Source organism: Brevundimonas sp., from assembly GCF_013912065.1.
Classification (GTDB): domain Bacteria; phylum Pseudomonadota; class Alphaproteobacteria; order Caulobacterales; family Caulobacteraceae; genus Brevundimonas.
In genome coordinates, this window is record NZ_JACESA010000001.1 from 223790 (window position 1) to 280322 (window position 56533).

The following is a 56533-nucleotide window of genomic DNA, read 5'->3' on the forward strand; positions in this document are numbered from 1 at the left end:
GGCCCAAGGTAGTGGCGGGCGAGACCGTCAGCCTGTTCCGGTCGCACAATCCCAACTATGCCGACGGCGGCCAGTTACGTGACTTCGTCTATGTCGACGACGTGGTCGATATCGTCGAGTTCCTGCTCCAGTCGCCGGAGGTCTCGGGAATCTTCAACGCAGGCTCTGGTCAGGCGCGGTCGTTCGCCGATCTGGCCCGGGCCACATTCTCCGCCGCAGGCAAACCAGCCTCGATCGACTATATCGACATGCCCGAGGTCATCCGTGACCGGTATCAATATTTCACCCAAGCCCGGATGGACCGCATCCGAGCCGCCGGGTTCGAGGGTCAGTCCACACCGCTGGAGGAGGGCGTGCGCCGCTACGTCCAGGACTTTCTGTCCAAGCCCGATCCCTACCGATGAAATCCCTGTCGGCGCGTCAATGGGTCGGCGTCACCGGGTTCGTCCTGGTGTTTCTGCTGACGGCGGCTGTAGCCGTCTGGCGTGGCGACATTCTGCGCGCGGGTCTGGATCCGCAGGTGCCGTTCCAGACCTATAAGCCGCCACCCGCCCCCGACTATGCCGACCCGGCCGCCTGGGCCCTGCTGGACGCGCGTGTTCAGGGGGCGGGCGACGCTGACATATTCTTCGTCCACTCGACCACCTTCGATGGCGGGCGGGACTGGAACGGAGCCATCGGTGACATAAGGGCCGACGCCTATCTGACCCGGGTGGTTCTGCCCAACTACGCCGGGCCATTCGCACGGGCCGGGTCCGTCAGCGCGCCGCGCTATCGCCAGGCCAGCCTTTACACCCGCCTGACCCTGCGTGACGACGCGCGGGAGGCAAGGGCCTTCGCCTATGGCGATGTTCTGGCGGCCTTCAACGCTTGGCTGGCGCATCATCCTTCGGGACCGATCGTTCTGGCCGGGGTGGAGCAGGGCGCCGATCTGCTGGATCGGTTGATCCGCGAAAGGATCGCGCCGGACAGGACGGTGCGTGACCGTCTGGTCGCGGCCTATCTGATGGACGTCATCATTGCGGCCGACAGCCTGCCGGCCTCCATCCCGCCCTGCGCCGACCGGAGCCAGATCCATTGTGTGGTCGCCTGGTCTCAAGTCGGAGATCGCGACGACGCCGCCGCCCGTCGGCGACTGCGTCGAGCCACGGTCTGGGACGACCGCGGGAATCTGGTCGATCTCGCGGGAAGGCGGTCCGTTTGCGTGAACCCGGTGACCGGCGGTACCAACGAAACCCTTGCGCCCGCCCGGCTGCATCGCGGCGCAACCAATGCAACGGGGCTGGAGTGGGGCGCTCGGCCGGCGTTGCTGACCCGCGAGGTCGAGACACAGTGCCGCGACGGCCTGCTGCGACACTCCTGGCCGGACCTGGAATCCTTCAGAGAGACGGGTAATTGGGCGGACCGCAGAAAGGCGCGCCCGTACAATCTCTTTTACGGCGATCTGGAAGCGGATGTGGCGGAACGTCTTGCAACCTACGCCAGGTCGGCCAACTGAAAATCGGACGTGCGTTCTCCGGTTTCTATGGCGCCGCTCGCGTCAGGCGCGTAACCTCGTCGGATACGGAGGATACGAATGGACGTTCTCACCATCTTCGCCGGCGTACTGTTGCTGCTGGCCATTGCGCTCTTGTTCAGTGTCATCAAGATCGTGCCGCAAGGCCGTGAGTTCACGGTCGAACGCTTCGGAAAATACACCAAGACCCTGAGCCCAGGCATCGGTTTCTTGACTCCGTTTGTCGAAAGGATCGGCAAGCGGATGAACATGATGGAACAGGTTCTTGATGTTCCAACACAGGAGGTCATCACCAAGGACAACGCCATGGTCCGGGTGGACGGCATCGTCTTCATCCAGGTGATGGACGCCGCCCGCGCCGCCTATCGCGTCGATGATCTGCCCTACGCCATCTCGCAGCTCTGCATGACCAATCTGCGCACCGTGGTCGGCTCGATGGAGCTGGACGAGGTGCTGAGCCAGCGCGACAGCATCAACACCCGCCTGCTGCACGTCATCGACGCGGCGACCGAGCCCTGGGGCGTCAAGGTCAACCGGATCGAGATCAAAGACCTGACCCCGCCGACCGACGTGACCAACGCCATGGCCCGTCAGATGAAGGCCGAGCGCGAGCGTCGCGCGGTGGTCACAGAGGCCGACGGCGAGAAACAGGCCGCCATCACCCGCGCCGAGGGCGCCAAACAGGCCGCCATCCTGGAGTCCGAGGGCCGCAAGGAAGCCGCCTTCCGTGACGCCGAGGCGCGCGAACGGGAGGCCGAGGCCGAGGCCCGGGCGACCGCCATGGTGTCCGAAGCCATCGCCCGCGGCGACGTCAACGCCATCAACTATTTCGTGGCGCAGAAATACGTCGAGGCCTTCGCAGAACTGGCCCGCAGCCCGCAACAACGGACCGTCATCGTGCCCGCTGAAATGGGCGCCCTGGTCGGCACCATCGCCGGCATCGGCGAGATGGTCGGACTGGCCAAGAACCAGCAGCAGGAGACGGCGCCGAGCCGTCCGGTCGCGCCGCGTCGGCCGTCCGTTCCGCCCACCGCCTGACCGGGAGATCGCTTCATGAGCTTCGTCGCCGATCTCTACGCCGCGCAGCCGTTCTGGATCTGGCTGGCTGTCGGGGTTCTCCTGCTGGCGGTCGAGTCGATGTTCTCGACCGAGTGGCTGTTGTGGCCGGCTGTCTCGGCCGGGCTGGTGGCGGTCATGACCGCCGTCGGCGTCCGGCTGGGCCTGCCGGGCGAGGTCGCGGTCTTCGCCGTGCTGACGGTGATCGCCACCATCATGTCGCGGCGGCTGATCCAGAAGGCCAATTCAGGTGGTGTCGACATCAATGATCGCAACGGCCGACTGATCGACCAGCGCGCCCGCGTGGTGGAGGCTTTCATCGACGGTCGCGGCCGAGTGTTCGTCTCCGGCTCCGAATGGCCGGCGGTGATCGAAGGCGACGCCCCTCCGGTGGGGCAGGACGTGATCGTGTATGGGGTCGACGGTTCGCTGTTGACGGTGCGGGCGCCGGTCTGAAGGAGGTCGCCGCGCCTAGAGCGCCCTGAGATCCGCCACGCCCCGATTGGCCAGTTGGTCGGCGCGTTCGTTCAGTTCGTGTCCCGCATGCCCCTTCACCCAGCGCCATTTGACGTCATGGCGCTCGCGGGCGGCGTCCAGCCGGCGCCAAAGATCGGCGTTCTTGACCGGCTTCTTGTCGGCTGTCAGCCAGCCGCGCGCCTTCCAGCCGCGCATCCATTCGGTGATGCCCTGCATGACATATTTGCTGTCGGTGTGCAGCTCGACCTTGCAGGGTCGTTTCAGCGCCTCCAGGGCCATGATGGCGGCCATCAGCTCCATGCGGTTGTTGGTGGTGTTCGGCTCGCCGCCCCATAATTCCTTCTCGTGGCCGCCGCCGGCCTGGAGGACGGCGCCCCAGCCGCCGGGACCCGGATTGCCCTTGCAGGCGCCGTCGGTGTGAATGATGACGTGATCGGAGAGACTCATGGTCGCGCACACCTACAGCCTCCCTTGGCGCGGGGCCATGACTGCGCCTATATGCGGGTCGAAGATTAGTGAACGGGACCGGTCATCGGTCCTCGCGAGGAGATTACGCCATGGGCTCCATGAGCATCTGGCATTGGGCCATCGTCATCGTCGTCGTCGCCGTCCTGTTCGGCGGTCGCGGCAAGCTGTCGGGCATCATGGGCGACGCCGCCAAGGGCATCCGCGCCTTCAAGGACGGCCTGAAGGATGACGACAAGAAGGACGGCCCGCACGACGGCGTCAGCTCGCTGCCGCGCACCGAGGCGGAAAAGGAAGAGCTGAAGCGCTAGTCGTCGTCTGTAAGGGCTGACGCATGGGCGGGCTCGGCCCCGGTATCGGGGGTTTCGAATTAGTGGTGATCGGTCTGGTGGCCCTGCTTGTGGTGGGGCCCAAGGACCTGCCTATGCTCATGCGCCGCGTCGGCCAGATGGTCGCCAAGGCGCGCAGCATGGCCAACGAGTTTCGCTCCAGCTTCGACGAGATGGCGCGGCAGTCCGAGTTGGACGACCTGCGCAAGGAGGTCGAGGCGTTGCGGACGGGGCAGGGGCCCATGTATCCTCTGGGCGCCGAGGCCGATGCCGCCTTCAAAGACATCAACGCCGGCCTGAACGCGCCTGCGACGCAGGCGGCTCTGCCCGCGCCCGATGCGCCGGTCATGACGCCCGCCACGGACGAATGGCCGGATACGCCGGCCGCCCCATCCGCGCCGGCCGCCAAGCCTAAACCTCGCTCGCCCAAAACGGCCGCCAAGGCCGCCGCCCTGCCGTCCGCCAAGACCAAGACGACGGCCAAGGCTCCGGCCACCGCCTCGAAGACGCCGGCCAAGCCCCGGACCCCGCGCAAGAAGGCCGCCGAGCTTTGACTTTCTCCGATCGTGACGAGGCCGAGATCGAGGCGTCGCGCGCGCCGCTGATGGATCACCTGATCGAGTTGCGTGGGCGGCTGCTGATCTGCGTCATCGCCTTCGGTCTGGGCTTCATCCTGTGTTTCGCGTTCGCCAACCAGATCCAGATCGCCCTGATCAAACCCTATCAGGCGGCTGCGGCCATCCATGCGGCGGCCCTGGCCTCGGGCTCCCACGCCAATCCTCTGGATCTGATCGCGACCATGACGGGGCTGCGCCCCTATCCTCCGGGCAGCGCGGCCGTGGTGCAACTGATCGCCACCGCGCCGTTGGAACAGTTGTTCACCAAGATGAAGATCGCGGCCTTCGGCGCGGCGGTCCTGACCTTCCCGGTCATCGCCTGGCAGCTGTACCGGTTCGTCGCGCCGGGCCTGTATCGTAACGAGCGCGGCGCCTTCCTGCCCTTCCTGATCGCCGCGCCGGTGATGTTCTGCCTCGGCGGGGCTCTGGTCTATTACGTCATGCTGCCCTTCGTCATGCTGTTCTCGTTGGGACAGCAGGTGGTCAGCGATGGCATTTCGGTGGCCCAGACGACGAAGATTTCCGACTATCTCAACCTGGTGACCTCGCTGCTGCTGGCCTTCGGTCTGTGTTTCCAGTTGCCGGTCGTGACCACCCTGCTGGGCCTGGCCGGACTGATCAGTTCCACGGTCATGGCTGCGGGTCGTCGTTACGCCATAGTCGCCGTCGTCGTCGTCGCCGCCGTGGTCACGCCTCCGGATCCGATCAGCCAGCTGATGCTGGCCGTGCCACTGGTGATTCTCTACGAGATTTCGATCTGGTGCGTGCGGCTGATCGAACTGCGCCGCAAGAAGGCCGACGATGTCGATGGACCGACTTCAGCCTGAGCCCACCGGCTGGGCTTAACCGCGTTTGTCGCCATCGTCGTGCTTAACGGGACAGACCCGTCGTGAGCCGGTCTGCCGGAAGGGCGACAGCCTGAGCTTGGACTCGTGGTCGGCTGGGCCGGGATGTCCCTCGGGGTGCAGTCCCCGATAATAGAGCTTCTGCCATTGATCGGCCGGCGCCGTGGGCTTGGTCTTCTTGACCCAATCCTGGAAGGCCAGCCGTGCGGCTCGCCACGCGTCGAACGTCTTCAGCAGCTCCGGCTGATCCTCCATCGGCCGCAGTTCCGGCTTCAGCCGGTCGAGCACGCCGCGAGGGGTGGGGAAGAAAAAGCAGAACGGCTCGTTTTCCTCGAACCGGATCCATACGTCGGGTCGGGTGAAGCGCCAGTTCATGGTGAAGGTATAGGGCGACCAATCGGTCTCGATCACCCCGCCCATCGGAGCGATTCCGTCCTTCATCGCGTTGGGAGGGCCGCCGACCCACAGGTTCCAGCCCTCCGAGGTGCGCATGATGCCGTCGACATGGAAGGTCAGGGTTCCGCTGCCGAACAGGGAGACCGGCCCACGCTTGGGGTCGACGCCCGGATCGAGCACGATCTCGACGGAACTCGCATCGACGCCCCCGTGCCATCGCGCCTTGAAACCGCAGGGGCTCAGCATTTCCCAGCCATGACTGTTGGCGATGGCGAGCGGCAGGCAGCGATAGGCGAAGCTCTCGGGGGTGGCGGTCATCCAGTCGCGCTTGGGCGAGGCCGGCGCGACGCGCGGCGCCCAACCCTCGCGTACATAGCAGAGGAGCTCGGTTTCGGCCGCACGGACCGGGGCGCCCTTGGGTCGCGCTGGAACCGACCCCTTTAACCGCTTCACCATCTCAAGCCCCGTATGCCGCCGACGCGGCCTTATGGCATGGGCGGCGGCGGCTTGTAAAAAGGCGATCGTTCAGGTGCGGGCGGCTCGTCTCGGAAATCCCGGCGACAAAAAAAGCCCCGGATGGCGGACCATCCGGGGCTCTTCCGAGATCAGTCTGCCGGATCGATCAGCAGCTGTAATACATGTCGAACTCGACCGGGTGCGGGTGCAGTTGCAGACGCATCACTTCTTCCATCTTCAGATCGATATAGCTGTCGATGAAATCGTCATCCATTACGCCGCCCTTCTTGAGGAAGGCGCGGTCCTTGTCGAGGTTCTCGAGGGCTTCCTTCAGTGAGCCGCAGACCTCGGGGATCGAGCCGCGCTCTTCCGGCGGCAGATCGTAGAGGTTCTTGTCGGCGGGCGCGCCCGGATCGATACGATTCTCGATCCCGTCCAGGCCGGCCATCAGCAGGGCGACGAAGGTCAGATAGGGGTTGCCCATCGGGTCGGGGAAGCGGGCTTCCAGACGCTTGGCCTTCGGCGACGAGACGTGTGGGATGCGGATCGAGGCCGAGCGGTTGCGGGCCGAATAGGCCAGCTTAACCGGGGCTTCATAGCCGGGGACCAGACGCTTGTAGCTGTTGGTGGTCGAGTTGGCGAAGGCGTTGATCGCCTTGGCGTGCTTGATGATGCCGCCGATGTACCACAGGCATTCCTGCGACAGGCCGGCGTATTTGTCGCCGGCGAACAGGGGCTTGCCGTCCTTCCAGATCGACTGGTGTACGTGCATGCCCGAGCCGTTGTCGGCGAACATTGGCTTTGCCATGAAGGTCGCGGTCTTGCCATAGGCGGCCGCGACATTGTGGATCACGTACTTATAGAGTTGCAGCCGGTCGGCCATGGTCAGCAGGTCCGAGAATTTCAGACCCAGTTCGTGCTGGGCCGGCGCCACCTCGTGGTGGTGCTTCTCGGGCTGGAGGCCCAGGTCGCGCATCACGCCCAGCATTTCGCCGCGCAGATCCTGACCGGAATCGACCGGGTTGACCGGGAAATAGCCGCCCTTGGCGCCAGGGCGGTGGCCCATGTTGCCCTCGGTGTATTCGGCGCCGGTGTTGGCCGGCAGCTCGGTCGAGTCATACGAGTAGGAGGTGTTATGCGGCTGGGTCGACCAGCGCACGTCGTCGAAGATGAAGAACTCGGCTTCCGGGCCGAAATAGACCACGTCGCCCACGCCCGAGGACTGGACATAGGCCAGGGCCTTCTTGGCCATCGAGCGGCTGTCGCGGTTATAGGGTTCGCCGGTATCGGGGTTCAGCACGTCGCAGAACAGGAACATCGTCGTCTGCTGGTAGAACGGATCGATATAGGCCGTGGTCAGGTCCGGCTTCAGCAGCATGTCGGACTCGTTGATGGCCTTCCAGCCGGCGATCGACGAGCCGTCGAACATCGTGCCTTCGTTCAGGAAATCCTCATCGACCAGGTCGATGTCGAAGGTGACGTGCTGCAGCTTGCCACGGGTGTCGGTGAAGCGAACGTCGACGTATTTGACGTCCTTCTCCTTGATCTCCTTGAGGATCTTGCTGGCGCTCATTCTCGGAAGTCCTGTTTCTTGGTCGTTGGGGAGGAACCGATGGATCAACGCATGGACGCGCCGGCCGTCGGAGGAGGGGTACGCGAACTCAGACGGCCTGGGCCCCGGTCTCGCCGGTGCGGATACGGATCACTTCGGCGACATCGGACACGAATATCTTGCCGTCGCCGATCTTGCCGGTGCGGGCCGAGGTCTGAATGGCCTCGACGACCGCAGGGGCGAGGTCGTCGGCGACGACCACCTCGATCTTGATCTTGGGCAGGAAGTCGATGACGTATTCGGCGCCGCGATACAGTTCGGAATGGCCCTTCTGGCGACCATATCCCTTGGCCTCCAGCACGGTCATGCCTTGCACGCCGACATCCTGGAGCGCCTCTTTGACGTCATCCAGCTTGAAAGGCTTGATGATGGCTTCAATCTTCTTCATGGCGACCCCTGAGCGGCGCGCGGAATGCAGCGGCGCTCGGGCGGGAATGGGACACATCAAGGCCGCTCAAAGCAAGCGGTTTTCGCAGAAAAGTCACGTATATTCGGAGCCCGGATGATAGAAACCAATGACCCGGCGATCTGGCGCAATTTTCTTCCGTGGCCGGGCGCAGAAACGCACAAGCATGCGCGGGGGCGTCTTGGCGTCGTGTCCGGCCGGGCCCACCAAACCGGGGCCGCGCGGCTGGCGGCGCGCGCCGGGCTGAGACTGGGGGCAGGGGTGGTGCGTATTCTCTGCCCGCCCGACGCCGTCGCCGTCATCGCTCCGGCGATCGAAGCGATCATGCTGACGCCCTTCGCCTCGCCCGACGCCCTGGGCCGCGAGGTCGAGGAAATGGACGCCGTCGTGATCGGCCCCGCCGCAGGTGTGGACGAATCCACCGTCGCCAATATCCAAGCCCTAGCGCTGAGCGGCGCGGCCCTGGTGATCGACGCCGACGGCCTGTCGGTGTTCAAGGGGCGCAGCGGCGAACTGTTCGCCGCCCTGGACCGCGACGACGTCCTGACACCTCACGAAGGCGAGTTCGAACGGCTGTTTCCAGGATTGCTGAAGAGGGGCAGGCCCGCCGCAGCGCTGGAGGCCGCCCGCCGCGCCCAGGCCGTTGTGGTCCTGAAAGGCCCCGAGACCGTGATCGCCGCCCCGGACGGCCGCGGCCGGATCAATCCCAACGGCTCGCCCTGGCTGGCCACAGCCGGAACCGGCGATGTCCTGGCCGGCGTGATCGGCGGCCTGCTGGCTCAGCGGATGGACAGCTTCGACGCCGCCTGCGCCGCCGTCTGGATCCATGCCGACACGGCCGACCGCTTCGGCCCAGGCCTGATCGCGGAGGATCTGAGCGACAGGTTTCCGGAAACGCTCAGACTTCTTCGAGGAAGCTCAGACCAAGCGTGAGCCCCGCTCTGTCAGCGCCTGCCGCGCGACAGGCCATCGGCGAAAACGGCGATCATCTCTCTGCAGGCGGACTCCAGATCGTCCGAGCGGCACAACCCTTCGGAGAGCGCGTCGATGCGTCCAGTCCTGGCCCAGGTCAGGGTGATCGCGCCCGACAGCATATGGTAGAACCAGAAGATCTCGGCCTCGGTGCGATCCGGGGCGGCCCGGCCGATCATCGATAGGAACTCGCGGACCGCCGGATCGAAAGGCGACGTCTCGAACCCAGGGATGATCGCTGCGGGCGTGCTGTTCACGTGCGCGATGATCGAGAGATAGTCTTTGAAACTGTTCCCGCCCGCCATCACATAGGCGAATGTCGGTTCGAGATAGGCGCGAAGAACGCCCTCCACCGTGATCCTCTCGCCGGCGTCGTCGGAATACCGCTTCAACGATTCAAGCCGGATCCGATTGACGGATTCGGCGCGTCGTTCGATCACGGCGCGGAAAAGCCCTTCTTTATTCTCGAAATAATAGTGCATCAGGCTGGCGTCGAACTCGCCGGCCTGAGCGATCTGCTTTGTGCTGACCCCGTTGAACCCACCCTGGGCGAACAACCGCTCCGCCGCATCGAGGATCTTTTCACGGGATTCCTCGCGCCGTTTGATGTTGGTCCGCTTCGCGTTCGTCGCCATGCTTCCATCCTTTCAGTCGACCCGGTCCATACTCCCGCTCCGGAGCCCCTCCTAGCTTCCGCAATATAAATTTATTGATCAGTTAGTAAATTTCTTGACGGCGAGCGTGTCCGCTGACAGCTTGCCGGATCACGAGCGGACAACACGCTCGAGGAGGAAATCGCGATGTCAGGGGAGGGGACGACTATGTCGGCTTATCGATCAAATTTGGGTTTCTGGCTGGCCCTGGGAGCATCGGGCGTCGCGCTCGCCGCAGCCATGCCTGCCGCCGCGCAGGACACCGCCGGCGTCACGGGCGAAGCGACGCAGGTCGGGGAAATCGTGGTTACGGCCCGGCGGCGGGACGAGGCGCTGAAGGATGTGCCGATCGCAGTGACCGTGCAGACGGGCGAGCAACTGGAAGAACGCGGCGCTCCCGATATCACCGCCCTCCAGCGGGTCACGCCGAACCTCACGCTGCAGGTTTCGCGCGGCACCAATTCCACTTTGACGGCCTTCATCCGTGGCATCGGGCAACAGGACCCGTTGTGGGGATTTGAACCGGGCGTCGGGCTCTATATCGACGACGTCTATATCGCCCGTCCGCAGGGCGCGGTGCTCGACGTCTTCGATGTCGAACGCATCGAGGTCCTGCGCGGCCCTCAAGGTACGCTCTATGGGCGCAACACCATCGGTGGCGCTATCAAATATGTGACCCGTGGTCTCGATTTCGACGCGCCGCAGTTCAGGGTTCGCGCCGCTGTCGGTACGGACAATCAGCGCGACCTTATTCTCAGCGGGTCCGTTCCGCTTGCGGAGGGCCTGGCCATAGGCGGCGCGGTCGCGACCTACGACAGGGATGGTTTCGGCCGGAACCGTTTCACGGGCGCCTATACCTATAACAAGGACGTCGTTTCAGGCCGGCTCACCGTGGAAGCTCGTCCCTCTAGCCGTATTCTGTTCCGTCTGAGCGGCGACTACACGGAGGACAACTCCAACGCCAACCATGGCCATCGGCTTCGGCCCGTGCCGGCCCCGTTGCAGCCCCTGGTCACGCCGGCGGCCTGCAATCTGGTGCTGGACAGCGTCTACGACACCTGCGCCGGCCTGGGGGACGACAACAAGGTCACCACCAAAGGCGTGTCTCTGCTGGCCCAATGGGATCTGAGCGACACCATCACCCTGAAGTCCATCACCGCGTATCGTGATGGCGAGACTACCGGTCGAGGCATCGATTTCGACAATACGCCGGCGCCGATTCTCGACATCGCCAGCTCCGGCGCGGTCTACGCAGACGACCAGACCTCGCAAGAGTTCCAGCTACAGTATAACGGGCATCGCCTTCAGGGCGTGGCGGGCTTGTATTTCCTTGACGCCGTAGCCAGCGGCCAGTTCGACACCATCCTGCAGGCCGGGGGCATCACTCAGGGAACCTCGGGAAGCATGGACACCGAAAGTTTCGCCGCCTTCGGGGATTTTTCCTATGATCTTACCGAGCGACTGGCTGTCTCGGTCGGAGCGCGATGGACCCAGGATGAGCGCGACGCGGTCGTGTTCAAGGCGAACTACCTTGGTCTCGGAAGCCCGATCACCGGAAGAATGGTGGCGCCGTTCCAGACCCTGACCGATTATTCGGCCTCCGCCACCTTCGAGGAATTCACACCCCGCCTGAGCCTGACCTATTCTCTGAACGACGACCTGAACGTCTATGCGGCCTATGGGCGTGGGTTCAAATCCGGCGGGTTCGACATGCGGGGCGACGCGACGGCCACGCCCTCGACCCAGGACGGCTACGACCCCGAAATCGTCGATTCCTACGAGATCGGCCTCAAGGGTTCGCTTCTCGATCGGCGGCTCAGGCTGGCCACGGCCGTGTTCCACACCGACTATACCGGCCAGCAGATCACGACGCAGCAGGTCAATCCGGCCGGCACGGGCGTGGTCAGCTTCGTGGACAACGTCGGTTCCTCGACGATCCGGGGCTGGGAGTTCGAGGGCCAGGCCTTCCTGACCGACCGTCTGACGGCGAGCCTGTCGCTCGGCTACGTGGACGCCGAGTTCAACGAGTTCCTCGCCTATGTGCCCAATCCGGCCGCGCCGCCCGCCTTCGTCCTGGCGGACGTATCCGGTTCTCGTCAGTTCCAGAATACGCCTGAATGGACGGGCAATTTCAGCCTGACCTACGACCAGGCGCTGGGCGAGTACGGATCACTCAGGGCCATCGGCGGCGTCTCGTTCCGTTCCGAAGCCTCGATGTTCGAAACGCCGTTCCCGGAAGTCGATCAGCCGGCCTATGAACTGTACGACCTCAGCCTGATCTATACGCCGCCGGGCGATCGCTGGCGGGTGGGACTGCATGGTCGAAACCTGACGGACGAACGCTACCGGACCGGGGCCTATACATTCGCCTACACGCCTGCAGCGCCTTCCACCGTCGTCTTCGGCGACTCGGTCATAGGCTTCTACGGACCGCCCCGGACGATTTCGCTGTCGCTCGATGTCAGGTTCTGATCGATGAATGCCATTGTTTCCGGCCCGGCGGACCAGATCCGGGACATCACCTACCGGTCCGCCGACGGGCTGTTGCTGGCGGCGCGGGAGTTCGTCGGGCCACCGCACCCTGCCGGCGCCGTACTGTGTCTCCATGGGTTGACCCGAAACGGACGAGACTTCGACGAGACGGCGCGGCGCCTATCGGCCGAATGGCGGGTCATCGCACCTGATCAGCGCGGACGGGGCCGGTCCGAATACGATCCGACCCCGGCGAACTACAATCCGATGACCCAGACAGCCGACATGTGGACGCTGCTCGACACCCTGGGCGTGGACCGGGTGGTGATCATCGGAACATCCATGGGCGCGCTGATGGGCGTGCTGATGGCGAACCAGAATCCCGGGCGTATCGCCGGCCTGGTTCTGAACGACGCCGGACCCGAGGTGGATCCTAAGGGGTTGGCGCGGATCAAGGCCTATGTCGGAAACACGACCACATATCCTGACTGGGATACGGCCACGACCGCCTTGGCCGGCGTACACGGCCCGGCCTATCCCACCTACAGTCGGGAGGATTGGGAACGACTGGCGCGCGCGACCTTCGTGCCCGAGGGGGAGGGCCTGCGTCTCGACTATGATCCGGCGCTCAAGGCGGCCCTGGCCGCCGCATCGGCCCCGCCCGACATGTGGCCTCTCTTTGAACCCCTGAAGTCGATCCCCACTCTGGTGTTGCGCGGACAGCTATCCGACCTCCTGTCCGAGGCCACGGCGGATCAGATGGTGGCTCGACTGGGCGCGACGCTGATCACCGTTCCCGACAGGGGACATGCTCCCGACCTTTCCGAGCCCTCGGTGACCCCCGCGCTTGATGCCTTCCTGGCTCAGCCCCAGCTACGCCAGAGGCTGGGAGACACCGACAAGACCTAGGGCAGGGGCGACATGCGTCGGCCATCGTCGCGTGTCGTCATAGCCTTGGGTGTCGTCGATCCCCACGGTGACGACATTGAGCCAACGACTGGGACGCCACCCAATATCTCATCGCGCTCACTAATCGCCTCCACGCCACATTCTCGACTATGCATTTATTTCGCATAATATATCTTAGGCGATAAATATCAGTATCGACCAAAGTCGTCCTCACGCTTTCCGCACGGCGGCGCCACTCTGTCTCGATGAGCGCCCTTGTGGTGTGAAGAACGGTCGGAAAGACCAAGAGCTGGGAGGCTAACGTAATGACGGACAGCGCCATGGGTGCGTCGGGCGATGATGGGCGGGTCGTCGGCAAGGACGACAAGCTGGTGATCCTGGCCTCGTCGGTCGGGACCGTGATCGAATGGTACGACTTCTATCTGTACGGATCGCTCGCCGCGATCATCACCGTGCAGTTCTTCTCGGGCGTCAATGAGACGACCGGCTATATCTTCGCCCTGATGGCCTTCGCCGCCGGCTTCGCGGTGCGGCCCTTCGGCGCCATCGTGTTCGGCCGCTTGGGCGACCTTTGGGGTCGCAAGAACACCTTCCTGGTCACCATGCTGCTGATGGGGCTTTCGACCTTCGTCGTCGGCCTGTTGCCCTCCTATGCGACAATCGGCATCGCAGCGCCGATCATTCTGGTGCTGATGCGCCTGCTTCAGGGGCTGGCCCTGGGCGGCGAATATGGCGGCGCGGCGACCTATGTCGCCGAGCATGCGCCGCACGGCAAACGCGGCTTCTACACCTCCTTCATCCAGATCACCGCCACCGCCGGCCTGATGATCAGCCTGATCGTCATCCTGGGCGTGCGGACCCTGCTGGGCGAGGAAGCCTTCAACAGCTGGGGCTGGCGGATTCCCTTCCTGGTGTCGATCCTGATGCTGGGCGTCTCGCTGTGGATCCGTCTGAAACTGTCGGAAAGCCCTGCCTTCCAGCGGATGAAGGCCGAAGGCAAGGGATCCAAGACCCCGCTGAAGGACTCCTTCGGCAGGTGGCCGAACCTGAAGCTGGTGCTGCTGGCCCTGTTCGGCCTCGCCGCGGGTCAGGCCGTCGTCTGGTACACGGGTCAGTTCTACGCCATGTTCTTCCTCGAGCGAGTGCTGAAGGTCGAGCCGGCCCTGGCCCAGACCCTGACGGCCGTCGCCCTGCTGCTGGCCACGCCCTTCTTCGTCATCTGGGGGATCGTTTCGGACAAGATCGGGCGCAAGCCAGTGATCCTGGCTGGGTGCCTTATCGCCGCCCTGACCTATTTCCCGCTGTTCCATGCTCTGACGGGCGCGGCCAACCCGAGGCTGGCGGCGGCCGTGGCTTCTTCACCGGTGACGGTCTATGCCGACCCGGCCGACTGTTCGGTGCAGTTCGACCCGATCGGCAAGACCGTCTTCAACAAGAGCTGCGACCTGGCCAAATCCTACCTGGCCAAGGCCGGGGTCACCTATGACAATGTCGAGGCTCCGGCCGGAACAGTGGCCCAGGTGCGGATCGGCGACGAGACCGTGACCAGCTTCCGTGGCGATCAGATGCCCGCCGCCGACTTCGCCGCGGCCAAGAAGACCTGGGACGGCGCCCTGGGCGAGCGGCTGGTGGGGGCCGGCTATCCGGCCAAGGCCGACAGCGCCCTGGTCAACAAACCGCTCGTGGTCGGAATCCTGTTCCTGCTCGTCTTCTATGTGACCATGGTCTACGGCCCGATCGCCGCAGCCCTGGTCGAGATGTTCCCGACCAATATCCGCTACACCTCAATGTCGCTGCCCTATCATATCGGCAACGGCTGGTTCGGCGGCTTCCTGCCTACCACGGCCTTCGCCATGGTGGCGGCCAGCGGCAACATCTACCACGGCCTCTGGTACCCGATCGTCATCGCCCTCGCGACGGCTGTGATCGGCTTCCTGTTCGTCAAGGAAGGCAAGGACGTCGATATCCACGCCTGATCCTGCTTTCAGGCCGGATGAAGGGGGCGGGCCGTCTGCGGACGGTCCGCCCTTTCTCTTGTTAAACACCCCTGCCCGGCTCAGATAAGCCCATGTTCAGCCTGCTGATCCTCGGCCTAGTGGCCGGCTATATGGCGATCCTGTTCGCCGTCGCCTGGCAGCAGGAACGACCCGAGGCGCGCGCGAGGGGACGGGGGCTGGGGCCGTCGGTCTATGCCCTGTCGCTGGCCATCTACTGCACCTCCTGGACCTATTACGGCGCGGTCGGGACGGCTGCGCGGGACGGCTGGGAGTATCTGCCGATCTATATCGGGCCGATCATCGGCCTGACGGCGTTGTTTCCACTGTGGCGCCGGATCGCCGCCGCCGCCCGACGCGAAAACGTGGGGTCGATGGCGGACTTCGTCGCCTCGCGGTACGGCAAAAGCCAGACCCTGGGCGCAGCGGTGACGGTCGTCGCCATCATGGGCTCCCTGCCCTATATCGCGCTGCAGCTGAAGTCCCTGTCGATGGCCGGCGCTCTGCTGACGGCTGGAACGCCCGTCGCCGGGTCGGAGGGGCTGACGGTCCTGGCCCTGGCCGGGGTTCTGGCCGGATTCGCCATCCTTTTCGGCGCCCGTCGTCCGGATCTGACCGAGCATAATCGCGGCCTGATCCAGGCCATTGGGCTGGAGTCCCTGGTCAAGCTGGGCGCCCTGCTGCTGGTGGCTGTCTTCGCTCTGGTCATCCTGCTGCATGACGGGTCGCCGTCCCGGATCGTCGAAGGGATGGGCGCCCTCGCCTCGCCGCCCGAAATGACGCCCCGGTTCACCGCCATCACCCTGATTTCGACCCTGGCCATCTTCTGCCTGCCACGCCAATTTCACGTGGCCTTCGTCGAGGGCGCCGAACCAAACCATGTGAAGCGGGCGCGCTGGATTTTTCCGCTCTATCTGGTCCTGACCAGCCTGGCGGTCCTGCCGCTGGTGGCGGCGGGCGCCCTGTTCGCCCCGGCGGCGAACCCGGACCTGCTGGTATTGGCGCTGCCGTTCGGGCGCGGCGAATCCCTGCTGACCGCCATCGTCTTCGTCGGCGGCTTCTCCGCCGCGACCGCCATGGTCATCGTCGAGGCCGTGGCCCTGTCCGCCATGGTGTCCAACAGCCTGATCCTGCCCTTTCTGGCGCGCGACCGCTGGCGCACGCGCGGCGACGCCTCGGACATGGCCGGTATCATTCTTCAGGTGCGACGGGGCGCCATCGTCGCCGTCCTGTTGATGGCCTGGGTCTATTATCAGGCGACCGACCAGTCGCGGGGATTGGCGGCCATGGGACTGGTCTCCTTCGCCGCCATGGCCCAACTGGCGCCCGCCCTGTTCGGCGCCGTGCTCTGGCGCGGCGGCCACGCCCATGGCGCCCTGGCGGGAATGACGGTCGGGATCGGGGTCTGGATCATCATGCTGGCCCTGCCCCAGTTGGCGCCCGACGCGCCATGGCATCCGCATGCGATGTTGGGGGTGAAGGACCCGTTGCCCCTGGGTGTTTTCGTCAGTCTGGGGCTTAATCTCGCCGCCTATGTCGGCGTGTCGCGCTTCACCCAGCCGCGGCTGATCGACAGGGTCCAGGCCCGCGCCTTCGTCGATCGCCTGGGCCCCGACTGGCTGGACACCAAGCCGACGCCCTCCGGCGCTTCCGTCGGCGACCTGCGCGCCCTGGCGGCCCGGTTCATCGGCGACGAACGCGTCGAGCGGGCCTTCAACGCCTGGGCGAAAGAGACCGACACCCGGCTGAAAGACACCGATCCGGCCGACGCCGCCCTGGCGCGGGCGGCGGAACGCATGCTGGCCGGCGCCATCGGCGCTGCATCGGCTCGTCGGGTCATCGCGGCCGCCCTGGCCGGCGGCGGACGAGCGCCGGAGGATGTCGTGCGGATGCTCGACGAGGCGTCCCAGGTGGTGCAGTTCAATCGCGAGCTGCTGCAGACCACCCTCGACAATATCGATCAGGGTGTGATCGTGGTGGACGAAGATTTGCGCGTAACAGCCTGGAATCGCCGCTATGTATCGATGTTTGATCTGCCCGTCAGCTTCGTCCATGTCGGTCTGCCGATCGCCAACATCTATCGACTGAACGCCGAACGGGGCGAAAGCCCCGACGATATCGAGGCTTGGGTCGAGCGCCGTCTGGAGGCCCTCAGCCGTCGCATCCCCCACGATCACGAACGGCTCCAGCCGGACGGCCGGGTGCTGCGATCATCCGGCGCCCCCATCCCCGGCGGCGGCTATGCGACAAGCTACACCGACATCACCGCCCTGCGCCGGGCCGCGCGTCAGTTGGAAGAAGCGAACGAAAGACTGGAGGCGCGGGTCGCAGACCGCACGGCGCGTCTGGAAGAAGCCCGGCGGGTGGCGGAGGACGCCACGGCCTCCAAGACCCGCTTCCTCGCCGCCGCCAGCCACGACCTGTTGCAACCGTTGCACGCCGCCCGGCTGTTCATCGCCGCCCTGAAGGAAGAGCCGGCCGTTTCCGGTCCGGGTGCCGAGCCGACCAGCCGTATCCTGGCCGTCAACGCCGACCGCGCCATCGACAGCGCACACCGGCTGCTGACCGCCCTGCTGAATCTGTCCAAGCTGGAAGCCGGAGGGGTCAAGGCGGCCGTGACCCGCCTGTCGCTCGACGGATTGTTCGACGAACTGAGACGGGAATATGCGCCGGTCGCCAAGGCCAAGGGACTTGAGCTGACCCTTGTTCCAAGCGGGCTCTGGGTCTCGTCCGACCGAGATCTGCTGCGGTCCATGCTGCAGAACCTGATCGCCAACGCGATCCGGTACACGGATTCCGGTCGGGTGCTGGTCGGAGCGCGGCGGCAGGGGGATACGGCGCGGCTGCTGGTATGCGACACCGGACGTGGCATCCCCGACGCGGATCAGGACATGGTCTTCGGCGAATTCGTCCGCCTTCCCGGCGCTCCGGTCGACGAGCCCGGCGCCGGCCTGGGTCTGGCCATCGTGCGGCGCCTGTCCAGTTTGCTGGACCACCCGCTCGAGCTGAACTCTCGCGTCGGGCGCGGCACGATCTTTCGTATCACCGTGCCGCGCAGCCGGCCCGTCGAGGCGGTCGAGAGCGCGCCGATACACGACGTCCGCCTGCCTCTCGCCGGACTGCGTATCCTCTGCGTGGACAATGAGCCGGTCATTCTGGACGCGCTCGACGCCCTGCTGACCCGCTGGGGCGCGCGCCCGACGCTGGTGTCCGGCGTCGAGGCCGCCATGGCCGCGTCCGGACCGTTCGATGCGGCCGTGATCGACCTTCATCTCGGCGACGGGCCGGACGGGTTCGCCGTCATCGACTGGCTGCGACCCAGGGGCGTGCGCCGTATCGCCCTTGTCACCGCCGATACGCGGGACGGTCTCAACGACCAGGCGACTGCGGCTGGAGCGGTGCTGCTGCCCAAACCGATCAAGCCTGCGGCGTTGAAAGCCTTCCTGTCAGGTTAGCCATACAAACCGTCTCCTCCCCGCTTCGCGGGGAGGAGACGGGTCAGTTCACCGGATCCATCTGTTTCGCCAGGATCACCGCCTGGGTCCGGTTATGGACCCCGAGTTTGCGGAAGACGCTGGTCAGATGCGCCTTGATGGTGGCCTCGGACACGCCCAGGTCGAAGGCGATCTGCTTGTTCAGCCGACCAGCCTTGAGCCCTTCGAGGATGCGCAGTTGCGACGGCGTCAGACTGGCCACCCGAGCCGGCAGATCGTCGTCTTCGACGTCCGGGATCTCCGGCGCCCAGCCGTCGCCCGCCAGGATGGCGGTTATGGCCTCCACCATCTGCGGCAGGGCGGTCGACTTGGGAATGAATCCGGCAGCGCCCAGGCCCAGGGCGTGGCGCACGACCGACGGCTCCTCGCTTGCCGACACGACGGCGACGGGCACGGCCGGATGTTCGGCGCGAATGGCGGCGAGCCCCGCCATGCCCTCGCTGTCCGAGAGTTTGAGGTCCAACAGCAGCAGATCGACCGGCGCTCCCGCCTGAACAAGAGCGGCGCGCGCCTCGGCCAGGCTGGCGCATTCCTCGACCTCGGAGCCCGGCGCCGACCTGTCGACGGCGGACCTCAGCGCGGCGCGAAATAACGGGTGATCGTCAGCGAGGACGATACGATCCATGGGGCTTCCTTCCCTTGCGCGGCATGCTTTTCGGCCGCGTCTGCATCAGCATGGCGCGGTTCGACTTTGGTCGAAACTAGACCAATGGCTAATGGCCGCCTACCGGGCTAGAGGAAAAGGTTCAACAGGACGCCTGCACGAGACGGGCGCGGGAGGAACCATGATGATCAAATCCAGCCTGGTGGCAGGATGCGCGGCCGCGGCCATGCTTTTCGCCCCCGGCGCCGCCCTGGCCCAAGACGCCCAGGCCGCCCTCGAAGCCAGAATCGCCCAGCTTGAAGCCGAGCTGAACGCGCTCAAATCCGAAGTCGTCGCCGCCCGCACCCAGCAGGCGGCGCAGCAACAGGACATCATCAGACTGGAGACGCGCCCCGCCGCTCCCGTCCAGCAGGCCGCGGCGCCCGCCGCACCCAGCGACGGCTTCCGCATGGGCGACCTCACGGTGAAGTTCGGCGGCTTCGTCAAGGTCGACGCCTCCGCCTCGAACTACTCCGACGGCGATCCCGTCAACGGCGACGCCCTGCGCGAATTCCATATCCCCGGCTCCATCCCGATCGGCGGCGCCGACGAGGACACGGCGACCGACTTCAATGCCCGCCAGACCCGGTTCTGGCTGACGACGGACGGCCTGATCAGCGGCCACAAGGTCTCGTCGCGACTGGAAATGGACTTCCAGACCCTGCCCGGAACGGCGGACCAGCGCACCACCAGCCCGGCCAATCCGGCCTTGCGCCGCGCCTTCGTCACCATCGACAACTGGCTGATCGGCCAGGAGTGGACCAACTTCCAGAACACCGCAGTCCTGCCCGAATCCGCCGACTTCATCGGCGCGGCCGAGGGCACGGTCTTCGCTCGTCAGGTCCAGGTTCGTTATACGCGCGGCCCATTCTCGCTCTCGGTCGAAAACCCCGAAACCACGGTCACGCCCTTCAACGGCGGTGCGCGGATCATCGCCGATGACAGCAGCCTGCCCGACTTCACCGCCCGCTACGCCGTGACTAAGCCCTGGGGCGACGTGCAGTTCGCCGGCCTGCTGCGTCAGCTGAAGTATCAAAACCCGGCGACCGACATCGATTCCACCACCACCGGCTGGGGCCTGTCCGCATCGACCAAGATCAAGGTCGGGTCGAAGGACGATATCCGCCTGATGGTGACCGGGGGCGAAGGAATCGGCCGCTATGTCGGGCTGAACTTCTCCAACGACGCCGTGCTGGACGCCTCGGGTGAACTGGATGCGATCGGCGTAGTCGCCGGCTTCGCCGCCTACCGGCATGTCTGGTCGCCCGGCTGGCGGTCCAGCCTGATCTGGTCAGCCCAGAACGTCGACAACGACACATCCATCACGGGTCTGGCGGTCAACCGCTCGGCCCAGAGCATCCACGCCAACTTGATCTGGTCGCCCGTTAAGGCGTTTGATGTGGGCGCTGAGCTGATGTTTGCCGATCGCGAAATCGAGTCCGGCGCGAGCGGCGACATGACCCGACTGATCCTGTTCGCCAAATACGGATTCTGATGATGCTGGAGACGTCTCGCGTGCCCGATTCCGATATCTACCCCGTCCCTGCAGACTTCGCCGCCAAGGCCCATATGGACCGGCGAGCCTATGAGACGGCACGGATCGCGGCGCGCGAGACGCCCGACGCCTTCTGGTCCGAACAGGCCAAACGCCTCGACTGGATCAAGGCCCCGACCCGGATCAAGGACGTCTCCTTCAGGAAGGAAGATTTCCGCATCCGCTGGTTCGAGGACGGCGTCCTGAACGTCGCCGCCAACTGTATCGACCGCCACCTGCCGCATCGGAAGGACGAGACGGCGATCATCTGGGAAGGCGACGATCCGGCGGACAGTCAGCATATCACCTACGGCCGGCTGCATGATGAAGTCTGCCGCATGGCCAATGTGCTGAAAGCCCACGGCGCCAAAAAAGGTGATCGGATCACCATCTATATGCCGATGATCCCCGAGGCGGCCTACGCCATGCTGGCCTGCGCCCGCATCGGGGCGGTCCATTCGGTCGTCTTCGGCGGCTTCTCGCCCGACAGCCTGTGCGGCCGGATCGAGGACTGCGGCTCCACTCTGGTCATCACCGCCGACGAGGGCGTGCGCGGCGGCAAGGTCGTGCCGCTGAAGGCGAATGTCGATGCGGCCCTGGAGAAGGTGAAGGTCGACACCGTCCTGGTCATCCGCCGCACCGGCGCCGAGGTGCCGATGGTGGAGGGCCGCGACGTGGACTACGCCGCCGAGGCCGCCAAGGCCTCCACTGACTGTCCGCCCGAGCCGATGAATGCGGAAGATCCATTGTTTATCCTCTACACTTCAGGTTCCACAGGAAAACCGAAGGGCGTGCTGCACACCACGGGCGGCTATCTGTTCTGGGCCGCCTGGACGCACGAGCTGACGTTCGACTATCGCCCCGGCGAGGTCTTCTGGTGCACCGCCGACGTGGGCTGGGTCACGGGCCATTCCTATCTGGTCTATGGACCTCTGGCGAACGCCGCCACCACCCTGATGTTCGAGGGCGTGCCCAACTATCCCGACGCCAGCCGGTTCTGGCAGGTGGTGGACAAGCACAAGGTCGAGGTCTTCTACACCGCGCCCACGGCACTGCGCGCCCTGATGCGCGAAGGCGACGGCCCGGTGAAGGCCACGTCGCGGAAATCCCTTCGCCTGCTCGGCACGGTCGGTGAGCCGATCAATCCCGAGGCCTGGCGCTGGTATCACGAGGTGATCGGCGACGGCCGCTGCCCCATCGTCGACACCTGGTGGCAGACCGAGACGGGCGGCCATCTGATCACCCCCCTGCCCGGCGCCACTGACCTGAAGCCCGGTTCGGCCACCCTGCCCCTGCCCGGCGTGGAGCTTCAGATCGTCGATGCTGAAGGCAATGAACTGACCGGCGCCGTCTCCGGCAATCTGTGCATCACCGACAGCTGGCCGGGCCAGATGCGCACCGTCTATGGCGACGACCAACGTTTCTTCGAGACCTATTTCTCGACCTATCCCGGACGCTATTTCACCGGCGACGGCTGCCGTCGCGACGAGGACGGCTATTACTGGATCACCGGCCGGGTCGACGACGTCATCAATGTCTCAGGCCACCGGATGGGCACGGCCGAGATCGAGAGCGCCCTGGTGCTGCACGACGATGTCGCCGAGGCGGCCGTGGTCGGCTATCCCCACGACATCAAGGGCCAGGGCATCTACGCCTATGTCACCCTGAACAAGGGGGTCGAGGCGACCGAGGACCTGCGCAAGGCCTTGGGCGTCCATGTCCGGCGCGAGATCGGCCCCATCGCCGCCCCCGACGTGATCCAGTGGGCGCCGGGCCTGCCCAAGACCCGTTCGGGCAAGATCATGCGCCGCATCCTGCGCAAGATCGCCGAGAACGAGATCGGTTCGCTGGGCGACACCTCCACCCTGGCCGATCCGTCGGTCGTCGACGATCTGGTCAAGAACCGCGCAGGCTGAACGACCGGGCCTTCAGGCTTGTACGTCGATCAAAGCGAGGCCAAAACCCGTGCAAGACGCCGGCCGATGGTCGGGCGATAATTTCTTGGGCGGAGAAGACGAGATGACGATCAGGTTTGACGGCCAGGTGGCCATCGTGACTGGCGCGGGCGGCGGTCTGGGACGGGAACACGCCCTGGCCCTGGCGGCGCGCGGAGCCAAGGTGGTGGTCAACGACCTGGGCGGCGCGCGAGACGGTTCGGGCGGATCGGCCACCGCGGCCGAGGCCGTGGTCGCCGAGATCGAGGCCGCCGGGGGCGAGGCCATGGCCAACGCCGCCTCCGTCACCGACTTCGCCGCCGTCCAGGCCATGGTCGACGCCGCCATGGCCCGATGGGGCCGGGTCGACCTGCTGGTGAACAACGCCGGCGTCCTGCGCGACCGCACCTTCGCCAAGATGGAGCTGGAAGACTTCCGCTTCGTCCTCGACGTCCACCTGATGGGGGCGGTCCACTGCACCAAGGCGGTGTGGGAGATCATGCGGGCCCAGAACTACGGCCGGATCGTCATGACCACTTCTTCGTCCGGCCTGTACGGCAATTTTGGCCAATCGAACTATGGCGCCGCCAAGATGGCTCTGGTCGGCCTGATGCAGAGCCTGTCGATCGAGGGGGCCAAGAACGACATCCGCGTCAACTGCCTGGCGCCTACCGCCCACACCCGGATGACCGAGGACCTCGGCGCCGCCTTGCCGTTGGAGGCCCTGGGGCCGGAACTGGTGACGCCGGGCCTGCTGTACCTGCTGAGCCAGAACGCCCCCAGCCGCTGCATCCTCGCGGCCGGCGCCGGCGGGTTCGAGCGCGCCTATGTGACCTTGACCGAAGGCGTTCACATCACCGGCGCTGACGCCCCGGAACAGGTGGCCGCCCGGTTCGACGCCATCTCCGACCGCTCGAACGAGATCGTGCCGGAGATGGGCGCCGCACAGGGGATGATCGAATTGACCAAGGCCCAGAAAGCCCACGCCTCCTGAACGAAGTCGGCGCGATCAGCCGATCGCGCCGACGCAGCCTTCCGCTTCGCCCGGTGCCAATTCGGCCTCCGTCAGGGCGATGGTCCAGCCATGATGGGTGTTCAGGCCCCAGCGACGCGCCCCGCCGCCGTCGCCGGCGTCTCCGCCCGCGGTGACCACCACCCGGCGACCCTTCGGCAGGGCCGGCGGATCGATCTTGCCCACCGCCAGCGAGGTCGGCGTCTCACCGCCATAGCCGTCGAACACGCTCAGCATCGACCATTCGCGTCGCAGGCCCATCCACCAGGCGTCCTCGGTATTGATGGCCAGAACGGCGATCCCGTGGCCCTCCGCGGCGAAGGCCAGGGCCTTCTGAGGATCGCGGACCATCTTGATGTCGGCGGCCGCCCCGAAACGCAGGCGCGCGCCATCATAGGCGCGGGTGGGTTCGATCGGCGCCCAGACCTGGACCTGAAGCCGGCCCTGGCGCGCCAGGCCCCAGCCGACGATCTCGCGCCACAGATGCTCGACCGCTTCGGCGTTCTCGGGCTGGGCCTTCGACAGCATGCGCGACAGCACGGTCTGTTCGCGGTCCGGGCGCAACTTGGTGTGTGGACCGCTGGGCGCGTCCTTGGCGCGGCCGACGGTGGCGGCGACGGCCAGCCGTTGTTCGAACAGGGCCAGGATCTGGTCGTCGATGGAGTCGATCTCGGCGCGCAGGGCGGCCAGGGCCTGTTGTTCGGGGGTCAAGGCGGCCACGTCAGGCCACACTTGCTGGATGCTGGAATTGGTCATGGAGTTCGGCTTTCGGCATGGGGGGATTTCGATATGCAGGGGCGGACAGCCGCTCTGATCCAGAGCGGTCGCCGGCGAGACAGTCAGGGACGGAGTGCGCCCGACGCCTCAGCCGGCGTATCGAAAGCCGTAGAAGCCATAGCCGAAATAGAGGCCGGACACCGCGCGCGAACGGTCGAGAGAAACAGAAAGAACGCGCTGGCGGAACATGGGTCCGGGTCCGGTTATGCGGATCGTTTGCGATCCGTGCGGCCTTAAAGCACGCAAAGACCGTGCGCCGTCAACCCTCGGCGGCGGCCAAAAGGACAAAACGGGTCCGGTTGTCGCTGGAATCCTGCAAATCGTTGCGCAGGATCGACAGGCCATAGACCTCGGCCGCGCCAACCGGAGCGATGGCGGCTCGGCTGGGATCGCCCGCCTCCGCCACATCGCGCGCGGCGCCCGCCGTGTCGAAATGCTCGATGATCGTAAGATGCATGCTCTTCAGCGTGCCGGCGCACTGGGCCAGGGCGATCGGGTGGCTTTCGACCGTGCGGATATCCGCCATTCGGGCGCCCTCGATCCCCATCAGGGCGTGGCGGATGGGCCGCCAGACATCGGCAAGGACCTTCAGCCCCGAATCGCGCACCAGGGTCGCCGCGGGCTCCACCACGCCGATGCTGGAGTTTTCCACAGGGATCAGAGCCATGTCGCACGCCCCGCTCGTCAGCGCGCCCAAGGCCTCGGCGAAGGTTTCGTACGGCACGGCCTGGTCCCAGGGACGCAGCGCCATGCAGGCTTCATGGCTGAATGCGCCCAACGCACCCTGAAACGCCACGCGGGAGTTGGCGGGCGTATCGTTCGGGCGGAGCATGTCGGTCTCGGTCATCGTCGATCCTGCTGGGCGTAGCCGGGGACTTGAGCCGGACGCCGTGGCCCCTTCGCGGCCATAAGTCATTGCCTTTGCGGCGCCCGCGCCCTCGGGACAAGCTCGGACGATCACTCTATCAAGGCCATGAGGCGCAACCGAGCGGAAATCGACCATGACACACGCCATGCAGACCAGTCGCCGAACCATCCTGGCCGGCCTCGGAGGCCTCGGCGCCAGCAGTCTCGCCGGGTGCGTCACCGGCGCGGCCTCCCCAGTTCTTCCCGCGTCGCCGCGTTTCGTCGTTCCGCCCCTGGCGCCCCTCAGGATGCGAGCGGACCTGATCACCCGCATCACCGTCTGCCTGCGTCCCTTCCGTGCCGCTGGGCCGCGCATCGAGGTGGAGCGGATCGGCGACAAGCGGGTGGTTCACAACTATGGCCACGGCGGCAGCGGCTGGTCCTTGTCCTGGGGTTCTGCCGAGATCGTCCGGGAGATGGCGATGCAGGGCGGCACGGCCGAGGTCGCGGTGATCGGCTGCGGCGCCCTCGGCCTGACCTCCGCCACCCTGTTGCAGCGGGCCGGCGCCAAGGTGATCGTCTATGCCGCCGAACGCCTGCCCCAGACCCGCTCGGCCCGCGCCACCGGCCTGTGGACGCCGGATTCTCGCATCGCCGACGCCGACCGGATTGACGCCGCCTTTCCCGCCCTGTGGGAACGGATGGCCCGCGCGTCCTGGGCCATGCACCAGACCTATGTCGGACAGCCCGCTGAACCCGTGGCCTTCCTGGACCGATATATTATCAGCGACGGCGGACCGAGACCGGCCCCAGCCGCTGCCGCTGCCTCGGCGCCGGCCGCCATCCGCTTCGCTGAATATGGCGACCGCCTGCACGACATCGTCCCCCGCTCTCACGAACTCGCGCCGAGCCAACATCCCTTTGCGGGTCGCTTCGTGCGTCAGGGCGTGGCCATGCAGTTCAACATCGCCGAACTGGGCCACAGGCTGATGGCGGACTTCATCGCGGAGGGCGGCCGGATCGAGACCCGCACCTTCAACACCCCGGCGGACCTGACGACCCTGTCCGAACCGGTGATCGTCAACTGTACGGGATACGGCGCCCGCGCCCTGTTCGGCGACGAAACCATCGTTCCCGTGCGTGGCCAGATGACCTGGCTGCCGCCTCAGCCGGAGGTCCGCTACGGCCTCTATTACAAGGGCATGGGCGTGGTCTCCCGACCGGACGGTGTGGGCGTCCAGAACATCGGCGGCGACATGTTCGGATATGGCGAGACCGACGAGACGCCCGACCGCCTGGAAGCGGAAAAGGCCATCGCCCGCATCGCCGCGCTTTACGAACGGGCCGAAACAGCCGCCTGACGGAAGTCAGGCGGCTGTCGCTCGATTCAGGCGGCCGCGGCCTGGGCCACGCGACCGGCCTTCAGCCGCTCGGCGACCAGGAAGGCCAGTTCCAGCGCCTGGTCGGCGTTCAGGCGCGGATCGCAGTGGGTGTGATAGCGGTTGGACAGGTCGTCCTCGGTAACAGCCTGGGCGCCGCCGATGCATTCGGTGACGTTCTGGCCGGTCATCTCCAAGTGGACGCCGCCGGGGTGGACCCCCTCGGCCTCCGCAACATCAATAAATGTCCGTACCTCGCCGAGGATCCGGTCGAACGGCCGGGTCTTGTAGCCGTTGCCAGCCTTCAGCGTGTTGCCGTGCATCGGGTCGATCGACCAGATGACCTTGCGGCCCGAGGCCTTCACTTCACGCATGAGCTTGGGCAGGCGCTCGCCGACCTTGTCGTGGCCGAAGCGGCCGATCAGGGTCAGCCGGCCCGAGACATTATCCGGGTTCAGGGCGTCGATCAGCGGCAGAAGGTCGTCCGCCGTCATCGTCGGTCCGCATTTCACGCCGATAGGGTTCTTGATCCCCTTCATGAACTCGACGTGGGCGCCGTCCAGCTGACGGGTGCGCTCGCCGATCCACAGCATATGGGCCGAGGTGTCGAACCATTCGCCCGAACCGCCGTCCAGCCGCGTCAAGGCGCTCTCGACGTTCAACAGCAGGGCTTCGTGGCTGGTGAAGACCTCGACCCGGCTCAGGTCCGGATGGGTCTCGGGCGTGACGCCCACGGCCTCCATGAAGGCCAGGGCCTCGGTGATCTTGTCGGCCAGCTCGCGGTACTGGGCCCCGGCGGCGTTGTCGCCCGCGAAGCCCAGGGTCCAGCGGTGGATATTATAGAGGTCGGCATAGCCGCCGCCGGCGAAGGCGCGCAGCAGGTTCAGCGTCGAGGCCGACTGGTTATACGCCCGGATCAGCCGCTGCGGATCGGGCACGCGCTCTTCGGGTGTGAACCCCATCCCGTTGATGATGTCGCCGCGATAGCTGGGCAGTTCGACTCCGCCGATCTCTTCCAGCGGCGACGAGCGCGGCTTGGCGAACTGGCCTGCGATCCGTCCCACCTTCACGACCGGCTTGCGCCCGGCGAAGGTCAAGACGACCGCCATCTGAAGGATCAGGCGGAAGGTGTCGCGGATATTGTCGGTCGAGAACTCCTTAAAGCTCTCGGCGCAGTCGCCGCCCTGGAGCAGGAAGGCGTCGCCCCGCTCCACCATCGACAGGCGGTCGGTCAGGCGCCGGGCCTCGCCCGCGAAAACGAGCGGCGGCAGGGCGCGAAGTTCGTCCTCGACGAGGGCGAGGGCCTTGGGATCCGGATAGTCCGCCGGCATGTGCAGGGCGGTCTTGGTTCTCCAGCTTTCGGGGGTCCAGCGTGTCATGGCGCAAGAATAGGACTTTGCGGCCGCTCAAACAACGAAAACACGAACGGATATTGCCGCAGAGGCTCAGTCCTCGGCGGGCGGCGCCTTTTCGGTCGCGGTGTCGGCCTTGCGCTCCGCCTTGGCGGCCGCCTTTTCCGCCGCCTTGATGGCCGCCGCGCGCTCGCGTTCCTGACGTTCAAAACTGTAGTTGGGCTTGCGGGCCATGGGCGTCCTCGTCTGATAAGGGTTCGAGCCTGAAAGTGGCGATCCCTCGACGGCGACGCAATCGCCAAATCGTTCCGCGCGCGGAACGCTGGCGAAAAACCCCTGGGAGCACGGGTCGGCGTGAATTTTCGGCGACAGGGCTTTCGGGGCACTGGCGACGACTGTCCGCCTCCCCATCTCCTTGAGCGAGGGGGAGGACGCCACGAGCCGGAGGCACGACATGACGCCCTATGATCTGACCCTGGACGAGATGCTGGCCGATCCCATGGTCCGCCAGCTGATGGATCGCGACGGCGTGATGGAAGATCAGATCCGTCGCCTGTCCGACCATGTGCGGCGACGGCCTGGACCGGCGGCCGGCCCTCGCGGGTCCGACCTCATGGCCGCTCGCGAACCGCGATCCTTCGCGCCCTGAGGCTTCCGGCAGCCTGACCTGCCGACCGCACGGTTCATGCGCCATGAGCGGCGGCGGCGGCGGTCGCCCACATGTTTTTGGCGTGAGAAAGCCGGAAAGATACGATCTTTCTGTATCGCGGCGCTTCTATCGGTGGCATCGCTGGCGGCCCCTGTCAGCCTCACTGCCCCGCGAAGTTCGAGATGTCCGAAGAATTCTACCGCATGAAACGCCTGCCTCCGTATGTGATCGCGGAGACCAACGCCATGCGCGCCACCGCCCGCGCCGCCGGCGAGGACGTCATCGACCTGGGCATGGGCAATCCCGACCTTCCGCCGCCGCCGCACGTCATCGACAAGCTGTGCGAAGTGGCGCGCAAGCCCGACGCCCACGGCTATTCGGCGTCCAAGGGCATTCCCGGCCTGCGCCGCGCCCAGGCCAATTATTACGCTCGTCGTTTCGGCGTCGATCTGGACCCCGAGACCGAGGTGATCGTCACCATGGGCTCCAAGGAAGGCCTGGCCAGCCTGGCGACCGCCATCACCGAACCCGGCGACGTGGTCCTGGCGCCCAATCCCTCCTATCCGATCCATACCTTCGGCTTCATCATCGCCGGGGCCGCGATTCGCAGCGTGCCGACGACGCCGGACGAGCGCTATTTCGAGAGCCTCGACCGGGCCATGGCCTATACGGTGCCGCGCCCCAAGGTGCTGGTGATGAACTATCCGTCCAACCCGACGGCGGAAACGGTGGACCTGGCCTTCTATGAACGGGTCGTCGCCTTCGCCAAGGCCAACGACCTGTGGATCATCAGCGACCTCGCCTATTCGGAACTCTATTACGACGGTAAGCCGACGGTCTCGATCCTGCAGGTGCCGGGCGCCAAGGACGTGGCGGTCGAGTTCACCTCGCTGAGCAAGACCTACAGCATGGCCGGCTGGCGGATCGGCTTCGCCGTCGGCAATCCCAAGCTGATCGCGGCCATGGCGCGGGTGAAATCCTACCTCGACTACGGCGCCTATACGCCGATCCAGGCGGCGGCCGTCGCCGCCCTGAACGGACCGCAGGACATCGTCGACCAGAACCGGGCTCTGTATCACCGTCGGCGCGACGTCCTGGTCGACAGTTTCGGCCGCGCCGGCTGGGACATCCCCAAGCCCGCCGCCTCGATGTTCGCCTGGGCGCCCCTGCCCCCGGCCCTGGCCCATCTCGGCAGTCTGGAGTTCTCCAAGCAACTGTTGACCCATGCCAAGGTCGCTGTCGCGGCGGGCGTCGGCTACGGCGAGAACGGCGAAGGCTTCGTCCGCATCGCCCTGGTCGAGAACGAGCAGCGGATCCGTCAGGCGGCCCGCAACATCAAGACCTATCTGAAGTCCATGGGCGTCAATGTACCGCCCGGTCGCGACGTGCCCGACGTCTAAGGCTGCAGCTCAGGGCCGGCCTCGGACTTCCCAATCCAGGGTCCAGCGGTTCGGCCCGGCGCGCTTCAGCTCCGTCACCGAGGCCGGAACCTGGCGATCCAGCCCGTCCAGCAGGGCCACACCCTGGCTGACCGAGGCCACGGTGGCGTTGGTCTGCCAGAAGGGTCCGCCCAGACCTCTCAGCGAGAAGCGGATATGGACCGTGTCATTGACCTGGGGCATCGGCGTTTCCATCGGCGGCTGCGAGCGGCGACGCGGTCCCATGGGGACAGGAAGATGGTGGATGCGACAGGGATTGAACCTGTGACCCCCTCGGTGTGAACGAGGTGCTCTCCCGCTGAGCTACGCATCCTTGCCTTGCGGAGGCGGCGACATAGCCCGCCCGTCCGCGACGCGCAAGCGTCCGTTTCAGATTCCGGCGGCCTGCACGGCGTCCGGCGTCTCCGCCTCCGGATCGCCGGGCAGCCAGGCGACGTGGCCGTCGTAGATGCCCTGGTCGAGGATCCCCTCCTCCCTGGCCACCAGCACCGGGACCAGCATCTGGCCGGTCACGTTTGTCGCGGTCCGCATCATGTCTATGACCCGGTCGATGGCGACGATATAGCCGATGCCTTCCAGCGGCAGACCCGCGGTGGACAGGGTCAGGGTCAACATGACGATCGACGTGCCGGGCACGCCTGCCGTCCCCAGCGAGCCCAGCACCGCCGTCAGGCCGATCAGGATGTACTGGGTCAGGGTCAGGTCGATCTGGAAATACTGGGCGATGAAGATCGAGGCGATGGCCGGATAGATGGCGCCGCACCCGTCCATCTTCACATTGGCGCCCAGGGGCACGGCGAAGGCGGCGTAGGCCTGCGGCACGCCCAGCCGTTCAACCGTCTGGCGCAGGGTGATCGGCAGGGTGCCCAGCGAGGACGAGGTGGCGAAGGCCGTCTGCTGGGCCGCGAAGGCGCCGCGGAAGAAGCTGGTCACCTTGAGGCCGTGCACCTTCAGCAGGCCTGAATAGACGATCAGAATGTGGAACAGGCAGGCGGCGTAGATAGCGCCGATGAATTTCAGCAACGGCAACAGGGCTTCCCAGCCATAGCCGCCGACGACCGAGCCGATCAGGCCGAACACGCCGAACGGCGTCAGCTGGATCACCCAGCGGGTGATGCGGAAGATGACCGAGGCCCCTTCGTCCACCAGTCGCCGCACCCCTTGCGCCCGGTCGCCCAGCGCCACCAGAGCCATGCCGATCAGGGCCGAAAAGAAGATGATCTGCAGCACCTTGCCCTCGGCGAGCGCGGCGAACGGATTGGTCGGGACGACGCCGATCAGCACCTCCAGCGGGGTCGGAATGACCCGTTCCTTGACCTCGCCCAGCGGCAGGTTGGCCAGACCGACGCCCGGGTTGACGATGTGTCCGAAGGCGAAACCGACCAGCACGGCCAGCAGCGACGTGATCGCGAACCAGACGATGGTCCGCACGCCCAGCCGCACGGCCCCTGCCCCCTCGCCCAGCTTGGCGATGGAGCTGGCGATGGTGAACAGCACCAGGGGCGCCACCACCATGCGGATCAGGTTCAGATAGACGTCGCCGATCGGCTGCAGCCAGACCTCGGCCCGCTCGCGCAGGATCAGCCCCGCGATGACCCCCAGCGCCAGACCGGCGAAGGTGCGTTTCCACAGGGGAATCTTGAAAAATCGCGCGACCATTGAGGGACTTTCGACAGGGTGCGCCAATCTGTCCATCGCCGGCGCGATCCGCAACCGCGTCGGCGTTCGATCGCCGTCAGATCTCCTGTCAGCCGCTGTAAGCGCGACTGTTCAGACCTTCAGCGCCTTCATGACGTAGAAGTCGGACAGGATGCCGTCGATGGCTTCCTCGACGTCCTCGAAGGCGTCGATCAGCACGTCTCCACCCAGATCCTCGACCGGCACGGGCGTGTAGCCGAAGGTGGCCAGTATGCAGGGCATGCCCGCATCCCTCGCCGCCCCCGCGTCCGGCGCCGCGTCTCCGACCATGATGGCGCGTCCGGGATCGCCGCCGCCCTTGATCACCGCCTCCGTCAGGTGCGCGCCCGAGGGCTTGCGCGCGCTGACCCGATCCGGCCCGACGATGGCGGCGAAATGACGGGTCAGGTCCAGTTTTTCCAGCAGCAGTTCCGACAGGTCGGACCGCTTGTTGGTCGCCACCACCAGGATGGCCCCCCGCGCCGCCAGACGCTCCAGCGTCTCGACCACCCCGTCGAACGGCCGCGATCCGTCCGCGATATGGGCGGTGTAGTCCACGAGGAACCGCTCGAACAATTCCTCTGACTCGGCCCGTTCGACCGATGCCCCCGCCGCCTCGAACCCGTGCACCAGCAGGGCGCGCGCGCCCGACCCGATCAGGGTCTGGGCCGAACTCATCGGCACGGGCGGCAGGCCTTCCTCGACCAGCAGCCGGTTCAGCGTCCCCACCAGATCCGGTGCGGAATCGACCAGGGTGCCGTCCAGGTCGAAGGCGATGGTCCAGCCTTCCAGGTCGCGATCGGTCATCCATGTCTCCCGCTGGCCCGCATGATGGGCTAGATCGCAGGACGACTAGACCGCGAGACGATTCATGACCAGCCAGACGCGCGCCCGCGCCGCCATCATTCTCGCCGCCGGCCAGGGCACGCGGATGAAATCGCCCCTGCCCAAGGTGCTGCATCCGGTCGGCGGCCGCGCCATGCTGGATCACGCCATCGACGCCGCCGAGGCCCTGGGCTGCCAGCGGATCGTCGTCGTGGTCGGAACCCATTCGCCCGAGGTCCGCGCCCATGTGGTCAGACGCCTGGGCGAAGACGCCGTCGCCATCCAGGACCCGCCGCTGGGCACCGGCCACGCCGTCCGCGCCGCGGAACAGGTCCTGGCCGGCTTCGACGGCGAAGTGATCGTCACCTATGGCGACGTGCCGCTGCTGAAGGCCGCCGATATCGAGCCCGTCTTCAACACTGACGGCGTCACCGTCATCGGTTTCGAGGCCCGCGATCCCGGCGCCTATGGCCGGTTGATCCTCGAGGGCGAGACCCTGGTCGCCATAACCGAGGCCAAGGAGGCCTCTCCCGAGGTCCTGGCCGTCACGGCCTGCAACTCCGGCGTCATGGCCGCCCCGGCCGCCCTGCTCTTCTCCCTGCTGGCGGACGTGACGAACGACAACGCCAAGGGCGAATATTATCTGACCGACGTCGTCGAACTGGCGCGCAAGGCCGGCCATTCGACACGCGCCGTCTTCGCGGCCGAGGACTCGGTCATGGGCGTCAACGCCCAGGCCGAACTGGCCCAGGCCGAGGCCCTGTTCCAGAAGGTCCAGCGCGAGACCTTCATGGCCGCCGGCGTCACCATGGCCGCGCCCGACACCGTCCATTTCGCCTGGGACACCCAGGTCGGCGGCGGAACCGTCATCGAACCCTACGTCGTCTTCGGTCCCGGCGCGGTGATCGAGGGCGGCGCCCGGATCCGCAGTTTCAGCCATGTGGAGGGCGCCCATGTCGCCGGCGGCGCCGAGGTCGGTCCCTACGCCCGGCTTCGCCCCGGCGCGGACCTGGCCAAGGGGGTCAAGATCGGCAATTTCGTCGAGGTAAAGAATGTGAAGATGGCCGAGGGCGCCAAGGCCAATCACCTGGCCTATCTGGGCGACGGCTCGGTGGGCGCGGGCGCCAATCTCGGCGCCGGGACCATCTTCTGCAACTACGACGGCTTCAACAAGGCCCGGACCGAGGTTGGGGCCGGCGCCTTCGTCGGTTCGAACAGCAGTCTGGTGGCGCCGGTCATGATCGGCGAAGGCGCCATCGTCGCCTCGGGCTCGGTGATCACCGAAGACGTGCCGGCCGACGCCCTGGCCTTCGGCCGCGCCCGCCAGACCACCAAGCCGAACGCCGGCGCCGCCTTCCGCGAGAAGGCCAAAACCCAGAAGGAAGCGGCCAAGGCCGCCAAGCTGAAATGAGCGATCTGCAGAAAAAGAACGCCGGCGAAGCCGCCGCCGCCTATGTCGAAGCCGGCATGGTCGTAGGCCTGGGCACTGGTTCGACCGCCGCCTGGTTCGTCAAGGCGCTGGCGGCGCGCGACCTGGCCGGCCTGCGCTGCGTCCCGACCTCGGAAAAGACCGCCGACCTGGCGCGCGAACTGGGCCTGACCCTGTCGACGCTTGAGGATACGCCCCGCATCGACCTGACGGTCGACGGCGCCGACGAGATCGGTCCCGGCCTGGCCCTGATCAAGGGCGGCGGCGCGGCTCTGTTGCGCGAGAAACTGGTGTGGGAGGCGTCCAGCCGCTGCATCGTCATCGCCGACGCGGCCAAGGTGGTGCCTGTCCTAGGGACCTTCCCCCTGCCGATCGAGGTGGTCGCCTTCGGTCACAAGACCACGGCCAACCGCGTCGCCGACGTCTTGATCGACCACGACATCAACCAGCCGGCGCGCGTGCGCCAGGCGGATCGTGGCCTGGTCCGCACCGACGGCGGCAACCTGATCTACGACGCCGCCTGCAAGGCCATTCACGACCCCGTCCGGCTGGCCGACGATCTGAAACTGATCACCGGCGTGGTCGAACACGGCCTGTTCCTGGATCTGGCCGATCTGGCCATCATCGGTCAGGATTCCGGCGTTGAGACCCTGACGCCCTGATCGATCGCAGCGGCCCGCGTGGCCCAAGCGTGGCGGTCTCGCCTTGTACCGGTTGGACCCGGCGCCTAAGTCCCGGCCACGCCTCGGCCTGCCCGGGACGTATTCAGACGATTCAGACTATTCAGACCCTGTTTTTTTAGGTCTGACCGGAGCACCAGATGGCCGACTACGACTACGACCTCTTCGTCATCGGCGCCGGTTCCGGCGGGGTCCGCGCCGCCCGCCTGACGGCCCTGGGCGGCAAGAAGGTCGCTGTGGCCGAGGAATATCGCGTCGGCGGCACCTGCGTCATCCGGGGCTGCGTGCCCAAGAAGTTCATGGTCATGGCCTCCGAGGTCAGCCACGCTCTGGAGATCGCAGAGGGCTATGGCTGGTCCTTCGACAACGCCCGGTTTGACTGGCCGACATTCCTGGAAGCCAAGGACGTCGAGATCGCGCGCCTGTCCGGCATCTACGCCGCCAACCTGGGCAAGGCCGGGGTCGAACTGGTCCACGGTCGCGCCGTGCTGAAGGACGCCCATACGGTCGAGATCGTCGGCAAGAACCAGACCTTCACCGCCGAGAAGATACTGATCGCCACCGGCGGACGCCCGTGGAAGCCGGAAAGCCTGCCGGGCATCGAACACGCCATCACTTCGGAAGAAGCCTTCCACCTGCCCGAATTGCCCAAGCGTATCCTGATCGCGGGCGGCGGCTATATCGCGGTCGAGTTCGCCGGCATCTTCGCGGGGCTGGGCGTCGAGACCACCCTGATCTATCGCGGCCCCAACATCCTGCGCGGCTTCGACGACGACGTGCGCGCCCATTTGGCCGGCGAGATCGAAAAGCGGGGAATCAAGGTCGTTCTGGGCTGCCAGCACGAGAAGATCGAGAAGACCGCCAGCGGCCTGATCAACCACCTCGAGAACGGCATGAAGCTGGAGACCGACGTGGTGATGTTCGCGACCGGCCGCATCCCGCACGTCAAGGGGCTGGGGCTGGAGGCCGCCGGCGTCGAGCTGAACGACGAGGGCGCCATCAAGGTCGACCCGTATTCGAAGACCACGGCCGACAATATCTGGGCCATCGGCGATGTCACTGACCGGATGAATCTCACCCCGGTCGCCATCCGCGAGGCGGTCGCCTTCCACCAGACCGTCTATCGCGACAACCCCCAGCATTTCGACTACGAGGCCGTCGCCACCGCCGTCTTCAGCCAGCCGCCCGTCGGCGTGGTCGGTCTCACGGAATCCGAAGCGCGCCGCTCATGCTCGGCTGGAGTCGATGTCTATCTGACCCGTTTCCGGCCGATGAAATACGCCTTCACCGGGTCCGAGGAACGCGTCCTGATGAAACTGGTCGTCGACGCCGACAGCCAGCGCGTCGTCGGGGTTCACATCGTCGGCCCTGACAGTCCCGAGATGATCCAGCTCGCCGCCATCGCCGTGAAGGCCGGTCTGACCAAGGCCCAGTGGGACGCCACCTGCGCCGTTCACCCGACCATGGCCGAGGAACTGGTCACGCTGAAAGAGAAACAGTCGAGCGCCACCTTGGCCGGCTAGACCTGCGCTCAGTTCGACGTCCGAACGGCCTTGCTGACGATGTGAGGCCGCCCCCGGAACAGTTCGAGCAGGTCCAGCCGGGCCGACTCAGGCACGGGCGCGGCCTCCGGACCGTCGTTTCTGAACCACATCAGGCGCGTGTCCTCCCCCGAAATCCTGGGCCAGGCGGGCCGGCCCACGCCGTTCGGATCTCCCGACCGGGCGAAAGTGGTCCAGTAGCCCATCATCGCCGCCGAAGCCTCCCGGTCCGCGTCTCGCACCGGATAGGGCAGCAGCGGCAGGGTCCCGAACACATACGGACGCTCGATGGCATGGGTCGCTCCGCCGTGCGGCTCGGGATTGTCGGGCGAGGAAATGTCGAACCGGTAGAGATAGGCGTCATGCCCCGCAGCGGCATGGAGCCGCGCCAGCCGCCGCGCCGGTTCCGAGAAGACCGCATCGGTCATGAAGGCCCGATCAAAGTTCGCTTCCCCGCCATAGGCCGCCGTGATCATGGCCCGTTCCAGCCAGGTCATGTCGTCGTCGATCATGCCATAGCCGTTGCGGTCCGTCGGCTTCATCCACCAGAACTCGGCGCTGTTGGTGCCGATGATCAGCGGCGCGGGCGACTGTCGACCGGCGCGGAAGGCGGCTTCGATCGTGGTCGGCACGATCCGGCCGTCGATCAGGGTCAGGTCGCCGTTGGCGAAGACAGGCGCGGGGGTCAGCAACTGTTCGACAGGCGCGGCGCGCAGGTCCGCCGCCGTAACCAGATTATGGCCATGGGCCCAGACCTCGCCCCTCTCGCGCGCCGATGGCAGGTCATAGGCGCCGCGACGGTCCAGCGGGGTCTGAAGCTCCCGCCCCAGCCCCGACTGAACGATCGCCCGTTCGAACAGGCCGCGCGCTGGCGGCGAGATCATCAGCCGGGTCACGATGGCCCCGCCCGCCGATTCGCCGAAGACGGTGACATTGGTCGGGTCGCCGCCGAAGGCCGATATGTTCGTCTTGACCCAGTTCAGCGCGGCGATGACGTCCATCAGCCCATAGTTGCCTGCCGGCTCATCCGCGGGTCGCTCGGCCGCCAGGGCCGGGTGGTCGAAGAAGCCGAGCCGCCCCAGTCGATAGTTCAGCGTCACCACCACCATGCCCTGACGGGCCAGAGGCGCGCCGTCATAGAGGGCGGCCGTACCCGATCCGTTGACCAGTCCGCCGCCGTGGATCCAGACCATGACCGGGGCGGGCGCGCTGACGTCGGTCGGCCGCCAGACATTGAGGTTCAGGCAGTCCTCGCTCATCGGCAGGGGGCCGACGCCGGGATCCCCCTGCGGCGTCGCCTGGATACACAGCGGCCCATAGGTGGAGGCGTCCCTCTGTCCTTCCCAATGCGGGGCCGCGCCCGGCGGCCGCCAGCGCCGTTCCGCCACCGGGGGCGCCGCATAGGGGATGTTCTTGAACGAGGCCACGGCCTCGTCGGCCTGCCCCGCCAGGACGCCCTGTTCGATCTGAAGAACGGGCTGTTCAGCCGGCGGCTGATCTGTCGGTTGAGCCATCATGAGCGAGAGGGTGGCCAAGGCGCCGGCAAAAGTCATGCGCCGTGCTTAGCAAATTCTTCCGACACGCCAATGACGATGCTTTGAACATCGAATTTTGTGTACGGCGCCGAACCCTTTGGCCCGTGCTGCGTTTGGAACCGGGCGGGCTGGGGCGTAGATTGACTGTACTGACTAAAATGGGCGTTTCGGCCGCCGACCTGGCGATCGCTTTCGAGGCTTCGCCGAACCCCTATTTGCTGCTGACCCCCGACCTGCGTATCGCTGACGTGAACCAGGCCTATGTCGATGCGCTCGGCGCACGACGGGCAGACATCCTTGGTCAGCCGCTGTTCACGACCTTTGATTCCGGGCCCGGCGAGAATGCGCCCGAAAATGTACGTCAGGTCCGGGCTTCTCTTGAAAAGGCGCGTGATACGCGCCAGCGCGATCACTTGGCCGTCGTTCGATATGCGGTCCCCCGCCCGCGCGCCGACGGCGGCGAGGAGTTCGAAGAACGGATCTGGAGCGCCACCCATACGCCGCTGCTGAACGCCGAGGGCGAAGTGGTGCTGCTGCTTCAGCACACGACCGACATCACCGACCTGTCACCCGCCGTCCGCGCCGACGAACCTATTTCGGCGTTGGACGCCATCATAGGTGGTTCCGTTCTGCGGCGCGCGCAGTCGGTTCAGGAAGACAATCGGCGTCTCGAAACCGAACGCAATCGCCTGGTCGAGATGTTCATGCAGGCGCCCGGCTTCGTGGCCATATTGACCGGGCGCGACCACTGCTTCCAGATGCACAACCACGCCTATGCCCAGTTGATCGGCCATCGCGACATCGCCGGCAAACCTCTGCGAGAAGCCCTGCCGGAACTCGCGGGCCAAGGTTTTCACGAGTTCCTCGATACGGTCTTCGAGACGGGCGAACCTTATGAGGGGCGAGAGAGCCGGGCGCTGCTCCAGCGCACCCAGGGCGGGCCGTTGGAGACACTCTACCTCAATTTCATCTACCAGCCGATCCGCGACGGAGACGGGACTGTCGTCGGCATCTTCGTCCAGGGCCACGACGTGACCGAGAACGTCCGGGCCACGCAGCGCCAGAAGCTGATGATCGACGAGTTGAACCATCGGGTGAAGAACACCCTGGCCACGGTCCAATCGATCGCCATCCAGACCGCGCGGTCCCACCGCGACCCCGCCACCTTCGCCGAGACCTTTCAGTCTCGGATCCTCGCCCTGTCCCATACTCACGATCTGCTGACGCGAACCCACTGGGAAGGCGCCGACCTCAGGGCCATGCTGGAACACGAGACGGAGGCTTTTGGGCCGTCCCGCATCAGCCTGAACGGACCGGCTATTCCCCTGTCGCCGGCTACGGCCCTCTCGCTGGGCATGATCATCCATGAGTTCGCCACCAACGCCGCCAAGTTCGGCGCCCTGTCGATCCCGGACGGTCGTGTATTGGTAGACTGGGGCCTGGCGGATCAGCGCGATCGCAAGCTCAAGCTGAGCTGGCGTGAAATGGACGGGCCAGAAGTTACGCTACCGGACAGAAGAGGCTTCGGTAGCCGATTGATTGAACGAAACATTCGCCATGATCTGGCGGGAGAGATCGATCTAGTCTACGCCAACGATGGATTGATTGCGGAACTGACGGTTCCACTCGACAGGACACCCGCCCAATGACCCAGCCTCTGAACGGCCGCCGTGTGCTTGTTGTGGAAGACGAGTCGCTCGTCGCCATGCTGCTCGAGACCATCCTCGAGGACATGGAGTGTATTCCCGTCGGTCCCGTCTCCAATATCGACGACGGCGAGGCGATGGCCCGCGACACGGTGGATCTGGACGCCGCCCTGCTGGACGTGAACGTCGCCGGCAGGCAGGTTTTCCCGGTCGCCGAGGCGCTGAGGGCGCGGGGCGTGCCTTTCGTCTTCTCGACCGGCTATGGCGAAGGCGGCCTGCCGGAAGAATGGCGCGGCGCGGCGACCATCCAGAAACCCTTCACCGAGGCCGCTGTCCGCGACGCCCTGATGAAGGCCATGGGCGTCGCCCAGGTCTAGGATTTCAGGTCCCGCAGGACCGTTCTCGCCGCATTGTGACCCGGCGCCCCCGTGACCCCTCCGCCGGGGTGGGCGCCGGACCCGCAGAGGTACAGACCTGATACGGGCATCCGGTAGTCCGCATGGCCCAACACCGGCCGGGCGCTGAACAACTGGTCGAGGCTGAGCCGGCCGTGGAAGATGTCGCCTCCCACCAGGCCGAAACGCCGCTCCAGATCGCGCGGACCCAGCGCCAGCCGCCCCAGTACCGAAGCCTTGAAGCCCGGCGCATGGGCGTCGATCGTCTCGATCATCAGGTCGGCGACCGTGTCGCGATGCTCGTCCGCGAGATCGGGCGATACATGCTGGCAGAACAGGCTGGCGACATGGGCGCCGTCGGGCGCGAGACTATCGTCCAGGGTCGAGGGGATAAGCATCTCGACAATCGGCTTCGACGACCAGCCGCTCAGGCGCGCCTCTGCATGGGCTCGATCCATGTAGGCCAGACTGGGCGCGATGATGATGCCCGCCGTCAGATGATCCCCGGCTTCGGGCAGGGCGGTAAAGCGCGGCAGTTCCGACAGGGCGACATTCATTCGGAATGTGCCCGAACCGGACGCGTATCGTCCCATCCGCTCGGCGAAGTCCGGGGGCACGACAGCCGGATCGACGAGGGTCTCGAACAGTAACCGGGGATGCAGGTTGGACACCACGGCCCGAGCCCGCACGACCTCGCCCGATGCGGTCACGGCCCCGACCGCCCGTCCCTTCTCGGTCAGGATTTCGGCGACCGGCGAATCCAGCCGCATATCGACCTGGTGTTCCGCGCACGCCTTGGCCATGGCCTGGGTGATCGCGCCCATCCCGCCCAGGGCGTGCCCCCAGGCTCCCTTCTTGCCGTTCACTTCGCCGAAGACGTGGTGGAGCAGCACATAGGCCGATCCGGGCGTATAGGGGCTGGCGTAGTTGCCGACGATGCTGTCGAACCCGAACAGGGCCTTGATCGGATCGCTCTCGAACCAGCCGTCCAGCCAGTCGCCCGCCGACTTGGCGAACAGGTCCAGCAGGTCGCGCCGCCCGGTCTGATCCAGCCCCGCCAGACGCCGTCCGACCATGCCGGCTTTCCACATCTGGGGCAGGGCTGTCGCCCAGCCGCCTTCAACCATGTTCGGCGGCGACTGCAGGGTCAGGTCCCGCAACATGGCCGCCACGGTTTCCAGTCGGGCCTCATAGGCGTCCAGCCTGTCGGCGTCGCGTTGCGAGAACTTCGCCACCTCGGCGCGGGTTCGCCCCTCCCCCGCCGCCAGGTATCGGCCGTCTTCGAGCGGCAGGAAGTTCGACATTCTCCGCTCGACCAGCCGCAGGCCGTGCCGAGCCAGATCCATCTCGGCGATGATCCGGGGATTGAGCAGACTGACGGTGTAGCTGGCGGTCGAGTTTCGGAAGCCCGGGTGGAATTCCTCGGTCACGGCCGCCCCGCCGATCACTGAACGCCGCTCCAGCAGCGTCACCTTCAGCCCGGCCCGAGCCAGATAGAAGGCGCACACCAGCCCGTTGTGGCCGCCGCCCACGATGACGACATCAGTCTCGGTTTTCGCCATAGAGCCCTCCAGCTTCAAGGCTTAGCACCGTTCGCGGGATCAGCGAGCGCCCGCACGTCTCGGCGCGAACCAGCCGCCTTCGGACCGCTGTACGGCGCCCGAAACGGCCAGAACCGCCAGCGTATGCTCGATCGTCCGTGTCTTGCGCAGGCCGCCGCCGTCGAAGAACGCCGCCAGAGCGTCCGGCCGCATCGGTACGCCCGAACGACGCAGGCTAGACAGCAGGGCCGAGGCCAGAGGACCGGGCTCAACCGGCAGACGAGGCCTGGTCGTCGGCGCGACCAGAACGGCTTCGGTCTGCACCGGCCCCCGCTCGACCTGCACCCGACCGGCTTGGAAATCGGGCCTGACGAACCGTACGACGCCCTGGGCCTCCTCCCCGACCCTGTCCCGGTTCAGCCGCGCCAGCCGCGCCGCCATCTCCGCGTCCGTCAGGTCCCCGGACCAGCCATAGGCCTGGGCCGTCACGCCATCGATGCGTCTATGCAGATGATCGAGAATGCCGATGCGGCCGATGTCGTGCAGGTGTCTTTCGGCTTCGGAAAGCGGCGTAGGCTCGCCCAGACGCGCCCGCGCATTATAGAGGCCCGTCATCGTCAGGGCCGGATGGTCCGTCATCACCCGCGCCCGGGTGGCGTCCAGTTCCTCTCCCAGCGCCGCCAGCTCCGCCGCCTGATCCGACGTCAGGTCGGGGAAGGGAAACCGGTCGAAACAGACCCCCTTCACATAGACCGCCTCGCGTTGATATTCGCCGATCCGCCCGGCGTTTGCGGCGAACCAGGCCCGGTGCGGCCGCGACGACAGCACGGCCAGAACTGTCGGATCGTCGCTGGCGATCACCACCAGCTTGTTATCGGGCAGAACCGACGCGTCCAGAAAGCGGAACCAGCGGTGCTTGGCCGTCTCGACCGTGACGATATAGCGACCCAGCCCTTCCAGCGCCGTCCTCAACTCGCGCCGAGGCTCGCCGAATATCCACCAGTTGTCGCGATAGGCGGCGCGGTTATTGCGATCCCGCTCCGGCTTCACCGTCTCCAACAGGTGTTGGTAGATCAGCGGGTGCCGGCGACGCACCTCCGCCTCGTCCCAGCCGAACAGGTCGATCGCCTCCACGCCTCGCGCCCGGTCCGCCAGATCACGTCCGTTCCGATAGGGTTTGAGCGGCGACGGCGCCCCCAGGTCGGACCCGCTCAACAAGCTCTGACTCCGTCCCGGCGAGACCATGAAACCCGCGCCCATCAACTGGACGCCGCGATAGGCCAGCCCCGCATTGGCCTTCAGGTCGGCCGCCCGCGTCAGGCCGTTGTCGATCATCAGGTCCGCGCCGATGACGCCCTGTCGCTCGACGAAGCTCAACCGGGGCAGATCCGTGTCCAGGTCCGCCTCCTCCACCACGCCCAACCAGCGCCCCTGTCCGTCGGGCTCCCCGCGTTCGGCCACCGACATGGCGATGCGCACATCGGCCCGGCCGGCGCCCGTGATCCACGGATGATCCGGTATAGCGAACACAAGCCGTATCGGCGGTCGCGCGGCCAGATGATGTTCGATGACGCGGCGTGAAAAGGTCTGGGTCACGGAATTGGTGGTGATAAAACCGAACCGACGCAGGATCGAACCCTCGCGAGTCAGGATCTCGGCCGCCCGATCCCACCAGGCCGTCACCAGATCGGCGGATCGGAAACGTCCGCCGCGCACGACGTCCAGCGCCTCGACATAGCCGTCGCCCAGTTCCGCCCTCAGATCCTTGCCGGCGATGAAGGGCGGATTCCCGACGATGAAATGGACCTCCGGCCAGGGCGTCGGCCGTGGATCGACATAGTGTTCGATCTCGCGGTCGACCGGTTCGTCGAACAACCGGCCGGCGGGCCGCGTCATCACCCGCCCGGCCGCGTCGCGCGCCAGTTCCACCCGCGAACAGCTGACCAGGGCGTCGGTGCGGATGACCCTGCGGAAATCCTTCAGGATCGGCTCGGACGGCTGGGCGTCGCCGAACAGGCGGAAATGCCATTGCAGATAGCCGATCCACATCACCATCTCGGCGATCCAGGCGGCGTAGGCGTTCTTCTCCAGCCCATGGAACTGTTCGGGGCTGACCACATGGCCCTCCAGTCCCAACAGCCCCTGCGCCTCGCCCATTTCGGCGAGGGCGCCCAGCACCTCCCCTTCCAGCTCCTTCATCATCCGCATGGCGACATAGAGGAAATTGCCGGTCCCGCAGGCGGGGTCGAGCACGCGGATGCGGCAGAGCTGGTCGTGGAAATCGCGGACCATGCGTCTCGCGTCGCGGACCTCGCCCTTGACATAGAGGCCGATGGCCTGGGCCTCGACCGCTTCCCATTCGGCGCGCAACGGCTCCATGATCGTCGGTTCGATCAACCGTTCGACATAGGCCCGCGGCGTATAGTGGGCGCCCAGTTCGGCGCGTTCCGCCGGATCGAGCGCCTGTTCCAGCAGGGCGCCGAATATGGCCGGCTCGACCATGGCCCAGTCGCAATTGGCGGCCGCGATCAGGGCTTCCAGCTCCTGTTCGGTCACGGGCATGGGATCGACGGTGCTGAACAGGCCGCCATTGAACTGGCGAATACGCTGCTGGGTCGCCAGGCAATGACCGCCGCGATCCATGGTCCCGAAGAAGACCCGCGCCGCCTCGTGGAATCGGTCGGCCTTGCCGCGATAGCGCTCAAGGAAGCCCAGAAAGCCGCGATTTTCGATCAGGCCGACGCTGTCCGCGAACATGGCGAAGATGCACTGCATGACGAACAGGGCTGTGCGGCTGGCCAGCGCGGCGCGCACGACGCGATCATCCGTCGGCTGCGATTGCCGCTGGCGCATGGATCGTACCAGCCAGGCCAGACGCGCGGCTATATCGGTCGTGACCTCGGCGACCTGGGCGGCGGGGTCCAGGGACATGGGGTCGGTCCAGACCCGTCTCAGCCGCTCGCGCACCTCCGGCGCCCGCAGTTGATCAAGACCGATCCGGTAGTTGGCCCGATCCGGGAAGGGCGCATAGGCCTTGCCCTGCCGCGCGAAATCCGACCACAGCTCGATCGACCGCCCGACATCGACGATGACCAGGAAGGGCGGCCATTCGTCCAGCGCCTTGGCGTAGTTCTCGGCCTGGCGCTTCGCGATCCGCATCAGCCGGTCCACCGCATCGGGCGACGGCGTCCGCCCTTGTCGCGTCGGCTGGGCGAAAAGCGCCAGTTGCACGGCGGGGTCCAACGGGCCGCCGTTGCGTCGTTTCAACGACTGTTTGGCCTCCAGCACGAAACAGCCGCGCTTGGCGCAGTCGATACATCCGGGGTGGCCGGCGCCGTCCTCATGCTGGAACCGGACGGGCCGTTCGAAACAATAGTCGAGGTCGCCCATTCGTTCGTCGTCCGGCGCCGGGGCGTCGATGAGCCGGCACAGCTGGATGATGAAGGTCTGGTACTGCGCCCGTTCGCTGATCGGCACGTCGGCCCAGTGGGCGATAAAGCCATCAACATCCTTTGGTTGCTTCCAGATCATGAAAGCAACCTAAAGTTAGTTCATATCGAAATGCAATCTAAGATCGTCGTCCGTCGATCCAGCGCGCGTGCAGCAGCGGCTTGCCCAGCCAGTAGGCCAGTTCGGCGGGCCGCGCGATGTCCCAGGCGGCAAGATCCGCCGCCTTGCCGACTTCCAGCGTCCCGCATCGATCCTGCAGACCCAGGGCCCGCGCCGCTTCGCGCGTCGCCCCGGCCAGCGCCTCCTCCGGGGTCAGGCGGAACTGGACGCAGGCCAGGTTCAGGGCGGCCGTCATGGAGGCGAGCGGCGAGGTGCCGGGATTGCAATCCGTCGCCACCGCCATCCGCACCCCGTGGGCGCGCAGTCGATCCACCGGCGGCGCCTGGGTTTCGCGCAGCATCAGAAAGGCGCCGGGCAGCAGGACCGCCACCACTCCGGCCTGCCCCATGGCCGCGACGCCGTCGTCGTCGGCATGTTCGATATGGTCGGCCGACAGGGCTCGATAACGCGCCGCCAGGGCCGCCCCGCCGCCGTTCGACAACTGGTCGGCGTGCAGCTTGACCGGCAGACCCAGCGACCGGGCCTTTTCGAACAGGCGCGACACCTCCGCCGTCGAGAAGGCGATGGGTTCGCAATAGGCGTCCACCGCATCGACCAGTCCCTCGGCATGGGCGGCCGGCAGGATTTCATCCACAGCCTTGTCCACATAGGTCTCGCGATCGGCGCGGTGCTCGGGCGGCACGGCGTGGAGGCCCAGATAGGAGGTGCGGACATGGACCCCGCCCTCGCGACCGATGCGGCGGGCGACACGCAACATCTTCAGTTCGCTGTCCAGGTCCAGTCCATAGCCGGACTTGATCTCGACGGTCGTGACCCCGGTCGCTTTCAGCCCCTCCAGTCGCGTCTTGGCCGAGGCGAACAGCGCCTCTTCCGACGCCGCCCGCGTCGCCTGGACCGACGAGACGATGCCGCCGCCGGCGCGGGCGATCTCTTCGTAGGTCGCACCCCCCAGCCGCTGATCGAACTCGCCCGATCGGTCGCCGCCGAAGACCAGATGGGTATGGCAGTCGATCAGGCCGGGCGTCAGCCAGCGGCCGTTCAGATATTCGGTCTCGACCGCTTCCACCTGCGGCAGTTCGGCGCGCGGTCCTATCCAGGCGATCCGCCCGTCGGCGATGACGACGGCGGCATCCTCGATCGCGCCATAGGCGGTCCCGCCCTCGACCATGGTGGCGGCGTGACAGTCGATCAGCAGTCGGTCGGCCTTCATCGCGGCTGGTCCTTCGTATGGGCGGACGAGAACAGGGCCACCAAATCATAACGGTCGCCGGGAAACACCTGGCGAACCCGCGTCACCCCCTGGCCGTCGCGCCAGGTTCTGCGTTCGACGCAAAGACAGGCGGCGCCCGGCTTCATCTTCAGCAACCTCGCGGAGCGAACATCAGCCTCGACGGCTCCGATCCTGTTTTCCGCCTGGGTCCAGGGTTCGTAGTCGAGAAGCCAGCTTCCAGGCGGAACGGACTGAAAATCCACAGTCTTGGCCTGAGGCGTCGCCGCCAGAGCGATCAATCTGTGTTCGAGCGCCAAAGGAATCGTGTCCGCGCTGTGCAGGCAAGTAAGCTCCAGCAACCGACCGCCACAGGCCAGTTCAGCCTCGGTGCCATCGGTTGGATCTCGTTCGACCCGTTCCAGCAGAACATAATCATAGACTTGTCCACGCTCCTGCACCTCGGCCCTCAGGTCAGGAATGGCCAGAAAGGCGGCGTGGGCCTTGGGCTGGGCGACGAAACTGCCCGCTCGCCGCCGACGCGTCACCAAGCCCCGACCCGCCAGTTCGGACAGGGCCTTGGACACCGTCATCCGCGAACAGCCGTAGCGGGCGGTCAGCTCGTGTTCGAACGGAATACGCTCGCCGGGCGCCAGCTCGCCCGACAGAATACGCCCCTCCAGTTCGGCGTAGATCCGGCGATGCAGCGGGTCGGCCCTCATCCCAGCACCGTCGCAAGGGCCTTGCGATAGCGAGCCTCGATGGCGTCCCGCGCCACATGCCGGCCGTCGCGCACCACCTCTTTTCCCGCGCGCCAGACCGAACCTATCGATCCCGTAGACGCGCCGAAGATCCAGCTGTCCAGGATCGCATCCCCCGACCGACCCGCGAAGGCGATCCGGCGCGTATCCAGCGACACGATATCGGCCGGCCCGCCGACGAATAGGCCGCTTAGCGCGCCGCTCGCCTGCTCCCCGCCGGACAAGGCGCGCACGAACAAGGCGCGGCCTGTGGAACGTCCCGGATCGGCCATCACCGCCCGCCCGCGCAAGGCCAGCCTCTGGCTGTACTCCAGCATCCGCAGTTCTTCGGCCACGCCGATCTGAACGTTGGAGTCCGTGCCCACGCCGAACCGCCCGCCCGCCCGCGCGAACGCCGCCGCCGGAAAGACGCCGTCGCCCAGGTTGGCCTCGGTGATCGGACACAGGCCGACGACCGCACCGCGCGCGACCACGCCCCGCCATTCGGTCTCGGTCACATGGGTCGCGTGGATCAGGCACCAGCGCGGATCGACCGGGGCGTTGGCCAGCAGCCATTCGATCGGACGTGCGCCGGACCAGGCCAGGCAGTCGTCGACCTCCTTGGTCTGTTCGGCGACATGGATGTGGATCGGCCCGCCACCGGCCATGTCGGGCAGGCGCGCCAGCTCGTCCGCGCTGACGGCCCGCAGACTGTGCGGCGCGACGCCAACGACCGCGTCAGGCATGTCCGCGCTCAGGCTTCGGCACCGCCCGACCAGGTCGGCGAAACCGTCCAGATCATTGATGAACCGCCTCTGGCCATGGGCCGGCGGCTGACCGCCAAACCCGGCATGGGCGTAAAAGACCGGCAGCAGGGTCAGGGCGACGCCCGTGGCCTGTGCCGCAGTCACGATCCGCGCGGCGATCTCGCCCCTGTCCGCATAGGCGGCGCCAGTCGGGTCGTTGTGCAGATAGTGGAACTCGGTGACGCGGGTGAAACCGCCCTCCAGCATTTCGGCGAAGGCCAGGGCGGTGATGGCCTCGATCTCTTCCGGTCCGCCCCGGTCCAGGAAGCGATACATCAGTTCGCGCCAGGTCCAGAAGTCGTCGTCAGAAGGCCCCCGAGCCTCGGTCAGACCGGCCATCGCGCGTTGGAAGGCATGGCTGTGGACATTGGCCACGCCTGGCAGGGCCACGCCGCCACCCTCGTCCGTGGGGCCGCGGGCGACCCCCGTTTCGACGTTCACGATCCTGCCGCCCATTACGCCGATGCGGACATCCCGCGCCCAGCCCTCCGGCAGCAAGGCCGCCTCGAACCAGAGGGTGCGATCCACAGGCTGCGGCTCAAGGCTCACTGGACAGGTCCGTCTCGTTGCGATCAATATGTCTAGACATACCACGACAGATCCATTTGGCGAGGGAGGTTGAGATGTCGCGCGACTGGCTGACCATCCACGAAGGTTCGGCGCCGCTGGTGATCGGCCTGCCGCATACCGGGACCGATATCCCCGACGCCGTCGAGGCGCGGATGACCTCGCCCTGGCTGGCGCGCAAGGACGCCGACTGGTGGGTGGACCGGCTATATGATTTCGCCGTCGAGATGGGCGCCACGACCGTGCGCACCGCCATGTCGCGCAGCCTGATCGACGTGAACCGCGATCCGTCCGGCGCCTCCCTCTATCCCGGCATGACGACCACGGGCCTGTGTCCGACCGAGACCTTCGACGGCGAGCCCCTGTATCGTCCGGGACAGGAACCCGACGAAGCCGAGATCGCCGAACGGCGCGCGACCTGGTTCGATCCCTATCACGCAGCCCTTCAGGCCCAGATCGAACGGTTGCGGATCGACGGCCCGGTCGTCCTCTATGACGCCCATTCGATCCGGTCGGTCGTGCCGCGCCTGTTCGACGGCGAACTGCCCCAGTTCAATATCGGCGACAACGACGGCGCGACCTGCGCGCCCGAACTGACCCAGGCCGTCGAGGCCGCCTGCGCCGTCAGCGGCTCCAGCCTGGTCGTCAACGGCCGGTTCAAGGGCGGCTGGACCACCCGCCGCTATGGCCGGCCCGAGAACGGGGTCCACGCCATCCAGATGGAGTTGGCGGACCGGGGCTATATCCTCGATCCCGCCGGACCCGTGTCGCCCGACAACTGGCCCAGCCCCTACGAACCGGCCCGGGCCGAAGAGATGCGCCAGCATCTGCGCCGCGTCCTGACCGCCTGCATCGCCTTCGCCGAGACAGCCCGATGAACACCCCGAACACCCGTATCGTCCGCAGCCCGCGCGGGCCGGACAAGACCGCCAAGACCTGGGTCGCCGAGGCGGCCATGCGGATGCTGATGAACAACCTCGATCCCGAGGTGGCCGAACGCCCGCAGGATCTCGTGGTCTATGGCGGCATCGGCAAGGCGGCGCGCGACTGGGCCGCCTTCGACAAGATCGTCGAGACCCTGCAGGCCCTCGAGGCGGACGAGACCCTGCTTGTCCAGTCCGGCAAGCCGGTCGGCGTCTTCCGCACCCATGCGGACGCGCCCCGCGTCCTGATCGCCAATTCCAATCTGGTGCCCAAATGGGCGACCTGGGACCATTTCTCAGAACTCGACCGCAAGGGATTGATGATGTATGGACAAATGACCGCAGGGTCATGGATCTACATCGGCACCCAGGGCATCGTCCAAGGCACCTACGAGACCTTCATGGAGGCGGGGCGCCAGCACCACGGCGGCGACTGGTCGGGCAAATGGATACTGACCGCGGGCCTGGGCGGCATGGGCGGGGCCCAGACCCTGGCCGCGACCATGGCGGGGGCCTCCTGTCTGGCGATCGAATGCCAGCGCAGCCGGATCGAGATGCGGCTCAAGACTCGCTATCTCGACGTCATGGCCGAAACCCTGGACGAGGCCCTGGCCTTGATCGAGGAAGCCGGACGGACAGAAAGGCCTATTTCAATCGGCCTGTTAGGCAATGCGGCGGACGTCCTGCCTGAAATGATCCGGCGCGGCGTGCGGCCCGATCTGGTCACTGACCAGACCAGCGCCCACGACCTGGTCAACGGCTATCTGCCCTCGGGCTGGACCGTCGCGGAGTGGGAGAACAAGCGGGTCAGCGACCCCGGCGCGGTCGCCGTCGCCGCGCGGACCTCGATCGTCGCCCATGTGAAGGCCATGCTCGACTTCCAGTCGGCGGGGATTCCCGTCGTCGACTATGGCAACAACATCCGTCAGGTCGCCTTCGACGAGGGGGTGACGAACGCCTTCGACTTCCCCGGTTTCGTGCCTGCCTATATCCGTCCGCTGTTCTGCCGGGGCATCGGGCCGTTCCGCTGGGCCGCCCTGACCGGCGATCCCGAGGACATCCGCAAGACCGACGCGGCGATGAAGCGGCTGTTTCCCGACAATCCCGGCTTGCACCGCTGGCTCGACATGGCGGGCGAACGTATTGCATTCCAGGGGCTTCCAGCCCGTATCTGCTGGATCGGTTTGGGCGACCGCCACCGTGCGGGCCTTATGTTCAACGACATGGTGGCGTCGGGCGAACTGTCCGGTCCCATCGTCATCGGCCGCGACCACCTCGACTCCGGCTCGGTCGCCAGCCCCAACCGCGAGACCGAGGCCATGATGGACGGATCGGACGCCGTGTCCGACTGGCCCCTGTTGAACGCCCTTCTGAACACAGCCTCTGGCGCCAGTTGGGTGTCGCTGCACCACGGCGGCGGCGTCGGCATGGGCTATTCCCAGCATTCGGGCGTGGTCATCGTCGCCGACGGCACGGCCGAGGCCGCGACGCGTCTGGAGCGGGTGCTGTGGAACGACCCCGCGACCGGCGTCATGCGCCACGCCGACGCTGGCTACGAGATCGCCCGCGCCGCCGCGCGCGAGCACGGTCTGAACCTTCCCAGCCTCAAGGCCTGATTGATGACCACCCTGACCATCGGCGAACAGCCTCTGACCCTGGCCCAACTTCGCGCCGTACTGGACGGCCCGACGACTGTCTCGATCACGCCCGCCGCCTGGGCCGATGTCGACAGGGGCGCGGCTGTGATCGCCGCCATCGTGGCCGAGGGCCGCACCGTTTACGGGGTCAACACCGGTTTCGGCCTCCTGGCCAACACCTCCATCGCGCCCGGCGATCTGGAGACCCTGCAGCGCAATCTGGTGCTCAGCCACGCCTGTGGCGTCGGCCCCCTGCTGCCGGACGCCGTGACCCGCCTGATGATGGTGCTGAAGATCGCCTCCCTGTCGCGCGGCGCCTCGGGCGTCCGGCGCGAGACGCTGGAGGCCCTGATCGCCCTGGTCAACGCCGATGTCCTGCCTTGTATCCCGTCCAAGGGGTCGGTCGGCGCCTCGGGCGACCTGGCGCCCCTCGCCCATATGAGTTGCGTCCTGATCGGCGTCGGCGAAGCGCGTCTGGACGGTCGGACCTTGGAGGCCGAGGCGGCGCTGGCCCAGGTCGGCCTGACGCCCCTGACCCTGGGTCCCAAGGAAGGTCTGGCCCTGCTGAACGGCACCCAGTGCTCGACCGCCCTGGCCCTCGCCGGCCTTTTCGCGGCGGAGGCCGTCTTCGCCGCCGGGATCGCGGCCGGCGCCCTTTCGGTCGACGCCCTGAAGGGATCGGACGCGCCGTTCGACCCGCGCATCCACGCCCTGCGCGGCCAGCCCGGTCAGATCGCCGTGGCGGCGCGGCTGCGTGAACTGATGGCGGGGTCCGCCATCCGCGACAGCCACCGTGACGACTGCGCCAAGGTGCAGGACCCCTATTCCCTGCGCTGCCAGCCTCAGGTCATGGGCGCCGTGCTGGATGTTCTGAACACCGCCGCCGCCACGCTGGAGCGCGAGGCCAACGCCGTGACGGACAATCCGCTGGTCTTCATCGAGGACGGCGACGTCGTCTCGGGCGGCAACTTCCATGCGGAACCCGTTGCTTTCGCAGCCGATCAGATCGCCATGGCTCTGTGCGAAATCGGCAATATCTCCGAGCGTCGCACCTCGATTCTGGTCGATCCCAAGATGAGCGAACTGCCCGCCTTCCTGGTCAAGGAAAGCGGTCTCAACTCCGGCTTCATGATCGCCCAGGTCACGGCGGCGGCCCTGGTCGCCGAAAACCGGATGGTGGCCCATCCGTGCAGCGTCGACACCGTACCGACCAGCGCCAATCAGGAAGACCACGTCTCCATGGCCACCCATGGCGCGCGCCGCCTGCTCGACATGGCCGAGAACACGGCCGCCGTGGTCGGGATAGAACTTCTGGCGGCGGCCCAGGGACTGGAATTCCACCGCCCGCTGACCAGCTCCCCGGCGCTGGAACAGGTCTTCACCCTCGTTCGCGAAGCTGCGGCGCCCTATGCCAGCGACCACTATTTCGCGCCCGACATCGCCCGGGCGACGGACGGCGTCCGGGCTGGACGCTATCGGGTCTTCGCGGACGGTCTGCTGCCGTCCGCCTGATCTGCTCAGCCGGAGGCCCTCAGTCGAACGGTTGAAGCGGCGCGCGACGAAGCGCCGCCAGGTTTCCGGAATTCGTACAGAAGCAGGTCGTTCTCAGTTGCCGGATAAGGCCCTGGAAATGGGCCACAACCGCCTCCGTGGACAGGGTCGCCGCCTGAAGGGCCCCGGCAGCCTGGCCGACGATATCGGCCCCCAGGCGAATGGCGCGGGCGACGTCCAGCCCGTCACGGATCCCGCCTGACCCGATCACCACGGCATCCGGGCAGGCGCGCCGGACATCGACGATGGCGCGCGGGGTCGGTATCCCCCAGTCCGCGAAGGCCAGGGCGTGCGCCTTGTCGGCCGGATCGGCGGCGCGTTCGCCTTCGATCAAGGCCCAGTTGGAGCCGCCGGCGCCCGCGACGTCCACGGCCGCCGCCCCCATGTCGATCAGACGTCGCGCCGTCCGGCCCGACAGACCGGCGCCGGTCTCCTTGACCACCACGGGAACCTCGATCTTGCGGATCAGCGCCTCCAGCGCCGCCCCGACGCCCCACCAGTCGCGGTCGCCCTCGGGCTGGCAGGCTTCCTGAAGCGGGTTCAGATGGACGATCAGGGCGTCCGCCCCGATCATCTCGATCACCCGGCGCGCCTCGTCCAGACCAAAGCCGCGCGTCAGCTGGGCCGCGCCGATGTTCGACAGGATGGGCGTGTCCGGCGCCCGGCGACGCAAACTCAGATCAAGCCCGGCTGCGGCGGAGTCCTGAAGGGCTGTGCGTTGCGATCCCACGGCCAGGGCGATGCCCAGATGCTGGGCGGCCTCCGCCAGACGCGCATTGACCGCCTCGGCGCGCGCCGGTCCGCCCGTCATCGAACTGATCAGCAGGGGCGCTTTCAGCCGTCGTCCCAGGAAGTCGGCGCCCAGGTCGATCTTGTCATGATCGAGGTCCGGCAGGGCCTCATGCACGAAGCGGATCGAGTCGAAACCGGCGTCACGCGCGTGACGCCCGCGCCCGGACAGCACCACGTCCAGGTGCTGGTCCTTGCGGTCGGTCGGAGGGGCGTCGCTCATCCGGCCCGCCTAAGGCCGGATCGTGGCTCCGGTGGGGCGATCAGGGCTGGCGTTCGACGGTCAGGGCGTAGGCGCCTGTCTCGTTGGGACCATAGGCGCGGGCGCGCACCACGTACCAGCCGTCGTCCGGCGCGGTCCAGTCCAGCTTGGCGTGGGTGTCCGACAGGCTGTCGTCGTCGCTGGCGAGACTGTCGAAGTCCTCGCCGTCCTCGCCCAGGTCGATGAAGGCGTCGAAGGCGTTGGACACCAGGGTGATCCGCAGCTTCTCGTCCTTCTTGGCCTGGAACCTATAGGCGTCGAAATAGGCCCCCTCGTCGGTCATGGCGTCGGTCACGCCCAACGTCCCGCGCGCTGTGGCGCCGACCAGGATACTGCCCGGCTTGGGCTCCGGGCCGCGTTCGATCAGTTCCAGCGCGTAAAGCCCCTTCTCCTCCGCCGACAGCGGCGAGGCGCGCAGGATGTAGTCGCCCGAGGCCGGCAGGGTGAAGTTCAGGCGCGAGTCCGTGCCTTCCGCCAGGCCGTCGTCATCGCTGGCCAAGGCTTCGTATTCGCCGTCGGCGGATCCGACCTCCAGATAGGCGTCGAAATCGCCCGAGCGAAGAATGGCCTGGATGCGCTGACCCTCCACGCCGGTGAAGACATAGGCGTCATAATATTTGCCGTCGTCGGCCTGGGGATCCTCGGTCGTGATCTCGCCCTCGACCGTCTGGCCAAAGGTCGCGACGATCGGCGGCGGCGGCGGAGCGACTTCGGTCAGTTTCAGAACGAACCGCCCCTCGCCGTCGCCGCTAAGGGCGCGGGCTTCGATGACATAGTCGCCGGCTGCTTCGAGCGTCTGGGCGATCCGCGAGTCGGTGCCCGAGCCGGCGCCGTCGTCGTCCTGGGCCAAGACGCTGTTGTCCGACGCCCTGCGCAGGGTCAGATAGGTGTCGAAGTCCTTCGACGACAGTTCCACCGCCACACGCTGTCCGGCCTCGGCGGTGAACCGATAGAATTCAGCACGCTGGCCGTCGTCATTGATCCCGGTGTCGTCGCCCAATGCGCCGGTAAGGCTGTCGCCGATGACGATGGGCTTGGCCGGCGGCGCGGGCGGAGCCTCGGCGAGACCGAGGGTATAGCGCCCTTCCCCGTCCTCCAGCGCCGTGGCCCGGATCACATACTCTCCAGCCTCAGGGACCGTGAACACAAGACGGGAGTTCAAGCCATCATCGGGACCGTCGTCATTCTGGGCCAGTTCGACGAAGTCGGGGCCGTTCATCCGGCCTATCCGCACCAAGGGGTCGAAGGCCTCGGACTCAAGGGTGACGACCACCCTCTGACCGGCGGCGGCGCGGAAACCATAGGCGTCGTAGTGACCGCCGTCCTCCTGCTCCGGGTCGCGGTCGGTCAGTTCACCGGTCAGTTCCGAACCCAGGCGGATGGCGGACGGACGCGGCGCGCGCGGCGGCGCCGGTCGTTCGCTTAAGGACAAGCTGTAGTCTCCACCGTCCTGCCCTGACAGGGTGCGGGCGCGCAGGATATAGGTTCCTCTGGTTTCGGGCGTGAACTGCAGGCGGGCGTCCGTGCCTTCACCCAGACCGTCATCGTCCTCCGCCAGCGGATCGTCCGACCCCACGGCATAGAGCGCCAGATAGGCGTCGAAGTCGCTGGAGCGCAGAACGGCTTCCAGCCTCTGGCCCGCCCGCGCCTCGAACCGGTAGTCGTCATAGCGATAATCCTCGTCTCCCGTCGCCGCGGCGTCGCCGTCCGTCAGGGCCCCGTTCACCGAAGCGCCGATCCTCAGGGCTTGCGCGTCCTGAGCCAGGACCGGCGAGGCCGCCCACAGCAGAGCGACGGCGCTGGCGGCGGCGAGGAACGAGGTTTTCATGGAGGATCTCCGGGAGTCTGCAGCGGATCATAGACGCCGAACCGCGACGGCTGTAAATCGCGCCATCCCCATTTCCCCGCCCCGGAGTCCTCCATGTCAGCCGAGCCCCCACGCGCGACCCCGATCGACGGCAAGGCCTTTTCGGTCGCCCTGGTGGACCGCGTCGCCGCCGCGGCCGCGCGTCTGGAGGCCAGCCAGGGCGTGAAGCCGGGCCTGGCCGTGGTCATCGTCGGCGAGGACCCGGCCAGCCAGATCTATGTCCGCAACAAGGGCGAGACGACGCTGCGGGCGGGCATGCGATCCGACACCCATCGTCTGGCCGAGACGACCTCCCAGGACGAACTGCTGGCCATGATCGCCCAGTTGAACGACGACCCCGGCATTCACGGCATCCTGGTGCAATTGCCCCTGCCGAAACACATCGATTCGTCGGTGGTGCTGGACGCCATCGATCCGGACAAGGACGTCGACGGCTTCCATGTCGTCAACGCCGGACGGCTGGCCGTCGGCCTGCCAGGCCTGGTCCCCTGCACGCCCCTGGGTAGTCTGATGCTGCTGAAGGATCAGTTGGGCGATCTGACGGGACTGAACGCAGTCATCGTCGGTCGGTCCAATATCGTCGGCAAGCCCATGGCCCAACTTCTGCTGGGCGAGAGCTGCACGGTCACCATCGCCCATTCGAAGACCCGCGACCTTCCCGCCCTGTGCCGCACCGCCGACATCCTGGTCGCCGCCGTCGGTCGGCCCGAGATGATCAAGGGCGACTGGATCAAGCCGGGCGCCACCGTGATCGACGTCGGCATCAACCGCGTCCCCTCGGCCGATCCCGTCAAGGCTGCCGAGGGCAAGACCCGTGTCGTCGGCGATGTGGCATTCAAGGAGGCCGTCGAGGTCGCCGGTCGGATCACGCCTGTGCCGGGCGGGGTCGGCCCCATGACCATCGCCTGCCTGCTGGCCAACACCTATTCGGCGGCCTGTCGGTCGATCGGAATCGAACCGGAGCCATTGGATGCTTGAAGCGTTGCCGTCCTGAGACGATAGTCGTCGCAACGGCGCAATCGCCGACAGGGGAAAATCCATGGCTCGCTTCAACGCTCGCGCTCTGGCTCTGACCGCCGCCCTCGCCATCACCCCGGCCGTGGCCGGATGC

Annotated in this window: 49 protein-coding genes and 1 tRNA gene (2 of these 50 cut by a window edge); 28 read left to right on the forward strand and 22 right to left on the reverse strand. The window is 66.5% G+C overall.

The window, feature by feature from the left end; all coding sequences use genetic code 11:
• The 4 genes from rfaD to H2037_RS01100 form a co-directional block, all read left to right on the forward strand.
• Window positions 1–404: the 3' end of an ADP-glyceromanno-heptose 6-epimerase gene (rfaD, locus tag H2037_RS01085; RefSeq protein ID WP_292116534.1), read on the forward strand. The gene continues 598 nt to the left of window position 1, outside the view; only the last 404 of its 1002 coding nucleotides appear in the window; the start codon falls outside the window, past its left edge; the stop codon is at window positions 402–404.
• The gene (locus H2037_RS01090) at window positions 401–1498 is read left to right on the forward strand and encodes a DUF3089 domain-containing protein (protein ID WP_292116539.1); all 1098 of its coding nucleotides are present in this window, start codon (window positions 401–403) and stop codon (window positions 1496–1498) included. Before rfaD ends, H2037_RS01090 begins: the two co-directional genes overlap by 4 nt.
• 78 nt (window positions 1499–1576) lie before the next feature.
• Window positions 1577–2554 carry an SPFH domain-containing protein gene (locus H2037_RS01095; protein ID WP_292116542.1) on the forward strand — a complete coding sequence of 326 codons (978 nt, stop codon included), beginning with the start codon at window positions 1577–1579 and terminating at the stop codon, window positions 2552–2554.
• Between the two features lie 15 nt (window positions 2555–2569).
• Window positions 2570–3028 carry an NfeD family protein gene (locus tag H2037_RS01100; RefSeq protein WP_292116545.1) on the forward strand — a complete coding sequence of 153 codons (459 nt, stop codon included), beginning with the start codon at window positions 2570–2572 and terminating at the stop codon, window positions 3026–3028.
• A 15-nt stretch (window positions 3029–3043) separates the two neighbouring features.
• Here H2037_RS01100 and rnhA read toward each other — a convergent pair whose 3' ends face one another.
• Entirely contained in the window at window positions 3044–3496 is a 453-nt protein-coding gene (gene rnhA, locus H2037_RS01105) for a ribonuclease HI (protein ID WP_292116547.1), read from the reverse strand.
• A gap of 110 nt (window positions 3497–3606) precedes the next feature.
• Here rnhA and H2037_RS01110 point away from each other — a divergent pair, with 110 nt between their 5' ends.
• Genes H2037_RS01110 through tatC form a run of 3 tightly spaced genes read left to right on the forward strand, consistent with a single transcriptional unit; the run spans window position 3607 to window position 5287 of the window.
• Window positions 3607–3825, forward strand: coding sequence for a twin-arginine translocase TatA/TatE family subunit (locus tag H2037_RS01110; RefSeq protein ID WP_035308509.1), 219 nt, complete (start codon window positions 3607–3609; stop codon window positions 3823–3825).
• Window positions 3826–3848: 23 nt separating this feature from the next.
• Entirely contained in the window at window positions 3849–4397 is a 549-nt protein-coding gene (gene tatB / locus H2037_RS01115) for a Sec-independent protein translocase protein TatB (protein WP_292116549.1), read from the forward strand.
• Entirely contained in the window at window positions 4394–5287 is an 894-nt protein-coding gene (gene tatC / locus H2037_RS01120) for a twin-arginine translocase subunit TatC (protein WP_292116552.1), read from the forward strand. Before tatB ends, tatC begins: the two co-directional genes overlap by 4 nt.
• 15 nt (window positions 5288–5302) lie before the next feature.
• On the opposite strand, the gene H2037_RS01125 is transcribed toward tatC, so the two are convergent.
• From H2037_RS01125 to H2037_RS01135, 3 genes are all read right to left on the reverse strand, one after another.
• Complete coding sequence (locus H2037_RS01125) at window positions 5303–6157, reverse strand: DUF6065 family protein (protein WP_292116554.1); 855 nt, start codon at window positions 6155–6157, stop codon at window positions 5303–5305.
• Window positions 6158–6323: 166 nt separating this feature from the next.
• Complete coding sequence (gene glnA, locus H2037_RS01130; protein ID WP_292116556.1) at window positions 6324–7730, reverse strand: type I glutamate--ammonia ligase; 1407 nt, start codon at window positions 7728–7730, stop codon at window positions 6324–6326.
• Between the two features lie 88 nt (window positions 7731–7818).
• The gene (locus H2037_RS01135) at window positions 7819–8157 is read right to left on the reverse strand and encodes a P-II family nitrogen regulator (RefSeq protein ID WP_008261682.1); all 339 of its coding nucleotides are present in this window, start codon (window positions 8155–8157) and stop codon (window positions 7819–7821) included.
• Window positions 8158–8271: 114 nt separating this feature from the next.
• Between H2037_RS01135 and H2037_RS01140 the strand changes: the two genes are divergently transcribed.
• Window positions 8272–9108, forward strand: a complete 837-nt coding sequence (locus H2037_RS01140) for an NAD(P)H-hydrate dehydratase (RefSeq protein ID WP_292116560.1) — start codon at window positions 8272–8274, stop codon at window positions 9106–9108.
• Window positions 9109–9119: 11 nt separating this feature from the next.
• Here the strand turns inward: H2037_RS01140 and H2037_RS01145 are convergent, their stop codons facing one another.
• A complete protein-coding gene (locus tag H2037_RS01145; RefSeq protein ID WP_292116563.1) occupies window positions 9120–9782 on the reverse strand; it encodes a TetR/AcrR family transcriptional regulator in 663 nt (220 codons plus the stop codon).
• Window positions 9783–9989: 207 nt separating this feature from the next.
• Between H2037_RS01145 and H2037_RS01150 the strand changes: the two genes are divergently transcribed.
• From H2037_RS01150 to H2037_RS01165, 4 genes are all read left to right on the forward strand, one after another.
• On the forward strand, window positions 9990–12272 hold the full coding sequence (locus tag H2037_RS01150; protein ID WP_292116566.1) for a TonB-dependent receptor: 2283 nt from the start codon (window positions 9990–9992) through the stop codon (window positions 12270–12272).
• Window positions 12273–12275: 3 nt separating this feature from the next.
• Window positions 12276–13181, forward strand: coding sequence for an alpha/beta hydrolase (locus H2037_RS01155; protein WP_292116569.1), 906 nt, complete (start codon window positions 12276–12278; stop codon window positions 13179–13181).
• Between the two features lie 305 nt (window positions 13182–13486).
• Complete coding sequence (locus H2037_RS01160; RefSeq protein WP_292116572.1) at window positions 13487–15157, forward strand: MFS transporter; 1671 nt, start codon at window positions 13487–13489, stop codon at window positions 15155–15157.
• Window positions 15158–15249: 92 nt separating this feature from the next.
• Window positions 15250–18630 carry a PAS-domain containing protein gene (locus H2037_RS01165; protein WP_292116574.1) on the forward strand — a complete coding sequence of 1127 codons (3381 nt, stop codon included), beginning with the start codon at window positions 15250–15252 and terminating at the stop codon, window positions 18628–18630.
• A gap of 43 nt (window positions 18631–18673) precedes the next feature.
• Here H2037_RS01165 and H2037_RS01170 read toward each other — a convergent pair whose 3' ends face one another.
• The gene (locus H2037_RS01170) at window positions 18674–19294 is read right to left on the reverse strand and encodes a response regulator transcription factor (RefSeq protein ID WP_292116577.1); all 621 of its coding nucleotides are present in this window, start codon (window positions 19292–19294) and stop codon (window positions 18674–18676) included.
• Between the two features lie 160 nt (window positions 19295–19454).
• Here H2037_RS01170 and H2037_RS01175 point away from each other — a divergent pair, with 160 nt between their 5' ends.
• The 3 genes from H2037_RS01175 (at window position 19455) to H2037_RS01185 (ending at window position 23774) form a co-directional block, all read left to right on the forward strand.
• Window positions 19455–20807, forward strand: coding sequence for a DcaP family trimeric outer membrane transporter (locus H2037_RS01175; protein WP_292116580.1), 1353 nt, complete (start codon window positions 19455–19457; stop codon window positions 20805–20807).
• A 2-nt stretch (window positions 20808–20809) separates the two neighbouring features.
• Entirely contained in the window at window positions 20810–22762 is a 1953-nt protein-coding gene (acs, locus tag H2037_RS01180; protein WP_292116966.1) for an acetate--CoA ligase, read from the forward strand.
• Between the two features lie 103 nt (window positions 22763–22865).
• On the forward strand, window positions 22866–23774 hold the full coding sequence (locus H2037_RS01185) for an SDR family NAD(P)-dependent oxidoreductase (RefSeq protein ID WP_292116583.1): 909 nt from the start codon (window positions 22866–22868) through the stop codon (window positions 23772–23774).
• 15 nt (window positions 23775–23789) lie between these two features.
• On the opposite strand, the gene H2037_RS01190 is transcribed toward H2037_RS01185, so the two are convergent.
• Window positions 23790–24548: a chorismate mutase gene (locus H2037_RS01190; protein ID WP_292116586.1), complete on the reverse strand. Its 759-nt coding sequence runs from the start codon at window positions 24546–24548 to the stop codon at window positions 23790–23792.
• A gap of 280 nt (window positions 24549–24828) precedes the next feature.
• On the reverse strand, window positions 24829–25416 hold the full coding sequence (locus H2037_RS01195; protein WP_292116589.1) for a prephenate dehydratase domain-containing protein: 588 nt from the start codon (window positions 25414–25416) through the stop codon (window positions 24829–24831).
• A 154-nt stretch (window positions 25417–25570) separates the two neighbouring features.
• On the opposite strand from H2037_RS01195, the gene H2037_RS01200 reads away from it, so the two are divergent.
• Window positions 25571–26776: an FAD-dependent oxidoreductase gene (locus tag H2037_RS01200; RefSeq protein ID WP_292116592.1), complete on the forward strand. Its 1206-nt coding sequence runs from the start codon at window positions 25571–25573 to the stop codon at window positions 26774–26776.
• A 26-nt stretch (window positions 26777–26802) separates the two neighbouring features.
• Here H2037_RS01200 and H2037_RS01205 read toward each other — a convergent pair whose 3' ends face one another.
• Together H2037_RS01205 and H2037_RS01210 are read right to left on the reverse strand one after the other, a co-directional pair.
• Entirely contained in the window at window positions 26803–28173 is a 1371-nt protein-coding gene (locus tag H2037_RS01205) for a class II 3-deoxy-7-phosphoheptulonate synthase (RefSeq protein ID WP_292116595.1), read from the reverse strand.
• A 66-nt stretch (window positions 28174–28239) separates the two neighbouring features.
• Window positions 28240–28380: a hypothetical protein gene (locus H2037_RS01210; RefSeq protein WP_292116598.1), complete on the reverse strand. Its 141-nt coding sequence runs from the start codon at window positions 28378–28380 to the stop codon at window positions 28240–28242.
• A 220-nt stretch (window positions 28381–28600) separates the two neighbouring features.
• Between H2037_RS01210 and H2037_RS01215 the strand changes: the two genes are divergently transcribed.
• Window positions 28601–28795, forward strand: a complete 195-nt coding sequence (locus H2037_RS01215; protein WP_292116600.1) for a hypothetical protein — start codon at window positions 28601–28603, stop codon at window positions 28793–28795.
• Between the two features lie 182 nt (window positions 28796–28977).
• On the forward strand, window positions 28978–30195 hold the full coding sequence (locus H2037_RS01220; protein WP_292116603.1) for an LL-diaminopimelate aminotransferase: 1218 nt from the start codon (window positions 28978–28980) through the stop codon (window positions 30193–30195).
• Between the two features lie 9 nt (window positions 30196–30204).
• Here H2037_RS01220 and H2037_RS01225 read toward each other — a convergent pair whose 3' ends face one another.
• From H2037_RS01225 to H2037_RS01240, 4 genes are all read right to left on the reverse strand, one after another.
• Window positions 30205–30417, reverse strand: a complete 213-nt coding sequence (locus H2037_RS01225) for a hypothetical protein (protein ID WP_292116606.1) — start codon at window positions 30415–30417, stop codon at window positions 30205–30207.
• A gap of 55 nt (window positions 30418–30472) precedes the next feature.
• A tRNA-Val gene (locus H2037_RS01230) sits at window positions 30473–30547 on the reverse strand.
• Window positions 30548–30603: 56 nt separating this feature from the next.
• Window positions 30604–31893, reverse strand: coding sequence for a dicarboxylate/amino acid:cation symporter (locus H2037_RS01235; protein WP_292116609.1), 1290 nt, complete (start codon window positions 31891–31893; stop codon window positions 30604–30606).
• A 111-nt stretch (window positions 31894–32004) separates the two neighbouring features.
• On the reverse strand, window positions 32005–32718 hold the full coding sequence (locus tag H2037_RS01240) for an HAD hydrolase-like protein (protein WP_292116612.1): 714 nt from the start codon (window positions 32716–32718) through the stop codon (window positions 32005–32007).
• 64 nt (window positions 32719–32782) lie between these two features.
• Here H2037_RS01240 and glmU point away from each other — a divergent pair, with 64 nt between their 5' ends.
• The 3 genes from glmU (at window position 32783) to gor (ending at window position 36368) form a co-directional block, all read left to right on the forward strand.
• On the forward strand, window positions 32783–34147 hold the full coding sequence (gene glmU / locus H2037_RS01245; protein WP_292116615.1) for a bifunctional UDP-N-acetylglucosamine diphosphorylase/glucosamine-1-phosphate N-acetyltransferase GlmU: 1365 nt from the start codon (window positions 32783–32785) through the stop codon (window positions 34145–34147).
• A complete protein-coding gene (rpiA, locus tag H2037_RS01250) occupies window positions 34144–34827 on the forward strand; it encodes a ribose-5-phosphate isomerase RpiA (protein ID WP_292116617.1) in 684 nt (227 codons plus the stop codon). The genes glmU and rpiA overlap by 4 nt, the downstream gene beginning before the upstream one ends.
• A 158-nt stretch (window positions 34828–34985) precedes the next feature.
• Window positions 34986–36368 (forward strand): glutathione-disulfide reductase, encoded by a 1383-nt coding sequence (gor, locus tag H2037_RS01255; RefSeq protein WP_292116620.1) that lies wholly within the window; start codon window positions 34986–34988, stop codon window positions 36366–36368.
• An 8-nt stretch (window positions 36369–36376) separates the two neighbouring features.
• Here gor and H2037_RS01260 read toward each other — a convergent pair whose 3' ends face one another.
• On the reverse strand, window positions 36377–37939 hold the full coding sequence (locus tag H2037_RS01260) for a carboxylesterase family protein (protein WP_292116623.1): 1563 nt from the start codon (window positions 37937–37939) through the stop codon (window positions 36377–36379).
• Between the two features lie 122 nt (window positions 37940–38061).
• On the opposite strand from H2037_RS01260, the gene H2037_RS01265 reads away from it, so the two are divergent.
• Complete coding sequence (locus tag H2037_RS01265; RefSeq protein ID WP_292116626.1) at window positions 38062–39570, forward strand: HWE histidine kinase domain-containing protein; 1509 nt, start codon at window positions 38062–38064, stop codon at window positions 39568–39570.
• Window positions 39567–39944: a response regulator gene (locus H2037_RS01270; protein ID WP_292116629.1), complete on the forward strand. Its 378-nt coding sequence runs from the start codon at window positions 39567–39569 to the stop codon at window positions 39942–39944. Before H2037_RS01265 ends, H2037_RS01270 begins: the two co-directional genes overlap by 4 nt.
• Here the strand turns inward: H2037_RS01270 and H2037_RS01275 are convergent.
• The 5 genes from H2037_RS01275 to H2037_RS01295 are packed head-to-tail and all read right to left on the reverse strand — an operon-like array spanning window position 39941 to window position 48375.
• Window positions 39941–41524, reverse strand: a complete 1584-nt coding sequence (locus H2037_RS01275; protein WP_292116631.1) for an NAD(P)/FAD-dependent oxidoreductase — start codon at window positions 41522–41524, stop codon at window positions 39941–39943. The genes H2037_RS01270 and H2037_RS01275 overlap by 4 nt on opposite strands.
• A gap of 39 nt (window positions 41525–41563) precedes the next feature.
• Window positions 41564–45034 carry a DNA methyltransferase gene (locus H2037_RS01280; RefSeq protein ID WP_292116634.1) on the reverse strand — a complete coding sequence of 1157 codons (3471 nt, stop codon included), beginning with the start codon at window positions 45032–45034 and terminating at the stop codon, window positions 41564–41566.
• A gap of 37 nt (window positions 45035–45071) precedes the next feature.
• Window positions 45072–46283: an imidazolonepropionase gene (gene hutI / locus H2037_RS01285; RefSeq protein WP_292116636.1), complete on the reverse strand. Its 1212-nt coding sequence runs from the start codon at window positions 46281–46283 to the stop codon at window positions 45072–45074.
• Window positions 46280–47002, reverse strand: a complete 723-nt coding sequence (gene hutC, locus H2037_RS01290; protein WP_292116638.1) for a histidine utilization repressor — start codon at window positions 47000–47002, stop codon at window positions 46280–46282. The genes hutI and hutC overlap by 4 nt, the downstream gene beginning before the upstream one ends.
• Complete coding sequence (locus tag H2037_RS01295; RefSeq protein ID WP_292116641.1) at window positions 46999–48375, reverse strand: formimidoylglutamate deiminase; 1377 nt, start codon at window positions 48373–48375, stop codon at window positions 46999–47001. Before H2037_RS01295 ends, hutC begins: the two co-directional genes overlap by 4 nt.
• 74 nt (window positions 48376–48449) lie before the next feature.
• Here H2037_RS01295 and hutG point away from each other — a divergent pair, with 74 nt between their 5' ends.
• Genes hutG through hutH form a run of 3 tightly spaced genes read left to right on the forward strand, consistent with a single transcriptional unit; the run spans window position 48450 to window position 52465 of the window.
• Window positions 48450–49271, forward strand: coding sequence for an N-formylglutamate deformylase (gene hutG, locus H2037_RS01300; protein WP_292116644.1), 822 nt, complete (start codon window positions 48450–48452; stop codon window positions 49269–49271).
• Complete coding sequence (hutU, locus tag H2037_RS01305) at window positions 49268–50932, forward strand: urocanate hydratase (RefSeq protein ID WP_292116647.1); 1665 nt, start codon at window positions 49268–49270, stop codon at window positions 50930–50932. The genes hutG and hutU overlap by 4 nt, the downstream gene beginning before the upstream one ends.
• Window positions 50933–50935: 3 nt before the next feature.
• On the forward strand, window positions 50936–52465 hold the full coding sequence (gene hutH / locus H2037_RS01310; RefSeq protein WP_292116650.1) for a histidine ammonia-lyase: 1530 nt from the start codon (window positions 50936–50938) through the stop codon (window positions 52463–52465).
• 19 nt (window positions 52466–52484) lie between these two features.
• Here the strand turns inward: hutH and fni are convergent, their stop codons facing one another.
• Both fni and H2037_RS01320 read right to left on the reverse strand, forming a co-directional pair.
• On the reverse strand, window positions 52485–53516 hold the full coding sequence (fni, locus tag H2037_RS01315) for a type 2 isopentenyl-diphosphate Delta-isomerase (protein WP_292116653.1): 1032 nt from the start codon (window positions 53514–53516) through the stop codon (window positions 52485–52487).
• A gap of 40 nt (window positions 53517–53556) precedes the next feature.
• On the reverse strand, window positions 53557–55383 hold the full coding sequence (locus H2037_RS01320; protein WP_292116657.1) for a PPC domain-containing protein: 1827 nt from the start codon (window positions 55381–55383) through the stop codon (window positions 53557–53559).
• Between the two features lie 93 nt (window positions 55384–55476).
• Between H2037_RS01320 and H2037_RS01325 the strand changes: the two genes are divergently transcribed.
• Window positions 55477–56400, forward strand: a complete 924-nt coding sequence (locus tag H2037_RS01325; RefSeq protein WP_292116659.1) for a bifunctional methylenetetrahydrofolate dehydrogenase/methenyltetrahydrofolate cyclohydrolase — start codon at window positions 55477–55479, stop codon at window positions 56398–56400.
• A gap of 61 nt (window positions 56401–56461) precedes the next feature.
• Window positions 56462–56533 carry the beginning of a LemA family protein gene (locus H2037_RS01330; RefSeq protein WP_292116662.1) on the forward strand. It continues 606 nt past the right edge of the window, so the window shows 72 of its 678 coding nt (coding positions 1–72); the start codon lies at window positions 56462–56464; its stop codon lies beyond the right edge, outside the window.

Excerpts from the sequence above, each read along its gene's own strand:
- H2037_RS01215 (WP_292116600.1), top strand. The coding sequence starts at position 28,601 with ATGACGCCCTATGATCTGACCCTGGACGAGATGCTGGCCGATCCCATG.
- H2037_RS01275 (WP_292116631.1), bottom strand. The coding sequence starts at position 41,524 with ATGGCGAAAACCGAGACTGATGTCGTCATCGTGGGCGGCGGCCACAAC.
- rnhA (WP_292116547.1), bottom strand. The coding sequence starts at position 3,496 with ATGAGTCTCTCCGATCACGTCATCATTCACACCGACGGCGCCTGCAAG.
- glmU (WP_292116615.1), top strand. The coding sequence starts at position 32,783 with ATGACCAGCCAGACGCGCGCCCGCGCCGCCATCATTCTCGCCGCCGGC.
- hutG (WP_292116644.1), top strand. The coding sequence starts at position 48,450 with ATGTCGCGCGACTGGCTGACCATCCACGAAGGTTCGGCGCCGCTGGTG.
- gor (WP_292116620.1), top strand. The coding sequence starts at position 34,986 with ATGGCCGACTACGACTACGACCTCTTCGTCATCGGCGCCGGTTCCGGC.
- H2037_RS01125 (WP_292116554.1), bottom strand. The coding sequence starts at position 6,157 with ATGGTGAAGCGGTTAAAGGGGTCGGTTCCAGCGCGACCCAAGGGCGCC.
- H2037_RS01205 (WP_292116595.1), bottom strand. The coding sequence starts at position 28,173 with ATGACACGCTGGACCCCCGAAAGCTGGAGAACCAAGACCGCCCTGCAC.
- H2037_RS01225 (WP_292116606.1), bottom strand. The coding sequence starts at position 30,417 with ATGCCCCAGGTCAATGACACGGTCCATATCCGCTTCTCGCTGAGAGGT.
- hutC (WP_292116638.1), bottom strand. The coding sequence starts at position 47,002 with ATGAGGGCCGACCCGCTGCATCGCCGGATCTACGCCGAACTGGAGGGG.
- fni (WP_292116653.1), bottom strand. The coding sequence starts at position 53,516 with ATGAGCGACGCCCCTCCGACCGACCGCAAGGACCAGCACCTGGACGTG.
- H2037_RS01170 (WP_292116577.1), bottom strand. The coding sequence starts at position 19,294 with ATGGATCGTATCGTCCTCGCTGACGATCACCCGTTATTTCGCGCCGCG.
- hutI (WP_292116636.1), bottom strand. The coding sequence starts at position 46,283 with ATGAAGGCCGACCGACTGCTGATCGACTGTCACGCCGCCACCATGGTC.
- H2037_RS01260 (WP_292116623.1), bottom strand. The coding sequence starts at position 37,939 with ATGACTTTTGCCGGCGCCTTGGCCACCCTCTCGCTCATGATGGCTCAA.
- H2037_RS01110 (WP_035308509.1), top strand. The coding sequence starts at position 3,607 with ATGGGCTCCATGAGCATCTGGCATTGGGCCATCGTCATCGTCGTCGTC.
- H2037_RS01325 (WP_292116659.1), top strand. The coding sequence starts at position 55,477 with ATGTCAGCCGAGCCCCCACGCGCGACCCCGATCGACGGCAAGGCCTTT.
- H2037_RS01145 (WP_292116563.1), bottom strand. The coding sequence starts at position 9,782 with ATGGCGACGAACGCGAAGCGGACCAACATCAAACGGCGCGAGGAATCC.
- H2037_RS01240 (WP_292116612.1), bottom strand. The coding sequence starts at position 32,718 with ATGACCGATCGCGACCTGGAAGGCTGGACCATCGCCTTCGACCTGGAC.
- tatB (WP_292116549.1), top strand. The coding sequence starts at position 3,849 with ATGGGCGGGCTCGGCCCCGGTATCGGGGGTTTCGAATTAGTGGTGATC.
- H2037_RS01185 (WP_292116583.1), top strand. The coding sequence starts at position 22,866 with ATGACGATCAGGTTTGACGGCCAGGTGGCCATCGTGACTGGCGCGGGC.
- H2037_RS01280 (WP_292116634.1), bottom strand. The coding sequence starts at position 45,034 with ATGATCTGGAAGCAACCAAAGGATGTTGATGGCTTTATCGCCCACTGG.
- acs (WP_292116966.1), top strand. The coding sequence starts at position 20,810 with ATGCTGGAGACGTCTCGCGTGCCCGATTCCGATATCTACCCCGTCCCT.
- H2037_RS01270 (WP_292116629.1), top strand. The coding sequence starts at position 39,567 with ATGACCCAGCCTCTGAACGGCCGCCGTGTGCTTGTTGTGGAAGACGAG.
- H2037_RS01160 (WP_292116572.1), top strand. The coding sequence starts at position 13,487 with ATGACGGACAGCGCCATGGGTGCGTCGGGCGATGATGGGCGGGTCGTC.
- H2037_RS01100 (WP_292116545.1), top strand. The coding sequence starts at position 2,570 with ATGAGCTTCGTCGCCGATCTCTACGCCGCGCAGCCGTTCTGGATCTGG.
- H2037_RS01140 (WP_292116560.1), top strand. The coding sequence starts at position 8,272 with ATGATAGAAACCAATGACCCGGCGATCTGGCGCAATTTTCTTCCGTGG.
- rpiA (WP_292116617.1), top strand. The coding sequence starts at position 34,144 with ATGAGCGATCTGCAGAAAAAGAACGCCGGCGAAGCCGCCGCCGCCTAT.
- H2037_RS01200 (WP_292116592.1), top strand. The coding sequence starts at position 25,571 with ATGACACACGCCATGCAGACCAGTCGCCGAACCATCCTGGCCGGCCTC.
- hutU (WP_292116647.1), top strand. The coding sequence starts at position 49,268 with ATGAACACCCCGAACACCCGTATCGTCCGCAGCCCGCGCGGGCCGGAC.
- H2037_RS01210 (WP_292116598.1), bottom strand. The coding sequence starts at position 28,380 with ATGGCCCGCAAGCCCAACTACAGTTTTGAACGTCAGGAACGCGAGCGC.
- H2037_RS01235 (WP_292116609.1), bottom strand. The coding sequence starts at position 31,893 with ATGGTCGCGCGATTTTTCAAGATTCCCCTGTGGAAACGCACCTTCGCC.
- H2037_RS01320 (WP_292116657.1), bottom strand. The coding sequence starts at position 55,383 with ATGAAAACCTCGTTCCTCGCCGCCGCCAGCGCCGTCGCTCTGCTGTGG.
- H2037_RS01095 (WP_292116542.1), top strand. The coding sequence starts at position 1,577 with ATGGACGTTCTCACCATCTTCGCCGGCGTACTGTTGCTGCTGGCCATT.
- H2037_RS01165 (WP_292116574.1), top strand. The coding sequence starts at position 15,250 with ATGTTCAGCCTGCTGATCCTCGGCCTAGTGGCCGGCTATATGGCGATC.
- H2037_RS01195 (WP_292116589.1), bottom strand. The coding sequence starts at position 25,416 with ATGACCGAGACCGACATGCTCCGCCCGAACGATACGCCCGCCAACTCC.
- H2037_RS01190 (WP_292116586.1), bottom strand. The coding sequence starts at position 24,548 with ATGACCAATTCCAGCATCCAGCAAGTGTGGCCTGACGTGGCCGCCTTG.
- H2037_RS01155 (WP_292116569.1), top strand. The coding sequence starts at position 12,276 with ATGAATGCCATTGTTTCCGGCCCGGCGGACCAGATCCGGGACATCACC.
- hutH (WP_292116650.1), top strand. The coding sequence starts at position 50,936 with ATGACCACCCTGACCATCGGCGAACAGCCTCTGACCCTGGCCCAACTT.
- H2037_RS01175 (WP_292116580.1), top strand. The coding sequence starts at position 19,455 with ATGATGATCAAATCCAGCCTGGTGGCAGGATGCGCGGCCGCGGCCATG.
- glnA (WP_292116556.1), bottom strand. The coding sequence starts at position 7,730 with ATGAGCGCCAGCAAGATCCTCAAGGAGATCAAGGAGAAGGACGTCAAA.
- H2037_RS01220 (WP_292116603.1), top strand. The coding sequence starts at position 28,978 with ATGTCCGAAGAATTCTACCGCATGAAACGCCTGCCTCCGTATGTGATC.
- H2037_RS01135 (WP_008261682.1), bottom strand. The coding sequence starts at position 8,157 with ATGAAGAAGATTGAAGCCATCATCAAGCCTTTCAAGCTGGATGACGTC.
- H2037_RS01090 (WP_292116539.1), top strand. The coding sequence starts at position 401 with ATGAAATCCCTGTCGGCGCGTCAATGGGTCGGCGTCACCGGGTTCGTC.